The sequence below is a fragment of the Cupriavidus sp. 01L46 genome, from assembly GCF_056399905.1.
The window spans coordinates 1-48,137 of sequence record NZ_JBFTSF010000048.1 but is presented as its reverse complement, the minus strand read 5'-3'; the positions used below and the strand labels follow the sequence as shown (position 1 = coordinate 48,137).

At 66.2% G+C, this 48,137-nt stretch carries 49 protein-coding genes, 1 tRNA gene and 2 pseudogenes; 33 read left to right on the top strand and 19 right to left on the bottom strand.

Annotation, left to right across the window (positions count from 1 at the left end; all coding sequences use genetic code 11):
• The 6 genes from AC1DS3_RS11435 to AC1DS3_RS11410 all read left to right on the top strand — a co-directional run.
• Nucleotides 1-580 (top strand): branched-chain amino acid transaminase (locus AC1DS3_RS11435; RefSeq protein ID WP_477127181.1); only part of this gene is annotated, 580 nt, incomplete at its 5' end.
• Between the two features lie 101 nt (nucleotides 581-681).
• Nucleotides 682-876, top strand: a complete 195-nt coding sequence (locus tag AC1DS3_RS11430) for a zinc-finger domain-containing protein (RefSeq protein ID WP_006158072.1) — start codon at nucleotides 682-684, stop codon at nucleotides 874-876.
• Nucleotides 877-997: 121 nt separating this feature from the next.
• The gene (waaF, locus tag AC1DS3_RS11425) at nucleotides 998-2,020 is read left to right on the top strand and encodes a lipopolysaccharide heptosyltransferase II (protein ID WP_183034520.1); all 1,023 of its coding nucleotides are present in this window, start codon (nucleotides 998-1,000) and stop codon (nucleotides 2,018-2,020) included.
• Between the two features lie 57 nt (nucleotides 2,021-2,077).
• The gene (locus AC1DS3_RS11420) at nucleotides 2,078-2,518 is read left to right on the top strand and encodes a YybH family protein (protein ID WP_441638086.1); all 441 of its coding nucleotides are present in this window, start codon (nucleotides 2,078-2,080) and stop codon (nucleotides 2,516-2,518) included.
• A gap of 70 nt (nucleotides 2,519-2,588) precedes the next feature.
• On the top strand, nucleotides 2,589-3,656 hold the full coding sequence (locus AC1DS3_RS11415; protein WP_441638084.1) for a YheT family hydrolase: 1,068 nt from the start codon (nucleotides 2,589-2,591) through the stop codon (nucleotides 3,654-3,656).
• Between the two features lie 154 nt (nucleotides 3,657-3,810).
• Nucleotides 3,811-4,404, top strand: a complete 594-nt coding sequence (locus AC1DS3_RS11410; RefSeq protein WP_441638082.1) for a DUF2946 family protein — start codon at nucleotides 3,811-3,813, stop codon at nucleotides 4,402-4,404.
• A 9-nt stretch (nucleotides 4,405-4,413) separates the two neighbouring features.
• Here AC1DS3_RS11410 and AC1DS3_RS11405 read toward each other — a convergent pair whose 3' ends face one another.
• On the bottom strand, nucleotides 4,414-6,126 hold the full coding sequence (locus AC1DS3_RS11405; protein WP_477127180.1) for a M48 family metallopeptidase: 1,713 nt from the start codon (nucleotides 6,124-6,126) through the stop codon (nucleotides 4,414-4,416).
• 190 nt (nucleotides 6,127-6,316) lie between these two features.
• On the opposite strand from AC1DS3_RS11405, the gene moaC (AC1DS3_RS11400) reads away from it, so the two are divergent.
• The 6 genes and pseudogenes from moaC (AC1DS3_RS11400) (at nucleotide 6,317) to AC1DS3_RS11375 (ending at nucleotide 10,709) form a co-directional block, all read left to right on the top strand.
• Complete coding sequence (moaC, locus tag AC1DS3_RS11400) at nucleotides 6,317-6,799, top strand: cyclic pyranopterin monophosphate synthase MoaC (protein WP_477127179.1); 483 nt, start codon at nucleotides 6,317-6,319, stop codon at nucleotides 6,797-6,799.
• 789 nt (nucleotides 6,800-7,588) lie between these two features.
• Nucleotides 7,589-8,551, top strand: coding sequence for a M35 family metalloendopeptidase (locus AC1DS3_RS11395; protein WP_477109305.1), 963 nt, complete (start codon nucleotides 7,589-7,591; stop codon nucleotides 8,549-8,551).
• Entirely contained in the window at nucleotides 8,538-8,954 is a 417-nt protein-coding gene (locus tag AC1DS3_RS11390; protein WP_477109304.1) for a hypothetical protein, read from the top strand. The genes AC1DS3_RS11395 and AC1DS3_RS11390 overlap by 14 nt, the downstream gene beginning before the upstream one ends.
• A 32-nt stretch (nucleotides 8,955-8,986) precedes the next feature.
• A pseudogene (moaC, locus tag AC1DS3_RS11385) lies at nucleotides 8,987-9,328 on the top strand (cyclic pyranopterin monophosphate synthase); the annotation flags it as partial.
• A gap of 252 nt (nucleotides 9,329-9,580) precedes the next feature.
• On the top strand, nucleotides 9,581-10,033 hold the full coding sequence (locus AC1DS3_RS11380; RefSeq protein WP_441638049.1) for a hypothetical protein: 453 nt from the start codon (nucleotides 9,581-9,583) through the stop codon (nucleotides 10,031-10,033).
• Nucleotides 10,034-10,238: 205 nt separating this feature from the next.
• Nucleotides 10,239-10,709 (top strand): hypothetical protein, encoded by a 471-nt coding sequence (locus AC1DS3_RS11375; protein WP_477127182.1) that lies wholly within the window; start codon nucleotides 10,239-10,241, stop codon nucleotides 10,707-10,709.
• A 26-nt stretch (nucleotides 10,710-10,735) separates the two neighbouring features.
• On the opposite strand, the gene AC1DS3_RS11370 is transcribed toward AC1DS3_RS11375, so the two are convergent.
• The 6 genes from AC1DS3_RS11370 to AC1DS3_RS11345 form a co-directional block, all read right to left on the bottom strand.
• Nucleotides 10,736-12,607 carry a PglL family O-oligosaccharyltransferase gene (locus AC1DS3_RS11370; protein ID WP_441638047.1) on the bottom strand — a complete coding sequence of 624 codons (1,872 nt, stop codon included), beginning with the start codon at nucleotides 12,605-12,607 and terminating at the stop codon, nucleotides 10,736-10,738.
• A gap of 111 nt (nucleotides 12,608-12,718) precedes the next feature.
• On the bottom strand, nucleotides 12,719-13,174 hold the full coding sequence (locus AC1DS3_RS11365) for a pilin (RefSeq protein ID WP_441638101.1): 456 nt from the start codon (nucleotides 13,172-13,174) through the stop codon (nucleotides 12,719-12,721).
• Between the two features lie 383 nt (nucleotides 13,175-13,557).
• Nucleotides 13,558-14,253, bottom strand: a complete 696-nt coding sequence (locus tag AC1DS3_RS11360; protein ID WP_441638045.1) for a TerC family protein — start codon at nucleotides 14,251-14,253, stop codon at nucleotides 13,558-13,560.
• Nucleotides 14,254-14,558: 305 nt separating this feature from the next.
• A complete protein-coding gene (sucD, locus tag AC1DS3_RS11355) occupies nucleotides 14,559-15,440 on the bottom strand; it encodes a succinate--CoA ligase subunit alpha (RefSeq protein WP_477127178.1) in 882 nt (293 codons plus the stop codon).
• An 81-nt stretch (nucleotides 15,441-15,521) separates the two neighbouring features.
• Complete coding sequence (sucC, locus tag AC1DS3_RS11350) at nucleotides 15,522-16,688, bottom strand: ADP-forming succinate--CoA ligase subunit beta (RefSeq protein ID WP_043343899.1); 1,167 nt, start codon at nucleotides 16,686-16,688, stop codon at nucleotides 15,522-15,524.
• 69 nt (nucleotides 16,689-16,757) lie between these two features.
• Nucleotides 16,758-17,432, bottom strand: coding sequence for a DUF2889 domain-containing protein (locus AC1DS3_RS11345; RefSeq protein ID WP_441638042.1), 675 nt, complete (start codon nucleotides 17,430-17,432; stop codon nucleotides 16,758-16,760).
• Between the two features lie 23 nt (nucleotides 17,433-17,455).
• Here AC1DS3_RS11345 and AC1DS3_RS11340 point away from each other — a divergent pair, with 23 nt between their 5' ends.
• On the top strand, nucleotides 17,456-17,647 hold the full coding sequence (locus tag AC1DS3_RS11340) for a hypothetical protein (RefSeq protein WP_441638040.1): 192 nt from the start codon (nucleotides 17,456-17,458) through the stop codon (nucleotides 17,645-17,647).
• A 113-nt stretch (nucleotides 17,648-17,760) separates the two neighbouring features.
• On the opposite strand, the pseudogene recX reads toward AC1DS3_RS11340, so the two are convergent.
• Nucleotides 17,761-18,069 (bottom strand): annotated as a pseudogene (recX, locus tag AC1DS3_RS11335) (recombination regulator RecX); the annotation flags it as partial.
• A gap of 118 nt (nucleotides 18,070-18,187) precedes the next feature.
• The gene (gene recA / locus AC1DS3_RS11330) at nucleotides 18,188-19,261 is read right to left on the bottom strand and encodes a recombinase RecA (RefSeq protein WP_174428686.1); all 1,074 of its coding nucleotides are present in this window, start codon (nucleotides 19,259-19,261) and stop codon (nucleotides 18,188-18,190) included.
• Between the two features lie 308 nt (nucleotides 19,262-19,569).
• Here recA and AC1DS3_RS11325 point away from each other — a divergent pair, with 308 nt between their 5' ends.
• The 6 genes from AC1DS3_RS11325 (at nucleotide 19,570) to tolA (ending at nucleotide 25,722) form a co-directional block, all read left to right on the top strand.
• Nucleotides 19,570-20,256, top strand: coding sequence for a response regulator (locus tag AC1DS3_RS11325; protein WP_441638036.1), 687 nt, complete (start codon nucleotides 19,570-19,572; stop codon nucleotides 20,254-20,256).
• 114 nt (nucleotides 20,257-20,370) lie between these two features.
• Nucleotides 20,371-21,927, top strand: coding sequence for a sensor histidine kinase (locus AC1DS3_RS11320; protein WP_441638034.1), 1,557 nt, complete (start codon nucleotides 20,371-20,373; stop codon nucleotides 21,925-21,927).
• Nucleotides 21,924-22,250 carry a DUF4212 domain-containing protein gene (locus AC1DS3_RS11315; RefSeq protein WP_477127177.1) on the top strand — a complete coding sequence of 109 codons (327 nt, stop codon included), beginning with the start codon at nucleotides 21,924-21,926 and terminating at the stop codon, nucleotides 22,248-22,250. The genes AC1DS3_RS11320 and AC1DS3_RS11315 overlap by 4 nt, the downstream gene beginning before the upstream one ends.
• Before the next feature lie 265 nt (nucleotides 22,251-22,515).
• On the top strand, nucleotides 22,516-24,216 hold the full coding sequence (locus tag AC1DS3_RS11310) for an MFS transporter (protein WP_441638030.1): 1,701 nt from the start codon (nucleotides 22,516-22,518) through the stop codon (nucleotides 24,214-24,216).
• A 204-nt stretch (nucleotides 24,217-24,420) separates the two neighbouring features.
• Nucleotides 24,421-24,497: transfer RNA gene (locus AC1DS3_RS11305), tRNA-Met, on the top strand.
• Between the two features lie 478 nt (nucleotides 24,498-24,975).
• Complete coding sequence (tolA, locus tag AC1DS3_RS11300) at nucleotides 24,976-25,722, top strand: cell envelope integrity protein TolA (protein WP_477127176.1); 747 nt, start codon at nucleotides 24,976-24,978, stop codon at nucleotides 25,720-25,722.
• Nucleotides 25,723-25,828: 106 nt separating this feature from the next.
• Here tolA and AC1DS3_RS11295 read toward each other — a convergent pair whose 3' ends face one another.
• The 6 genes from AC1DS3_RS11295 to AC1DS3_RS11270 all read right to left on the bottom strand — a co-directional run bounded on the left by AC1DS3_RS11295 (nucleotide 25,829) and on the right by AC1DS3_RS11270 (nucleotide 31,945).
• Entirely contained in the window at nucleotides 25,829-26,686 is an 858-nt protein-coding gene (locus tag AC1DS3_RS11295; RefSeq protein ID WP_441638026.1) for a MetQ/NlpA family ABC transporter substrate-binding protein, read from the bottom strand.
• An 83-nt stretch (nucleotides 26,687-26,769) separates the two neighbouring features.
• Nucleotides 26,770-28,233, bottom strand: a complete 1,464-nt coding sequence (locus AC1DS3_RS11290) for an efflux transporter outer membrane subunit (RefSeq protein ID WP_441638024.1) — start codon at nucleotides 28,231-28,233, stop codon at nucleotides 26,770-26,772.
• Complete coding sequence (locus AC1DS3_RS11285; protein ID WP_477127175.1) at nucleotides 28,230-29,189, bottom strand: efflux RND transporter periplasmic adaptor subunit; 960 nt, start codon at nucleotides 29,187-29,189, stop codon at nucleotides 28,230-28,232. Before AC1DS3_RS11285 ends, AC1DS3_RS11290 begins: the two co-directional genes overlap by 4 nt.
• A complete protein-coding gene (locus AC1DS3_RS11280; protein WP_150991902.1) occupies nucleotides 29,186-29,395 on the bottom strand; it encodes a DUF1656 domain-containing protein in 210 nt (69 codons plus the stop codon). Before AC1DS3_RS11280 ends, AC1DS3_RS11285 begins: the two co-directional genes overlap by 4 nt.
• On the bottom strand, nucleotides 29,392-31,479 hold the full coding sequence (locus tag AC1DS3_RS11275; protein WP_441638020.1) for an FUSC family protein: 2,088 nt from the start codon (nucleotides 31,477-31,479) through the stop codon (nucleotides 29,392-29,394). The genes AC1DS3_RS11280 and AC1DS3_RS11275 overlap by 4 nt, the downstream gene beginning before the upstream one ends.
• Nucleotides 31,480-31,483: 4 nt before the next feature.
• Nucleotides 31,484-31,945: a MarR family winged helix-turn-helix transcriptional regulator gene (locus AC1DS3_RS11270; protein WP_441638018.1), complete on the bottom strand. Its 462-nt coding sequence runs from the start codon at nucleotides 31,943-31,945 to the stop codon at nucleotides 31,484-31,486.
• Nucleotides 31,946-32,290: 345 nt separating this feature from the next.
• Here AC1DS3_RS11270 and AC1DS3_RS11265 point away from each other — a divergent pair, with 345 nt between their 5' ends.
• The 4 genes from AC1DS3_RS11265 (at nucleotide 32,291) to AC1DS3_RS11250 (ending at nucleotide 36,146) form a co-directional block, all read left to right on the top strand.
• On the top strand, nucleotides 32,291-33,088 hold the full coding sequence (locus AC1DS3_RS11265) for a crotonase/enoyl-CoA hydratase family protein (RefSeq protein ID WP_441638017.1): 798 nt from the start codon (nucleotides 32,291-32,293) through the stop codon (nucleotides 33,086-33,088).
• Between the two features lie 45 nt (nucleotides 33,089-33,133).
• The gene (locus tag AC1DS3_RS11260) at nucleotides 33,134-34,312 is read left to right on the top strand and encodes a thiolase family protein (RefSeq protein WP_441638016.1); all 1,179 of its coding nucleotides are present in this window, start codon (nucleotides 33,134-33,136) and stop codon (nucleotides 34,310-34,312) included.
• Between the two features lie 38 nt (nucleotides 34,313-34,350).
• Nucleotides 34,351-35,115, top strand: coding sequence for an SDR family NAD(P)-dependent oxidoreductase (locus AC1DS3_RS11255; protein WP_441638014.1), 765 nt, complete (start codon nucleotides 34,351-34,353; stop codon nucleotides 35,113-35,115).
• Nucleotides 35,116-35,225: 110 nt separating this feature from the next.
• Entirely contained in the window at nucleotides 35,226-36,146 is a 921-nt protein-coding gene (locus AC1DS3_RS11250; protein WP_477127174.1) for a LysR family transcriptional regulator, read from the top strand.
• Here the strand turns inward: AC1DS3_RS11250 and madM are convergent.
• On the bottom strand, nucleotides 36,143-36,919 hold the full coding sequence (gene madM / locus AC1DS3_RS11245; RefSeq protein ID WP_477127173.1) for a malonate transporter subunit MadM: 777 nt from the start codon (nucleotides 36,917-36,919) through the stop codon (nucleotides 36,143-36,145). The two genes, AC1DS3_RS11250 and madM, sit on opposite strands and share 4 nt — an antisense overlap.
• Before the next feature lie 10 nt (nucleotides 36,920-36,929).
• On the bottom strand, nucleotides 36,930-37,340 hold the full coding sequence (gene madL, locus AC1DS3_RS11240; protein ID WP_174427787.1) for a malonate transporter subunit MadL: 411 nt from the start codon (nucleotides 37,338-37,340) through the stop codon (nucleotides 36,930-36,932).
• Between the two features lie 366 nt (nucleotides 37,341-37,706).
• On the opposite strand from madL, the gene mdcA reads away from it, so the two are divergent.
• The 7 genes from mdcA to mdcH are packed head-to-tail and all read left to right on the top strand — an operon-like array spanning nucleotide 37,707 to nucleotide 43,881.
• Nucleotides 37,707-39,365 (top strand): malonate decarboxylase subunit alpha, encoded by a 1,659-nt coding sequence (gene mdcA, locus AC1DS3_RS11235; RefSeq protein WP_477127172.1) that lies wholly within the window; start codon nucleotides 37,707-37,709, stop codon nucleotides 39,363-39,365.
• Nucleotides 39,365-40,288 (top strand): triphosphoribosyl-dephospho-CoA synthase, encoded by a 924-nt coding sequence (locus AC1DS3_RS11230; RefSeq protein WP_441638008.1) that lies wholly within the window; start codon nucleotides 39,365-39,367, stop codon nucleotides 40,286-40,288. The genes mdcA and AC1DS3_RS11230 overlap by 1 nt, the downstream gene beginning before the upstream one ends.
• Complete coding sequence (locus AC1DS3_RS11225; RefSeq protein WP_441638006.1) at nucleotides 40,288-40,614, top strand: malonate decarboxylase subunit delta; 327 nt, start codon at nucleotides 40,288-40,290, stop codon at nucleotides 40,612-40,614. Before AC1DS3_RS11230 ends, AC1DS3_RS11225 begins: the two co-directional genes overlap by 1 nt.
• The gene (locus AC1DS3_RS11220; protein ID WP_441638004.1) at nucleotides 40,611-41,462 is read left to right on the top strand and encodes a biotin-independent malonate decarboxylase subunit beta; all 852 of its coding nucleotides are present in this window, start codon (nucleotides 40,611-40,613) and stop codon (nucleotides 41,460-41,462) included. Before AC1DS3_RS11225 ends, AC1DS3_RS11220 begins: the two co-directional genes overlap by 4 nt.
• A complete protein-coding gene (mdcE, locus tag AC1DS3_RS11215) occupies nucleotides 41,459-42,277 on the top strand; it encodes a biotin-independent malonate decarboxylase subunit gamma (protein ID WP_477127171.1) in 819 nt (272 codons plus the stop codon). Before AC1DS3_RS11220 ends, mdcE begins: the two co-directional genes overlap by 4 nt.
• Nucleotides 42,278-42,307: 30 nt before the next feature.
• Nucleotides 42,308-42,946 carry a malonate decarboxylase holo-ACP synthase gene (locus tag AC1DS3_RS11210; RefSeq protein WP_441638000.1) on the top strand — a complete coding sequence of 213 codons (639 nt, stop codon included), beginning with the start codon at nucleotides 42,308-42,310 and terminating at the stop codon, nucleotides 42,944-42,946.
• Nucleotides 42,943-43,881 (top strand): malonate decarboxylase subunit epsilon, encoded by a 939-nt coding sequence (mdcH, locus tag AC1DS3_RS11205; RefSeq protein ID WP_441637998.1) that lies wholly within the window; start codon nucleotides 42,943-42,945, stop codon nucleotides 43,879-43,881. The genes AC1DS3_RS11210 and mdcH overlap by 4 nt, the downstream gene beginning before the upstream one ends.
• 9 nt (nucleotides 43,882-43,890) lie before the next feature.
• On the opposite strand, the gene AC1DS3_RS11200 is transcribed toward mdcH, so the two are convergent.
• Entirely contained in the window at nucleotides 43,891-44,361 is a 471-nt protein-coding gene (locus tag AC1DS3_RS11200) for an Lrp/AsnC family transcriptional regulator (RefSeq protein WP_006158020.1), read from the bottom strand.
• Between the two features lie 161 nt (nucleotides 44,362-44,522).
• On the opposite strand from AC1DS3_RS11200, the gene AC1DS3_RS11195 reads away from it, so the two are divergent.
• Both AC1DS3_RS11195 and AC1DS3_RS11190 read left to right on the top strand, forming a co-directional pair.
• A complete protein-coding gene (locus AC1DS3_RS11195; RefSeq protein WP_441637996.1) occupies nucleotides 44,523-45,434 on the top strand; it encodes a DMT family transporter in 912 nt (303 codons plus the stop codon).
• Between the two features lie 141 nt (nucleotides 45,435-45,575).
• Entirely contained in the window at nucleotides 45,576-45,950 is a 375-nt protein-coding gene (locus AC1DS3_RS11190) for a hypothetical protein (RefSeq protein ID WP_441637994.1), read from the top strand.
• A 51-nt stretch (nucleotides 45,951-46,001) separates the two neighbouring features.
• Here the strand turns inward: AC1DS3_RS11190 and AC1DS3_RS11185 are convergent, their stop codons facing one another.
• Entirely contained in the window at nucleotides 46,002-47,033 is a 1,032-nt protein-coding gene (locus AC1DS3_RS11185; protein ID WP_441637992.1) for a DUF6352 family protein, read from the bottom strand.
• Between the two features lie 232 nt (nucleotides 47,034-47,265).
• Here AC1DS3_RS11185 and AC1DS3_RS11180 point away from each other — a divergent pair.
• The coding region (locus AC1DS3_RS11180) for an AvrD family protein (protein WP_477127170.1) at nucleotides 47,266-48,137 on the top strand (872 nt) is incomplete at its 3' end.

The following is a 48,137-nucleotide window of genomic DNA, read 5'->3' as shown; positions in this document are numbered from 1 at the left end:
GGGCAACACCATCCACGTGGCGATTGCCGCGTGGCCGTGKGGCGCCTACCTGGGCGAGCAAGGCCTGGAGCGCGGCATCCGCGTCAAGACATCTTCCTTCACCCGCCACCATGTCAATGTATCGCTGGTGCGGGCCAAGGCCAGCGGCTATTACATCAACTCGATCCTCGCCAACCAGGAAGCCACCAGCATGGGCTACGACGAAGCCCTGCTGCTGGATACCGAAGGCTACGTCAGCGAAGGCTCGGGCGAAAACGTGTTCGTGGTGCGCGACGGCGTGATCTATACGCCTGACCTGGCCTCGTGCCTGGACGGCATCACCCGCGACGCCATCCTCACCATCGCCCGCGATCTTGGCATCGAGGTGCGCGAGAAGCGCATCACGCGCGACGAGGTGTACTGCTCGGACGAGGCCTTCTTCACCGGCACCGCGGCCGAAGTCACGCCGATCCGCGAGCTCGACGACCGCGTGATCGGCGAAGGCCGCCGCGGCCCGGTGACCAAGCGCGTGCAGGATGCCTTCTTCGCCGCGGTCGGCGGCACCAATGAACAATACAAGCACTGGCTGACCGTGGTTTGACACCACCACCCCGGGACCCGAAAGCGCGCCAGGCAATCACGAACCGTTTAACCAGTCATACTTCAGTCCATACCAAAGACTAAAACCATCCCCGCAACACCATGACGCAAACCGCCTCCCTGATCGAAATCGGCGCGGAAGACCTTCCGCTGCACTGCCCCACCGGCAACACGCCGACCTGGAACTACCATCCGCGCGTCTTCCTCGATGTGACCGACACCGGCGAAGTGAAGTGCCCGTACTGCGGTACCGTCTACAAGCTCAAGCCTGGCACCGTGATCAAGGGTCACCACTGACACGGCCCACGCCTGACCGCACCACCCCGATGCTCCGGCCCGCCCTGCGGCGCGCCGGAGCGTCGGCGTGCGTGGCGCGCGCAGCTTGCGCCACGCCCACCCTTCCGGCAGCGCCCCATTCATGAAAAAAGCCCTCGTCATCGCCCCCAACTGGATCGGCGACGCCCTGATGGCGCAGCCGCTCTTCACCCTCATGAAAGCGCGCCATCCGCGCCTGCAGATCGACGCCCTCGCCCCTAAATGGGTGGCGCCGGTGCTGGCCCGCATGCCCGAGATCCACCAGGTCTTCCCCAGCGAACTGGCGCACGGCAAGCTGCAGCTCTCGGCCCGCCTGATGTTCGCCCAGCAGCTCAAGAACGAAGGCTACGACGCGGCCTACGTGCTGCCGAATTCGCTCAAGTCCGCGCTGATCCCCTGGCTGGCCGCTATCCCGCTGCGTGTCGGCTATCGCGGCGAAGCCCGCTTCGGCCTGCTCAATATCCGCCACGGCAATCCGCCCCGCGACCAGCGCCCGCCCATGGTGGAGCACTACGCGCGGCTGGCGCTCAAGCCCGGCGCCCGCCTGCCGGAGAACCTGCCCGAGCCGCGCCTGCGAACCGACCCGGTGCGCATGGCCAAGACCGCGGAGCGCTTCGGCATCGCGCCGCAGACGCGCCTGATCGCGTTCTGCCCGGGCGCGGAGTTCGGCCCGGCCAAGCGCTGGCCGGCCGCGCATTTCGCCGAGCTGGCGCAGATGCTCAAGCGCTCGTTCCCGTATGCCCAAATGGTCACACTGGGCTCGCCCAAGGACGCCGAGATCGCCGACGAGATCGTCAAGGCCGCGCCCTTCGTGCGCAACCTGTGCGGCCAGACCTCGCTGGACGATGCCGTCGACCTGCTGGCGATGTCGGAAGCCGCCGTGTGCAACGACTCCGGCCTGATGCACGTCACCGCGGCGCTGAACCGGCCACAGGTGGCGGTGTTCGGCTCCAGTGACCCGCGCCATACACCCCCGCTGTCGCAGGCTGCGAGTATCATGTGGCTGCAGCTCGAATGCAGTCCGTGCTTCAAGCGCGAGTGCCCGCTTGGCCACCTGCGCTGCCTGAAGGACATCGAGCCCGAAATGGTGTTTGTGGAGCTGCGCAAGCTCCTGCACCGGGCCTGAAGCGCTGACCCGCCGTTCGTGTTTATCCGGCCAACGAATCCCTGAGCCCAGTCCACCATGCCTCGTTTTGCCCGCCTGTTCGATTCCGCCGAAGACATCGTAGAAGCCTTTCGCGAGGCCATGAAGCTACGCGATGCCGACGGCGCGCTGCGCCTGTGGCTGGATGAGGACTCGGTTACCTGCGTGATGCCGGACGGCCAGCGCCTGATCGGCCACGAGCACCTGCGCCAGGCCTTTGCGCAGTTGCTGGAGGTACAGCCGGTGCTGATCGACGTGATCGAGACCAGCAGCCATACCTCGATGGGCGTCGCCATCTTCGACGTGACCGAAGCCCTGCGCTTTGGCGACGACCGCGTCGAAGCCGACCTCTATGTGCACACCACCTATGTGCTGATGCAGAACCACGAGGGCTGGCGCCTGGCGCACATCCAYTGCAGCCCGGCCAACGCCGCCCAGGTCGCGGCCGTGAGCACGGCGCCAGGCCAGGCCCTCCACTAGGATTGGACGCGGCGCGGCGGGCCGGCCAGCCCGTCACGCGCGTCGCTTGACCGCCTATCGCCTTGCAGGCATGAGCCAGCTTCCGCCTTCGCACCACCGGCCCGCGCCGGACGACCTCCGCACCACCGACTCGTTCGGCGGCGGCCGCCGCATGCCCTGGTGGCTCGCCGGCGGCCACGCGCAGACCATCATTCCGGCGCGCTTCACGCAGCGCCCGCCGCGCGTGGCTTTCAAGCGCGAGCGCTGGACCGCCCCGGACGACGACTTCGTCGACCTGGACTGGACCACGCACCCGGTCACGCCCGATACCCCGCTGCTGGTGATGTTCCATGGCCTGGAAGGCGACTCCGGCAGCCATTACGCGCAGGCCATGATGCATGCGCTGGCGGCGCGCGGCTGGCAGGGCGTGATCCCGCACTTTCGTGGCTGCTCGGGCGAGCTGAACCTGGCGCCGCGCTTCTATCACTCGGGCGATGCCGAGGAGCTCCACTGGATCCTGGCGCGGCTGCACCGGCAGTATTGCGGCCACGGGCGCAAGCTGCTGGTGGTAGGCATTTCGCTCGGCGGCAATGCCCTGCTGCGCTTGCTGGGCGAACAAGGCAGCGCCGCGGGCCATATCAGCGCGGCGGCATCGGTCTCGGCGCCGCTGGACCTGGCCGGCGGCGGCGCGGCGCTGTCGCAAGGCTTCAACATGCTGTACACGCGCATGTTCCTGCAAACCCTGAAACGCAAGTCGCTGGCCAAGCTGAGCCAATATCCCCGGCTGTTCGACCGCGAGACCATGCTCGCCAGCCGTGACCTGTACGCCTTCGACAATATCGTGACAGCGCCGCTGCATGGCTTTCGCGATACCGATGACTACTGGGCGCGCGCGTCCAGCAAGCCGGTGCTCGGCGAGATCAAGGTGCCCACGCTGGTGCTCAACGCGCGCAACGATCCCTTCCTGCCGGCGCGCCACCTGCCGGGCCCCGCTGATGTCAGCCCGCAGGTCTGGCTGGAGCAGCCCGAGCACGGCGGTCACGTCGGTTTCATGACACCGCGCGAAGATTGGCTGCGCGCGCTGCCGGTGCTGCCCTTTGCGGGGCATATCGAGTGGCTGCCAGCGCGCATCCTGCGGTTTTTCGACGCCGTGGCTTAGCGCMGTGGCGTAGCGCAGTGGCGTTGCGCAGTGGCGTTGCGCAGTGGCGTTGCGCAGTGGCGTTGATTACGGGCCGCACCCGCAGCCCAGCGTCACCAGAACGAATGCGAGCGGGATGCCCGGACACGGGCGGTCCCGCAAGGAGGCACCGAAGATGGATGAGACCGTCAAGCAAGCCATGGCCCGCTGGCCCAACGTCCCCAACTGCTACGGGTGGCTGGCGCTGGACCGGCGCGGGCAATGGCGCATGCGCAACGAGTACGCCCAGCAGCATGGCCTGTCCGGCGACCCGATCCGCCACGAGGCGCTGATCGCCTTTATCGAGCGCAACTACCAGCGCGACGAACGCGGTGGCTGGTATTTCCAGAACGGCCCGCAGCGCGTGTTCGTGTCGCTGGCCTATGCGCCTTGGATCGTGCGGCTGCACCAGGGCAAGCTGCACACCACCTCGCGGCGCGCCTTCACGCTGCACGGCTGCCATGCGGACGAGCACGGCAACGTGGTGCTGGTGGGCACGGTGGAAGGGGAAAGCGGCGGCGGCCCGCAAGCCGCGCTGCTGCACGACCACGACCTGGATGGCTTTAGCAGCGCCTGCACCTGGCACGGCGAGGCCTGTGGCGGCAATCTCGGCGTGTTTCATTTCAACGGCGCCGACGTGCAGATCGAGCCGATCGCCGAGGACGAAGTGCCGGCGCGCTACGCCTTTGTGCGCCAGCCCCAGCCGCCTGCGGGAGAACAGGCGGCATGAGCATGGGCGTCAGTTAGGCATGCCCTTGTTGTCCTGCTTTTCCTCGCGGTACTGGCGCTCCAGCTGGTGCAGCCGCGCATCGACTTCCGACAGCGTGTAGAAATCGCCGTCGCCCGCCTTGCGTGCGATCTGCAACTGCTCGATGGCGGCCTGGTAGGCGCCATCCACGGCGTATTTCTCCGCCAGCGCCTGGTGCTGCTGCACGCGCCGGCCCTGCGCGGCATAGGCCCGCGCCAGCATGTCCCACCACTCGGAGCGGGCGATTTCCTCGCGCGTGCGCTCGCGCAGGAAGGTCACCGCCTGGTCCGTGCGGCCTGCGCCAAGCAAGGTCGCGGCATAGCTCAGCGCCACCGCGTGCGACAACGGGAACGCTCTCATCGACGCCACCACCTGGTTCAGCGCGTCCTGCTGCCGGCCCTGGGCGCGCGCCAGCTCGATCGCCATCACATCCAGCATGGGGCTGCCCGAGGTCGCGCCCGGGATCGTGCCGTACAAGCGGCGGGCTTCGGCCAGCGACTGCTCGGCCGCGGCGTTGCGGCCCAGCCGCTGCTCGGCGAACGCGATGCCGTAGTGGAGCGCAGGCAGGCGCGCCGGCGAGGCTGACGCCAGTTGTGTTTGCAGCGCTGCGCGCGCGTTCTGCAGATCGCTGGGCGAGATTTCCTGCAGGATGCGGGCGCGCATCCGCGCGAACTCGTACTCGGGCGTGCTTGCCACGCGGCGCACCGCCACATGGCTCACGCGGTCCTGCATGTCGGCGATCCGCTCGGAGGTAAGCGGGTGGGTGCGCACGTACGACGGCACCGAGCTTTCCGAAATTCCCACCACGCGCTGCAGCCGCKWGAAGAARTCRGGCATGCCCTGCGGGTCRAASCCGGCAGCSGTCATGATCTGGAAGCCGACSCGGTCRGCCTCGCGCTCGGCGCCGCGCGAGAAAGACAGCTGGTTGGACACCGCCGCCGCCTGTCCGCCCATGGCCAGCGCCGCGGCCGCGTCGCCGCTCTTGGTGGCGGCCAGCCCGGCCAGCACCATCGAGGCCAGCGCGATCCACATCGACTGGTCCTGCGTGGTGATGCCGCGCGCGATATGCCGCTGCATCACGTGGCCGATTTCGTGGCCCAGCACCGAGGCCAGCTCGGACTCGGTGTCGGACTGCACCAGCAGGCCGGTGTGCACGCCGATATACCCGCCGGGCAGCGCAAAGGCATTGATGCTGCGGTCGCGCACCGCGAACAGCTCGAACCCCGTGGCAAAGGTACCGGCGCCGGTGGAGCCCGAGATGTTCTGACGGCGCGCCGCCTGCACCAGGCGATAGCCAAGCGCGTTCAGGTAATCGGCCAGCAGCGGATCGGACACGTAGTCCGGGTCGCGCCGGATGTCGCGCATGATGCGGTCGCCCAGGCGCCGCTCCATGTCGGGCGTGAGCGACGCGGTGGACGGATCACCCAGGTCGGGCAACTGCACGCCGGAGGTCTCCACCACGGTGTTGTTGCTGCGCAGGCCAAAATCGGACTTCTGCCCAGCCTTCACGCTGCGGTTCAGGTTGTCGTAGACCTGGTCGCTGCCGTCGCGGCTATCGCTCCCCGCTGCGGCGGCGGCCGCTGCGGTACGCGTGGGATCGTTCTGCAGCAGGCGCTGCTGGGGCCAGGCGGGCAGCGCGATCGTCAGCGCCACCAGTGCCGCCAGCGAGCGGCGGGCAAGGCCCACGGGAATCCTGGAAGGCATGAGGCACGCCTGTCGGGCGGGCGAGGAGAGCGCTCCGGCGAGCGTTTGGTTCTTGCGCATGTTGCTATGATAGCGGCCTCCGGAAGCCATTCCCATCGGGCGTCGCCCGGTCTTGCCACGCCCTGCCCCGGCACGCGCGGCAAGCGCATCCGTCAGGCATTCATTCCCCCGCATCCGCCAGGTCCACGCCATGAGCCAGCTCACCCATTTCGATTCCGCCGGACAAGCCCATATGGTCGACGTCGGCGCCAAGGCGCACAGCCACCGCGTGGCCGTCGCCACCGGCACCATCACCATGCTCCCCGCCACCTTTGCGCTGGTGCGCGACGGCACGGCCAAGAAGGGCGACGTGCTAGGCATTGCGCGCGTGGCCGCCATCATGGCCACCAAGCGCACCGCTGACCTGATCCCGCTATGCCACCCGATCTCGCTCACCAAKGTGGCGGTGGACTACACGATGGACGAGGCCAGCGCCACCATCCGCTGCACCGTGCGCACCGAGACCCACGGCCAGACTGGCGTGGAAATGGAAGCGCTGACCGGCGTGCAGGTGGCGCTGCTGACCATCTACGACATGTGCAAGGCGGTCGACCGCGGCATGGTGATGGGCGATGTCAAGTTGCTAGAGAAGCATGGTGGGAAGTCGGGGGATTGGGTGGCGGAAAAGACCTAAACATCTGATTTCATTGAGTTATCCTCAGCCCACCCTTACACCCCCATTGCGTTCCATGCGGCCCCCCATAGGTTCATTCCAGCCTTTTGGGTGCACTAACAGTCGCAAGTTCTTCGGTTTGTCCAACGTTTGTCCAAGTGAGGCAAGCGGTGGCATCAATAAGACGTAGGGAGAACACGTGGCAAGCCCGTGTTTCGCAGAAGGGATTCCCGGAAGTCCGAACCTTTGACAGCAAAGCCGAGGCTGAGCGCTGGGCACGTGCCGTAGAGTCCGAGACTGCGCGAGGTGTGCACGTTAGCAGACAGGAGGTCGATAGGACCACCTTGGCGGAAGTCATTGGGCAATACATTGAGTAGGTCTCCCCGCTACACAAAAGGTTAGTGGAGTAGAGTACGCAAGGCCTTCCCCGCCTCGGCGAGAACCCGCGTTCTCAACACCCTCCAGGAACAGGCATTGCGCGAAGCGACCCAGCCGGTAGGTCGGCACAATCCTTGGCTATCCCCAGCTATCACGCTCGCAGTGGAAACTCGTAACCCGTTGATTTTCCGGGCACCCCGCAACTTGTCTGGGAACAATAAGCCAGCGGCCGACTGATGGTTATTGACGGAAATTCACATTTTTTCGGATTTGTCTGATTTCGTAAAACTAGTCTTCTCTGTATATCTGGCTAATCGCACAGATTGCTGTGCAACAACAGGGGGAGATGGATTGGACAGACCATCTCTATCCTCGCGTGCGCGTGGGCATGTCCCGCGCACCAAGCCAGACGATGAATAGGGAGATTGAACGATGAACGATATGCGAAACGCACTGCGCGACGGTGACCGGACTAGCAAAAACGGCGCGTTAGTGGGCACCGGCACGATGTCCCGTCACGGCGTCAACGTGGCAGTCGAAGGCGACTTCGCAACCTGCCCGGCGTGCAAAAGTGGCGGCATAGTGACCAATGATTGCTATCCGTCGTTCGACCTTATGGGGCGGCAAATCCTTGTGGAAGGTGCCCGAGTCAATTGCAAATGCCCGGTGAAACCAATCGTCATCGCCTCACAGAACGACTTCACCATCGAGGTGAACCGCGGCAACGGTATTCGCATGCCCGCCGATACCACCAGCACGCTGTCATCTGAGGCACAGAATAAGCTTGTGGAAAACATGCAAGGCAGTAAGCTTGCTGACGATCCGGACCGGATTTGCCCGAACATGACGAACGAGGAATTTGCTCGGCTCGTGATGGAGCGGCGCAACAAAGCCGTATCCCTAGTCGATAAGCGACTAACCGAACTAAAGAGATGGTCGTCAGCCGACAGATTCCGGGTCTCGGAATGGTTCGGGTCTGATGATGCTTCTACCCGAACAAGCTTGACGGCGGGACTTGGTCGCCTACGTGGTGTTCTAGCTATGCTAACGCCCGACAATTTCGTTCGATACTCCGAAAGCGCGATGGCGCATGTCGGCTGCACCTCAAATTCCAAGAAGAAAGTCGGAGTCGTAGCCGAAGTTTGCGCGCCGGACACGCGAACCCACACCATCGCGATCCATCTGGAATTCTGTGAGTTGCGGGATTATTCCTATACTGCGGATTCTCAGGTTTCAACGCTGATTCACGAAGTCTCGCACTTTGCCGATACCTTTGGTGCGCGAGATATTGAGTATTTCATGAGCGAGTGTTTGAAGTTCGCAAAAACTCGGCCCGAACTGACACTTCAGAACGCTGACAGCATTGCAGGATATGTGATCTATGAGCGCGGCTAACATCGTCCTTGTGCTGTCAGCATTCTTGTCGATGCAGTGCGCGCATGCGTGCATGCCGGGCAAGAACATCGACGTTTACTTCGCGTCCAACTCAAGTGTCGTGACCGCATCGGAAATGCTTCGCCTGGCGAACTGGATGGTCGATCAGCGCATCAAGTACCCGAAGCAAAAGGCCTTGACGGTCGGGGGCTATGCCGAGGAAGGCGAGAGTAGCCCCAAATCTCTGGCGGCGGAACGTCTCCACGCGGTCGCGCGTACCTTGAAAGAGACGAACTTCAATCAGGTGCCTGTGCAAGAACACTTTGGGGTGTACAGGCCGGGCGATGTGAGCAACGGGAGGCGTGTCGAAATCTCCCTGCTTCCGGCCTGCCCTAACGAATGTTGCGGGCCAAGTGGAAAGTAGAAGAATCCACAGCGATAAGCGATGCAGTTCGCGGCATCGCTTCCGAAGTCGACGTGCCAGGCATTGCGCGCGTGGCCGCCATCATGGCCACCAAGCGCACCTCTGACTTGATCCCGCTATGCCACCCGATCTCGCTCACCAAGGTGGCGGTGGACTACGCGATGGACGAGGCCAGCGCCACCATCCGCTGCACCGTGCGCACCGAGACTCACGGCCAGACCGGCGTGGAAATGGAAGCGCTGACCGGCGTGCAGGTGGCGCTGCTGACCATCTACGACATGTGCAAAGCGGTCGACCGCGGCATGGTGATGGGCGATGTGAGGCTGCTGGAGAAGCATGGCGGGAAGTCGGGGGACTGGGTGGCGGGCACCTGAGCAGGTTGCCCGGCACCCGCCACATGTGCCTGATCCGCATCGCCGATACGCGCCACCGATATGCACCGCCTTTCTTACCAATCCTGACACAGTCCAGCGCCAGGACCGCTTCCGCTGTAACAAGCGTAACGCCGCATTTCGCCAGAGCGCGGCGCATCGCGGCTTGCGGCAAATTGGTATTCAATGCAGTTTAGGGGGCGCAAGCTGCGCTGCCGGCGGAACCACGTTCCGCGTCGATGCAAGGTGGGCAACATGAACGGGCGTAGGGTTGGCCAGCTTTTGCTGGTGTTGGCGGCGCTGGGCGCGAGCGGTACCGCGCTGGCGGGAAGAGGCGGCGGCGGCTGGCACGGTGGTGGTGGTGGATGGCATGGCGGCGGTGGCTGGCATGGCGGCTGGCACGGCAGCGTAGGCGTCTATATCGGCCCCGGATTCGGCTACGGCTACGGGTGGGGCTACCCCTACCCGTACTACTACCCGCCCGGCTACGCCTATGGGCCCGCGGTCGTCGGGGTACCTGCGGCGCCGGCGCAGTACATCGAGCAGGACCAGGACGGCACGATGGAAATGGACAGCGGCGGTGTCGCGGCACCCGCGCCCCAGCAGCAGGCGTACTGGTATCACTGCGCGCGGCCTGACGGCTACTACCCGTATATCAAGGCCTGCCCCGGCGGCTGGCGGAAGGTGCCGGCACAGCCACCCGCCTAGCGCCTGCTGTGTGATTGATGCCCGCCTGATTTCCACCTGACGCCTGACAGACGGGCAAGCTGAATGCCCGAAGCGCTCACGGCGCGCTGCGCCGGCGTGCGCGGACCATGATCGATGACCGAGGTACCGAGGTGCCGAGATGAAAGTCCTAAACCACTTCAACCGCCCCAGCCTGCCAATCTTGCTGAGCCTGCCGCTCGCGGCGATGGTGCTGGCCGGATGCGCAGTGATGCCCAGCGGGCCAAGCGTGATGGTGCTGCCGGGCACCGGGAAGAACTTCGACCAGTTCCGGGCTGACGACAACAACTGCCGCCAGTTCGCCTTTGGACAGGTGGGTGGCGTCACCGCCAACCAGGCGGCCACCAATAGCGCGGTAGGCAGCGCCGTGGTGGGCACCGCGCTGGGCGCAGCGGCCGGCGCGGCCTTCAATGGCGGCTCGGGCGCGGCGGTGGGCGCGGGTGTCGGCCTGCTCACCGGCGCGGCGGTAGGGGCAGGCAACGCCCAATATGCCGGCTATGGCAGCCAGCGCCAGTACGACGCGGMGTATGTGCAATGCATGTACGCAAGCGGCAACCGGGTGCCGGTCTACGGTCACATGGCCTCGGCCCCGCGTCCGGTGGCCGCGCCAACGTACTACTATCCGCCACCGCCGCCCCCGGGCTACGCGCCGCAATAGCCCGGCGCGGCGCAGCTTAGCAAGGCTCACTCCGGTTTGCGTTTGGCGCGCAGCTGCACCCAGTCGCAGAAATCCCGCGGCTGCGCCGCCGCGTCGACTTCGGCGCAGGCGCGGGCGAGCGCCGCGAACTGGTTAGCCTCGTCCCCCGCAAAGTAGAAGCGCAGGCGCTCCAGCCACGCCCGGGCCTGTACCGGGTCACCGGTCAGCGCCATCAGCCAGGCGGTGCGCGAGATCAGCGTCGGCGTCGGCAGCAGGTGTACGGCGGCGATATGGGGCCCAAGCAACCGCGCGGCGTTCTCCGGCGTGATCTTGGCCTCCTCGATTGCGTCCGACGCGGCAGCCTGCCGAAACCAGAAGTTCGGCATCGGCAATGCGGCCCGGCGCTCGGCACGGGCGTACTCGCGCGCCTCCGCACGGCGGTAGTCCTGCCACATTGTCGTCAGGATGGCTGCCGCCACGCCGGCGAATGCCAGGCCCGCCAGCACGGCAAACCCGCGCGGCACGCGCAGGCGGCCGAACCCCGACGGCTCCAGCCAGCCCAGCATGAAGCAGAACGGCAGCACGAAATACAAGTAGTGCAGCGGGTACTCCAGCATCGAATGCGCGCACAGCATCGCCAGCCAGGTCAGCACCAGCCCCGTCTGCGCGCGCTCGCGCGCGTCCCCGCGCCACAAGCGCTGGCGCGCCACGCGCCATAGCCACGCCAGCAGGCTCAGGAACACGCCCGCCGCGCCGATCACGCCCATCTTGGCCAACATATCCAGCACGGCATTGTGCGCATGCAGCGACATCTCGACTTTCACGCCCACCCGCGCGAGCTGCTGGAACTGCGCCCAGCCATACTCACCCCAGCCCACCCCAAGCCACGGATGGGCGCGGAACATCGCCCACGCGTGCGTCCACATCGCGGCGCGCCACGAGAGCTGGTCGCCCCCCTGCATCTGCGCMACGGTATCGAAGAGGCGCCAGTCCATTGCCTGCCCGGCGCTCTTGATCGCCGGCTGCAAGAGCAGCAGCAAAACCACCATGGCCACCGCGGCAAACACCAGCCCGGCGGGACGCCGCATGGGGTTGCGCCCGGCGTGGCCAGCGCGCTGCATGGCGCCTGCGAATCCGCCCAGCTCACCGGTGCTGCCAAACGCCGCCCCGCCCCGCGCCATCCAGGCAGCCACCAGCGCATAAACCGCCGCCAGCCCCACATGCAACACACCGGTGCGCGAGCCGGACAGCACGATCCCGCTCACCAATAGCACCGCCGCCGCCAGCCAGGCCGGCACCCGCAACCACCCGCGCGCCGCCAGCCAGACCGCCGCCGCCAGCGCAATGCCCGCAACCGTAGCTTGGTGATTGGGCTGGTTCAGGTTGCCCCACAAGCGGCGGTTGTCATCGTAAAAGTAAGTGGACACCATCCCCAGCGTGTCGGGCTCCAGGCCAAACACCTGCACCCATTGCGCCAGCGTGCCCAGCAACCCCGCCACCAGCCAGGCGATGGCCAGCACATCCACCATCGCCTGCCGCTCCACGGACGACGCAGCACGGCCCTGGCGCCAGGCAGCCCACATTACCGCCGCGCCCAGCGCCAGCGAGAGTTCGGTCAGCAACCGGCTGCCCGACACATCGGCCATGCCGGTCAGCGTTTGCGTGATGCCGGTGGCGATCAGCCAGAGGGGAAAGAGGACGATCCAGGGGAACTGGGCAGGGGCGGCCTGGTAGGCCGTGCTCCTGCCCTGCCGCTGTGCCGAGGCGCCCAGCACGATGACGGCAAGCACGAACAGCAATGCGGAAGTCCATTCGCCGTAGAAGGTGGCGAGGGGGAGCGTGTGCCGGGAGACCAGCAGCGGTAGCGTGACGGCTACGGCCAGGAAGCTGAGAGGGATGGCTGACCGGGAGGGCAGCATGTGGGGTGCCTTGTTATGCCTTATTGGCAAAAGGCGGATGATAGCTTGGGGAGCGGGGAAAGAAAAAGCGCCCGAAGGCGCTTCTTGGTAATTAAAGCAAACCTAAAGTCGTTAAACGCCAGTTTGCGCCTTGCTGCAGGTCGTAGTGGCCAGTGTCCAACTCACTGAGGTGGCCGCAATGGCAGGCGTAACGGTCACCACGCAAGAGCCCACTGCAGCCGTACCAGTGATCGTGATCACTCCTCCGGTATAGGCAACGCTAGCTGCGTACTTAGATGCAGGCACCGTGGCAAATCCACCACCTGCCGTACTTCCCAAACCGGCAGCGCCCAATGCATCGCACGGTGCGGCGGCAGCGCCCGCAGCTTGGACATTATTTTGAACGCACTCTGCAATAGCCTGCTTCAACGAGGCGATGGAAGTAACATTCTCCGTCCAACGAGCACGCGTCACATAGTCCTGATATTGCGGAATAGCAATCGCCGCCAAAATACCGATAATCGCAACCACGATCATCAGTTCGATCAGCGTGAAGCCCTTCTGGACTCGGCGGCCCAGTTTTTTCATTTGTTGCACCCGTTGTTGCATGATTGACCCCTCGAAGGAATTTTAGATACAAATCGAAACATTCTGTTTCATGTGATGCCGTCAGTTCTTAGCACTTAGCGTGCCAGCGCCGGCAAGTCTTGATGTCTCGTCGGCGAGTGACAATTTTCGCCACTTCAGGCCCTTCCGGGTGTTGATCCCGCGCAAATTTTGTCACCAAGTATGACGCAGAGGGTCAGTAAGTCGATGTTTTAGCTTAAGTCAGTCTGAAATCGCACTGACATCACGGCCATTTCCGCGCCGTGGTCTGCGCGGCAACCCAAAAAACAAAACGGGCAGTTCCCGGGCCGCCCGTTTTTCCGGCGGCGCCCCCGACGGGGACCCCACCTACCCGACAAAGTGCGTCAGGCCGTCTGTGGCGCTCGCTTATTCAGCAGCTTGCCAACCACCACCACCAGCGCGGCGCCGATCACGCCGAACACCAGGTGGGCATGYGGCACGTGCATCTCGAACCATGCGGCGTCTACCGGGTCGCTGACCAGCATTTCACCGGCCAGGTAGCCCAGCAGCGCGGCGCCCAGCACGATGATGATGGGGAAGCGGTCCATGACCTTGAGCAGGATGGTGCTGCCGAACACGATCAGGGGGATCGACAGGCCCAGGCCCAGGATCAGCAGCATCAGCTGGCTGCCTTCCGGTCCCTTCTGCGCCGCGGCGGCCACGGCCACCACGTTGTCGAGCGACATCACCAGGTCGGCGATCAGGATGGTGCGGATCGCGGCCCAGATGTTGTCCTTGGCCGAGTGGCCTTCTTCGTCGTCATCGCCGGTGAGCAGCTGCACGCCGATGTAGACCAGCAGGATGGCGCCGACGATCTTCAGGTACGGCAGGCTCAGCAGCTTGACCGCGGCTACCGTCAGCACCACCCGCATGATGATGGCGGCGGCGCTGCCCCAGAAGATGGCCTTCTTCTGCTGGGCGGGCGGGAGGTTGCGGGAGGCCAGCGCGATCACCACGGCGTTGTCGCCGGATAGCACGATGTTGGTCAGGATAATGGATCCCAACGCGATCCAGAAAGCGGTGGAGGACAGCAGTTCCACGGTAAAGCTCCTCGAATTTCTTAAATTATGATTCTAACGCCACATGACACCGCCAAAAACTGCGGCGCCTGCGGAATTTCGGATGTCTGAGTCTTCAGACATGAAGATTTACCGTATCAAGCTTTCGATTCGGTTTCAATCGGCATGTCGCACACCTTGGGAGATACCCTAGGTAACGGTACTCCAGAATGACATGCCCCCGCACGCAGGCGGGGGCATGGAGAGCCGGTGTGCGGTCGCAGTCATGCGAGCGCGCCGGCTCCGGCAAGCTTTCCCGCCCGGAGGCGGGAGGCTGCAAATCGGTATTACAGGATCGACTTGAGCAGGCGAGCCATTTCCGACGGGTTCTTGGTGACCTTGATACCGCAGGCTTCCATGATTTCCAGCTTGGCTTGCGCCGTGTCGGCACCGCCCGAGATCAGCGCGCCGGCGTGGCCCATGCGCTTGCCCGGAGGCGCGGTCACGCCAGCGATGAAGCCAACCACCGGCTTCTTCATGTTTTCCTTGATCCAGTAAGCCGCGTTGGCTTCGTCCGGACCACCGATTTCGCCGATCATGACCACGGCGTCCGTTTCGGGATCGTCGTTGAACATCTTCATGATGTCGATGTGCTTCAGGCCGTTGATGGGGTCGCCACCAATGCCCACTGCCGACGACTGGCCCATGCCCAGCGCGGTCAGCTGACCGACTGCTTCATAGGTCAGCGTGCCCGAGCGCGACACCACGCCGATGCGGCCCTTGCGGTGGATGTGGCCCGGCATGATGCCGATCTTGATTTCGTCAGGCGTGATCAGGCCCGGGCAGTTCGGTCCCAGCAACAGGGTCTTCTTGTTGCCCTTGGCCATCTTGTCCTTGAGCTCCATCATGTCGCGCACGGGGATGCCTTCGGTGATGCAGACCACCAGGTCCAGGTCAGCGTCAACGGCTTCCCAGATGGCGGCAGCGGCGCCTGCGGGCGGCACGTAGATCAYGGACACGGTGGCGCCGGTCGATGCCTTGGCATCCTTGACGCTTGCGTAGATGGGAATGCCTTCGAAGTCTTCGCCCGCTTTCTTCGGGTTCACGCCGGCAACGAAGCAGTTCTTGCCGTTGGCATAGTCGCGGCAGCCACGGGTGTGGAACTGGCCGGTCTTGCCGGTGATGCCCTGGGTGATGACCTTGGTGTCTTTATTAATCAGAATCGACATGCTGTAATCCTTTGCTTGGCTCAAAGCAGCGCGCGAAGGCCTGGCCCCGGCGCGCTGCTGGCGTTCGTGTTCGCGTCTGGCTTACTTGCCCGCGGCAGCAGCCACGACCTTCTGGGCAGCTTCTTCCATGGTATCGGCGGCGATGATGGGCAGGCCCGAGTCGGCCAGCATCTTCTTGCCGATCTCTTCGTTGGTACCCTTCATGCGCACGACCAGCGGCACGGACAGCGACACGGCCTTGGATGCAGCGATCACGCCTTCGGCGATCACGTCGCAACGCATGATGCCGCCGAAGATGTTGACCAGGATGGCCTTCAGGTTCGGGTTCTTCAGCATCAGCTTGAAGGCTTCGGTCACCTTCTCGGTGGTGGCACCGCCGCCCACGTCGAGGAAGTTGGCCGGCTCGCCGCCGAACAGCTTGATGGTGTCCATGGTGGCCATGGCCAGGCCAGCGCCGTTCACCAGGCAGCCGATGTTGCCGTCCAGCGAGATGTAGGCCAGGTCGAACTTCGACGCTTCGATTTCAGCCGGATCTTCTTCGTCCAGGTCGCGGTAAGCGACGATTTCCGGGTGACGGAACAGGGCGTTGGAGTCGAAGTTGAACTTGGCGTCCAGTGCGATCACCTTGCCGTCGCCGGTCAGGATCAGCGGGTTGATTTCAGCCAGCGAAGCATCGGTGTCCCAGAATGCCTTGTACAGGCCTTGCAGGGCCTGGCGGGCTTGCGCCACGCTTGCGTCGGGCACGCCGATCTTGCGGGCGATGTCGTCAGCGTCCGCGTCGAGCAGGCCGGCCGACGGATCGATGATCAGCGTGTGGATCTTTTCCGGGCTGTGGGCAGCGACTTCTTCGATGTCCATGCCGCCTTCGCTGGAGGCCATCAGGGCGACCTTTTGCGAAACACGGTCAACCACCAGGCTGACGTACAGTTCCTTCTTGATGTCAGCGCCTTCTTCGATCAGCAGGCGGTTGACCTTCTTGCCTTCCGGGCCGGTCTGGTGCGTGACCAGGGTCATGCCGAGGATGTTGGTGGCGTAGGTCTTGACCTCGTCGATGCTCTTGGCCACCTTCACGCCGCCACCCTTGCCGCGGCCGCCCGCGTGGATCTGCGCCTTGACGACCCATACCGGGCCGCCCAGTTGTTCAGCAGCCTTCAGGGCCTCTTCGACCGAGAACGCGGGGATGCCGCGCGGAACCGGCACATTGTATTTGCGCAGGATTTCCTTGCCTTGGTACTCATGGATATTCATGCGTGTTTCCTTTCGGGTAGGCGTAAAAGTGTGGAGATGGAATCTCGGCGGACTGCAGGCCGGCCTGGCTTAGCCAGAAGTACCGGTTGACCTGCGCGACATGGCGCCGCCGGCGGGGGCGGCGAGCGCCTCCGCTGGCTGCGCCGCCGGGGTCGAAGACCCTTCGGTCTTGGTCCTCGGTTTTGGCTGGTGACCATACCAGCGGGGGTAAAACTGGCGTACGACTTCGCCTTCGAAATGCAGGGCATGGCAGCCATGCAACTGGTAAGGCGGTTCGGTACTGGTGTCTTCGGCACCGCCGTCGCGAATGTTGAACACATCGCCGGCGAATGCCTGGATCGCGGTGGTCGGCAGTATGCCGGCCAGCTCGGTCAAATGCGTGCATCCGGCCACGCCCGACAGGCGCTCTTTCACCGACTTGCGGAAACCCTTCATCAGGTTCAGGCCGATCAGCTTGCGGTAGGCCGGGCCGATGGTGTCGCACTGGCCGGGATAAGGCACCCAGTCGGAACAGGCATCGGCGTCCACGACGTTCATGCGCAGGTCAATGGTGACGCGCAGCCACAAATCGTGCAGCGGCTCGCCCACCGGGCGCACGCCGCCGCCTGCCAGCGGAATCTCGCGCGGCTTGGTGTCAGTCAGGCGCGCTTCGATGTCCCATAGGCCGTCGTCCCTAAGATAAGCCTCCGCCGTGATGGCACGACGGTGACGCAGGGCGCGATTGACGGGCGGGGAAAGCGGCATAACACCAGGCAGGAGCGGGAGAAATGGACGGCTGGGCCGGAAAACCGCAGGATTTTAACATGCCGGCCAACCTTGGCCGGGAACAAACTGCGCGCGGCGCTGTTGTCTGGGATTGTCGAGCGACGGGCAAGCCCCGCGCATGCGGAAAAATCGCGGCATTGCGGGGGAAACGGCCTAAGGCATCAAGTCGTGAACAAGGCGTGAACAAGGCGTGAAGATTCGGAATACGCCTACTGGCAAAGCAGGTATGTGCCCGAAACCGGTGCAGGACAGGGCCGTGACATCACCGCGGCATCACTTGAACTTGTGGCTCCCGCGCCGGCGGACGTCAGTCACTGCCGTCCAGCCATTCATCCGCCCCTTTGATCACCTGGCTCACCACCGCGCGGGAAAAGCCGCGGGCGACCATAAAGCGGATCTGCTTGGCCTTGTCTTCCGGCGTGGCGGGCGGCGTGCCAAAACGCTTTTGCCAGACCGCGCGGCCGCGCTCCAGCTCCGACCCGCGCAGGCGATCCTGCAGGTCGGCAAGCTGATCGCCGCCGAGCTGATGGGTGCGGGCTTCCTGCATCACGCGGGCGGCACCATAGCGGGCCGCGCGCCGGTGCACCAGGCTGTCGACAAAGCGCGCGTTGGACAGCGCTTGAACACCGCGCTTTATCAATGCGCTTTAAAAATGCAAACCGGGGCGGCGCGCGTCGCTGCGCGTGCCGCCCCGGGGTGGGGATCGCGGCCGGGAATGGCCCGGCCAGCGAAGCTCAGTCTTCGGCGGTGACCACGGCGCCGGCGGTGGCCGGCGTGCCGTTCATCAGGACCACGCCCAGCGACTCGCGCACCTTGTTCTCGATCTCGTCGGCGATGTCCGGGTTTTCGCGCAGGTATTCACGCGCGTTGTCCTTGCCCTGGCCGATCTTCTCGCCCTTGTAGCTGTACCACGCGCCCGACTTCTCGACGACCTTGGCGTCCACGCCGAGGTCGATGATTTCGCCCTGGCGCGAGATGCCCTGGCCATAGAGGATGTCGAAGAAGGCTTCGCGGAACGGCGGCGATACCTTGTTCTTGACCACCTTGACCTTGGTTTCGTTGCCGATCACCTCATCGCCCTTCTTGATCGAGCCGATGCGGCGGATGTCCAGGCGCACCGAGGCGTAGAACTTCAGCGCATTGCCGCCGGTGGTGGTTTCGGGCGAGCCGAACATCACGCCGATCTTCATGCGGATCTGGTTGATGAAGATCACCAGGCAGTTGGTGCGCTTGATGGTGCCGGTCAGCTTGCGCAGCGCCTGGCTCATCAGGCGGGCCTGCAGGCCCGGCAGCGAATCGCCCATCTCGCCTTCGATTTCGGCCTTGGGCACCAGGGCCGCCACCGAGTCGATCACGATCAGGTCGACCGAGCCCGAGCGCACCAGCGCGTCGGTGATTTCCAGTGCCTGCTCGCCGGTGTCGGGCTGGGAGATCAGCAGGTCGCCCACGGACACGCCGAGCTTGCCGGCATAGTTGACGTCGAGCGCGTGCTCGGCATCGATAAAGGCGCAGGTGCCGCCCAGTTTTTGCATTTCGGCCACGACCTGCAGCGTCAGCGTGGTCTTGCCCGAGGATTCCGGACCGTAGATTTCCACCACGCGGCCGCGCGGCAGGCCGCCGACGCCCAGCGCGATGTCCAGGCCCAGCGAGCCGGTGGACACGACCTGGATATCCTGGTCGATGTCGGCCTCGCCCAGTTTCATGATCGAGCCCTTGCCGAACTGCTTCTCGATCTGGGCCAGCGCGGCCGCCAGCGCCTTCTGCTTTTCGGCGCTTACGCCAGCACCCGCCTTCTTGCCGTCATCCATGGTCGTCCTTCCGTCAATGGTGTATAAATAGGCCGCATGTGGCGCGCCGCCTGCTTTTGCGGGTAACCGCCCGACCCGCGCCGCGCCGCGAACTCCTGATGACAATGAACCTGGCAGCAGGGGCAAACATTGGGCAAACGTCGGTAATTCGTTCGTTATTCGTTCGTTGCTAAATTCAGTACGATCCGGCCCGCTCACTGCGCGACCGGATCAAGCGAGTACTGTATAAAAAAACAGTATGCTTGGCAAGTCCCGCACGCGTCATTTGATGTAAAGCGACGACTAAGCCGGCCAGGGTGGAGACAACCATGCGTATTCTGATCGCCGAAGATGACGATGTGCTGGCAGATGGCCTGACACGCTCATTACGTCACTCCGGCTATGCCGTCGACCATGTCGCCAGTGGGGTTGAAGCCGACTCGGCGCTCTCGACCCAGACCTTCGACCTCCTGATCCTCGATCTCGGCCTGCCCCGCATGCCCGGGCTGGAAGTGCTCAAGCGCCTGCGCACGCGCGGCGCCATGCTGCCGGTGCTGATCCTGACCGCGGCCGACGGCGTCGATGAGCGCGTCAAGGGCCTGGACCTGGGCGCCGACGACTACATGGCCAAGCCCTTCGCCCTGTCCGAGCTGGAAGCCCGCGTGCGCGCGCTGGTGCGGCGCGGCGCCGGCGGCGGCGCCACGCTAACGCGCCACGGCCCGCTGGCCTTCGACCAGGTTGGCCGCATCGCCTACCTGAACGAGCAGATGCTGGATCTCTCCGCGCGCGAAGTCGGACTGCTGGAGATCCTGCTCACCCGCACCGGGCGGCTGGTATCGAAGGAGCAACTGGTCGACCACCTGTGCGAATGGGGCGAAGAGGTCAGCAACAATGCCATCGAAGTCTATGTGCACCGGCTGCGCAAGAAGATCGAGGTGGGCGGGATCCGCATTGCCACGGTACGCGGGCTGGGCTACTGCCTGGAGAAATTCCAGGCCACCGTGGCGCACGACTAGAATGCGCCATTAGAATCAGAATCGTCAGAATCAGAATCGGCTTCAGCACCGTTTCCCTTTCCCTTTGACGGCATGCCGGCGACGCCGCCAAGACCTGCCCGACACCCCCTCCCCATGAGCCTGCTGCGACTGCCCCGGCGGCGCGCACGGGCCGCACGGCCCGCGCGCGCGCCCTCCCCGCCCGATGAGATCGTCAGCGACGAAACGCTGGCCGGCGCCCTGCCGCACCTTGAAGACAGCGCGGGCCATCCATCGCCGCGCTCGCTGTTCGGCGAAATCCTGGACTGGATGCTGGCGCCGCTGCTGCTGCTGTGGCCGATGAGCATTGCCGTGACCTACCTGGTGGCRAAGTCCATCGCCAACGGGCCCTTCGACCGCTCGCTGGAGGCCAGCGCCATCGTGCTGTCGCAGCAGGTGCGCGAGGTCAACGGGCGCGTCACGCTGCAGTTGCCACTGTCCGCGCGCGAAATCCTGCGGGCCGATGAAACCGACAACATTTACTACCAGGTGGTGGGCACGCACGGTGAGTTCGTCGCCGGGGACAACGACATGCCGCTGCCCGGCGAGGACGATCGCGGCCACGCCGGGCTGGTCTCGCTGCGCGATGACCGCATCGCGGGCAACGACGTGCGCGTGGCCTACACCTATGTCGACCTGAAGCAGGCGGGCGACGCGCAGCCCGTGCTGGTGCAGGTTGGCGAGACGCTCGACAAGCGCGCGCGGCTGGCCAATGAAATCATCAAGGGCGTGATCCTGCCGCAGTTCGTGATCCTGCCGCTGGCGGTGGTGCTGGTGTGGTTCGGCCTCACACGCGGGCTGGCCCCGCTGACCTCGATCCAGCAGCGCATCCGCGCGCGCAACCCCGGCGACACCAGTCCCATCGACGAGCACGCCGCGCCGCAGGAAATCACGCCGCTGGTGGCCTCGTTCAACGACCTGCTAGCGCGGCTCGACGTGTCCGTGCAGACGCAGAAGCGCTTTATCGCCGATGCCGCCCACCAGATGAAGACACCGCTGGCCGGGCTGCGCATGCAGGCGGAACTGGCGCAGCGCGAGCAATCGCCCGAGGAGCTGCGCAAGTCGCTGGCGCAGATCGCCGGCAGCTCGGAGCGCGCGGCTCACCTGGTGACGCAGTTGCTGTCGCTGGCGCGCATGGAGAACCTGGCCGGCGCCGGCAGCATGGCACCGCTGGACCTGGCCGCGCTCGCGCGCGAGGTGGTCAAGGACTGGCTGCCGCAGGCGTGGGCGCGCCGCATCGACCTCGGCGTGGATGCCGACGACCACCCGGTGATGGTGCAAGGCAATCGCCTGATGCTTACCGAGATGCTCAACAACCTGATCGACAACGCCATCCGCTACACGCCGGCCGATGGCCACGCCACCGTGCGCGTCAGCGCGGATGCGTTCGAGCCCTTCGCGTACCTCGAAGTGGAAGACACCGGCCCCGGCATCCCGGTGGCCGAGCGCGAGCGCGTGATGGAACGGTTCTACCGCGTGCTCGGCACCAAGACCCAGGGCAGCGGCCTGGGCCTGGCCATCGTGCGCGAGATCGTGCAGCAGCACGGCGGCGATGTCAGCATCCTCGACCATGTCTACCAGACGGAGCCGCGCCTGGCCGGCGCGTGCTTTCGCATCACGCTGCGCCGGCCATCTCCCCTGGAGCCTGCATGACCAACCCCGACCATACACGAGGCGGGCGCGGCGGGCGCGACCAGGCCGATCAGTCCGAGCGCCGCGCGTGGCATCGCAACCTGCGCTGGATTGCCGTGCTGCTGTCGATCTGGTTCGTGGTCACCTTCGTGGTCGCCTGGTATGCGCGCGAGCTGCGCTTCGATTTMTTCGGCTGGCCCTTCTCGTTCTGGGTCGGCGCGCAGGGCGCGCTGATCGTCTACGTCCTGATGGCGGCAATCTATGCCTGGCGCATGAACCGCGATGAAGACGATGACGCCGGCGAGCTGYCCGTGCCCGCCCGCCGGCATGACGATGCTGCATAGCAAGAAGCCCGGCCCTGCCGCTCGAAGCTGATTGTCACAAGGCTCTCCAGAGGCTCTTCGCACCGCAGCGCAGCACCACCAAGCCAGCGTTTTGCCTAGCGTATACCCCGAGCGTTTAGTGGCGAATTCGGCCGAAATTGTCAGAACGCAGTAAGGTTCGCCTCCCACAATCCATTGCAACTTCGGAGGTTGTCGTGCGTGCGCCAGAGTACGCGTGCGCGCCGCCTGCCAACCCGAAAGATTCCGATCACAAACGGAGGAGACAATGGCTAACGCACAGAACGTGGCAATGCCCGGAGGCACAGCGCAGGGCTCGGCGATGACGCCCGAAGAGAGGAAGGTGATCTTTGCCTCCTCGCTCGGGACGGTGTTCGAGTGGTACGACTTTTATCTTTACGGTTCGCTGGCGGCCATCATCGCCAAGCAGTTCTTTTCCGGGCTCGATCCAACCGCCGCCTTCATCTTCGCGCTGCTGGCCTTTGCCGCGGGCTTTATCGTGCGGCCGTTCGGCGCGCTGGTGTTCGGCCGCCTGGGCGACATGATCGGGCGCAAGTACACCTTCCTGGTGACCATCCTGATCATGGGGGCGTCGACCTTCATCGTGGGCCTGCTGCCAGGCTTTGCCTCCATCGGCTGGGCCGCCCCGATCATCCTGATCGCACTGCGCATGCTGCAGGGCCTGGCCCTCGGCGGCGAGTACGGCGGTGCCGCCACCTATGTGGCCGAGCATGCGCCGCATGGCAAGCGCGGCGCCTATACCGCGTGGATCCAGACCACTGCCACGCTCGGCCTGTTCCTGTCGCTGATCGTGATCCTGCTGTGCCGCAACCTGACCGGTCCGAACTTCGACGTCTGGGGCTGGCGCATTCCGTTCCTGGTCTCGATCCTGCTGCTCGGCGTGTCGGTCTACATCCGCCTGTCGATGAGCGAATCGCCCGCCTTTCAGAAGATGAAGGCCGAAGGCAAGACCTCCAAGGCCCCGCTGACCGAGTCGTTCGGCCAATGGCGCAACCTGAAGATCGTGATCCTGGCGCTGGTAGGCCTGACTGCCGGCCAGGCCGTGGTCTGGTACACCGGCCAGTTCTACTCGCTGTTCTTCCTGACCCAGGTGCTCAAGGTCGACGCCACCACCGCCAACCTGCTGATCGCGGGCGCCCTGGTGATCGGCACGCCGTTCTTTATCTTCTTTGGCTCGCTGTCGGACAAGATCGGCCGCAAGTGGATCATCATGGCCGGCTGCGCGCTGGCGATGCTGACCTACTTCCCGCTCTTCAAGGCCATGACCCACTACGCCAACCCGGCCCTGGAACGCGCGCAGCAAAGCGCCCAGATCGTGGTGACCGCGGACCCGAAGCAATGCTCCTTCCAGGGCAGCCCGATTGCCCGCGAGATCGATTTCCGCAGCTCCTGCGACATCGTCAAGCGGACCCTGGCACAAGCTTCGGCCAGCTATGAAGTCGTGGAAGCCCCGGCCGGCACGGTGGCCTCGGTGAAGATCGGCGACAAGGAGATTGCTTCCTTCAACGCCTCGCTGGTACCGGCAGGCCACAGCTTCGACGATGCGAGCAAGAAGCAGATCGCTGCATTCAAGAAGCAGGTGGGCGAGTCGATGGCCTCGGCCGGCTACCCGACCAAGGCGGACCCCGCGCAGATGAACACCATCATGGTGCTGGTGGTCCTCGTCATCCTGGTGATCTACGTGACCATGGTGTACGGCCCGATCGCGGCCATGCTGGTGGAGATGTTCCCGACCCGGATCCGCTACACGTCCATGTCGCTGCCGTATCACATCGGCAATGGCTGGTTCGGCGGCCTGCTGCCCACCATCTCCTTCGCGCTGGTGGCGCAGAACGGCAACATCTACTACGGCCTCTGGTACCCGATCATCATCGCGGGCGTCACCCTGGTCATCGGCTCGCTGTTCATCCGCGAAACCAAGGACGTGGATATCTACGCCAACGACTGAAGGCGCGTGAGCCGGCCCGTCGTCCAGGGCACCAGACTCATGCACGACTGATCCGGTAGTCAGTCGCTCCACCGGCGGGCCGCAAGGTCCGCCGTTTTTTTTGCAGGCAGCAGGCCGCATGCCGTGCCAGTCGACGCCCTCAAAACTTTTTGAAGAAGTGGTGTTGACAGCCTCAAAATGCCATGTATAATCTCGGTCTTGTTCGGCGAATTAGCTCAGTTGGTTAGAGCGACGGAATCATAATCCGCAGGTCCGGGGTTCGAGTCCCTGATTCGCCACCATATTCGTTGAAGCCTGGAAACGGGCTACAACAAAAACCCCTCCCGATCGCAAGATCGGGAGGGGTTTTGCTTTTGGGGATTCTGTTTTCTCGCTTTTCTCGCGATCGATTTCTATCGCTCCCGATCGCAGACAATCAGCAAGCACCGCGGGCCGCTGCACGCAATTCAGGCTCAAGCTTTATCGTGAAAACAGCCTCTCTGCCCATGATCGCTCTCCTGCGATTTGGTACGGGCTTGGTAAATGCACTTTCGCTACCCTCGCCGGTTCTGCTCTCAACCGCTCGACCTTCAGAGCACCCCGCCGCAGAGAATCCCGCTTGCCTACCGCAACGATGCCGACCTAAGCTGCATAGAGTGGATGCCATGCGCGGGTTCGCGCACAAAGCATGACACCGTCACCTTTCGCAGGGATGCGAGAGTGATTCTAGAGTGACACAGCATTGACTATGCATCGCCCGCCCGTGGCCTGCCGCGCGTCATGATGACCACCGCCCATCCGTATCAACTGGTGCAGGAGCGAGGAACGCTAAAGTGTTTCCTGCTGGCTCTGTTCATGCATCTGCTGCTGGGCATCATGCTTTACTACGGGGTGCATTGGCAGAGCCGGACCCCGGCCGGCGTGGAGGCGGAGCTGTGGGACACCGTGCCCGAGATTGCGCAGCCCCAGCCGGTGGTCCAGCCGACGCCCGTGGAGCCGCAACCCGTGTTGAAGCCGGAGCCGGATGAGAACGCCGACATCGCCTTGCAGGCTCAGAAGCGCAAGCAGGCGGCCGCGGCCGAGGAAGCCAGGCAGGCCGACCAGCGCGAACGCAAAGCGCGGGAGGCGGAGCGCCAGGCGGCCTTGAAGCAGCAGCGCCAGAGCGAACTAGCGCGCCTGCAGGCCATGGCCAACAGCGCTCCCAMCACAGGTGGCGTAGGCAACCGCGCGGGCACCGGCGCCGGTGCTGGCGGCAACGCCTCGCCCGGCTACGCGGACCGCGTGCGGCGCCGCGTGAAGCCGAACATCATCTTTAACGAAGAGATCGCCGGCAACCCGGCCGCGGTGGTCGCGGTGCGCATGGCGCCGGATGGCTCGCTGCTGTCGGTGCGGCTCACCAAGTCCAGCGGCAATGCCGGCTGGGACAACGCCGTGCTGCGCGCGGTGGAGCGATCCGCCCCGCTGCCGCGCGACGAGAACGGCGTGGCGCCACCCGGCGTCAACATCACGTTCATGCCCAGGGAGTAGCGGCCGGCCACAAACAAGAAGCCCCTTCGGACCCTGCGATCCGAAAGGGCTTGACTGTCAGGCCTGCGCAACCGGGACAGCTAAATGTCCACGGCCACCTGCCCGATCAGAACGACGGCACCATTGCACCCTTGAACTCGTTCTTCATGAACTGCCGCACCTCTTCCGACTGGTAAGCGGCGACCAGTTTCTTCACCCACGGCTTGTCCTTGTCCTGCGTGCGCACGGCGATGATGTTGGCGTACGGGCTGTGGATGTCTTCCAGCGCGATGGCGTTGCGGGTCGGCTGCAGGCCGGCGGCGAGCGCGTAGTTGGTGTTGATCACCGCCGCGGCCACGTCGGGCAGCGAACGCGCCAGTTGCGCGGCGTCGAGCTCGACGAGCTTCAGCTTCTTCGGGTTGTCGCTGACGTCCAGCGGCGTGGCGTTGACGCCGTTGGCACCGACACCGCTCTTGAGCTTGATCACGCCCTGCGCGGCCAGCAGGAGCAGCGCACGGTTCTCGTTGGAGGGGTCGTTGGGCACGGCGACCTTGGCGCCTTGCGGCAGGTCCTTGGGGGACTTCAGCTTCTGCGAGTAGATGCCCAGCGGAGAGATATACGTGTAGCCCGCGCTGACCATCTTGTAGCCGCGCTGCTTCACCTGGCTGTCCAGGTAAGGCTGATGCTGGAAGCTATTGGCATCGAGGTCGCCAGCGTCGAGCGCGGCGTTGGGCTGCACGTAGTCGTTGAACTCGACGACCTTGATATTGAGCCCTTCGCGCTTGGCGACCTTCTGCACTACCTGCCAGACCTGCGCGTCCGGGCCGCTGACGGTGCCCACGCGCAGGGTCTGCTCCTGCGCCATCGCAGCGCCCGAGGCCACGATGCCGAGCGCAGCGACCGCGACGGACAGCGCTCGACGCAGGGAGGGATAAGAGAAACCAGAGAAACCAGAGAAACCAGAAAAGCCAGAGAAGTTGGACATGTTGCTTGTGTTCCTTTCCGCCATGCAAGCCCGCTTGCATGGCTCTAACCATGATGACAGCCCAGCGCGCGTTCGATGCACGTTCAGTGCGCGTGCCCGCTCATCGTGCGCGACTCGACCTTGGGCGCATTTTGCCATCCGCCGCCCAGCGCAAGGAAGAGATTGATCTGGTCCAGCGCGACCTGGCTTTCCGAGCCCGCCAGGGATGCTTCGGTGCTGGCCAGCGTACGGTCGGCATCCAGGCTCGACAGGTATGGCGAGCGGCCGGCCTGGTAGAGCTGGCGGTTCTGCCGCGCGACTTCGCTGGCCTTGTCGCGGGCATCGCGCAGCGCCTGGGTGCGCTCCAGCTCCCGCGTATAGCTGCTCAGCGCCGACTGCGTTTCGCGCAGCGCCTTGAGCACCACGCCGTCGAAGTGGGCAAGCGCCGCTTCGGCGCCGGCTTCGGTGCCGTGGATGCGGGCGCGCGTGCCGCTGGTCGGGATGTTCCAGGTGATCAGCGGGCCATAGCCCCAGTGCGCGGTCGGTGCCTGGCCGAGGTGGTCGAGGATGCCGGTAAAGCCGGCGGAGGCGCCGATGCGGATGGACGGGTACAGATCCGCCGTGGCAACGCCGATCTTGGCCGTGGCCGAAGCGAGTTCGCGCTCGGCCTGGCGCACATCGGGCCGGCGCTTGAGCAGCGCGGCGCCGTCGCCTACGGGCAGCGCCTGGCGCAGCCTGGGTTCTTCGTGGCAGGCGTACTCCGCCTGCGAGGTGGCACTAGGCGGCTTGCCCAGCATCACCGCCAGCCGGTACGCCGCGCCCTCTTGCTCGGCCTTGAAGCGCGGCAAAGCCGCGCGCAGCACGTCGGCCTGCGCCTGTGAGCGCAGCAGGTCCACTGGCTGCCCGCGCCCGGCATCGACCATCTTGCGAGCCAGCTCGACGCCGCGGCGCTGCAACTCCAGCTGATGCTCGGCCACGGTCAGTTCATGCGTGGCGGCGCAGCCCTGCACATAGGCGCGCACGGTCTCGGCCACCACGCCAACACGGGCCTGGTCGAGTGCCGCCTGGCTGGCTTGCGCGCCGGCCAGCGCCGCTTCATCCGCGCGCGCCAGCTTGCCGAAGAAGTCGATCAGGTAGGAAACCCTGAAGCCGACATCGCCAAAGTTCATCACCGGGATCTTCTCTTCCTTGAGCAGCGGCTCGCCGGCGATCTGCCCGCGTTCCGCGCTGGCGGAGAGCCCGGCTCCCGGCAGGTTCTCTGCCTCCACCTCGTGGTAGACCGCGATGGCGCGCTTCAGGTTGGCCGCGGCCACGCGCAAATCGGTATTGGCAACGAGCGCCTGCTGCACCAACTGGTCGAGCCTCGGATCGTCATACAGGCGCCACCAGCCATCGGGCACCTCGGCAATCGATACGGCGGGATTGTTCGTGCCGAGCAGCGGGCCGTTGGCCGCTTGCGCCTTCACGGCGGCGTTGTCCGGCACATGGTAGTCGGGCCCGACCGTGGTGCAGGCGGCAAACAGCAGCGGCACCAGTGCCGGCAGCAGGGCTCTGCGCAACGTGTTCACTGCGCGCCTCCCTGGCTGGCGGCTCCCTTGGCGGCCAGCGCGAGCTTGTCCTTCTGGCCTTCCGGCACGGCCTGCGCCTTGTCCCTGGCCGAGGGCTGACGCACCGACACGGTCGCGGTACGGCCTGCGACCATGCGCAAGTCGGCGGGCGGCTCGTCCAGCGCGATGCGCACCGGGATGCGTTGCGCGAGGCGGACCCAGTTAAACGTCGGGTTCACGTTCGGCAGCAGGTTGGAGCCGTTGGTGCGGTCCCGGTCCTCGATGCCGGCGGCAATGCTCTGCACGTGGCCATGCAGCACGCGGGATTCGCCCATGATGCGGATGTCCACCGGATTGCCGATATGGATGCCTTGCAGCTTGGTTTCTTCGAAGTAGCCCTCCACATGGAAGGAATTCGCATCCACCATCGACAGCACCGGGCGGCCTGTGTTGACGTAGTCGCCCAGGCGCGGCAGCCGGTCGTTCAGGTAGCCATCGACCGGGCTGAGCACGCTGGTGCGCTCCAGGTTGAGCTTGGCGAGGTTGATCGCGGCCTGCGCCTGCGCCAGCGCCGCTTCGCCTTGCTGGACCTTGGCCAGGCCTTCTTCCACGACTTCCTTGGAGACGACCTCGGACAAGGCCTGGCTGCGCCGGGCTTCACGGCGCGCCTGCGCGAGCATGGCGCTTTGCGCCGCCGCCGTGGCCTGCGCCTGCTGCAAGGCCAGCGCGAAGCGATCGCGGTCGATCTCGAACAACGGCTGTCCGCGCTGCACGCGCTGGTTGTCCTTGACGAGAACCTTGGTCACCAGCCCGGACACGTCCGGCGCGATCTGCACCACGTCTGCGCGGATATGGCCGTCGCGGGTCCATGGCGCCACCGTGTAGTAATCCCACAGGTGCTTGACGACGACGACCGCGACCGCGGTGACGACGAGGGTAAGGACGATGGGTCCAAGCGTACGAMGATTCAGTTTCATGACTGCAGCCGATAGGCCAGGTAGACGATGCCACCCAGGACGATCACATATAACGCCAGATTGAACAGGGACCGGTGCCAGACCAGCCGATAAAAACCCACGCGCGCCAGCACGGCACGCGCGCAAGCGGTGATCAGGAACGCCACCAGCATCCACGCCAGCAGGCTCGGGACAAACACACCATAGACGTCGACTTCACCGCTCATCGCTTGTTGCTCGCTTGCTTGCTCATTGGGTCTGCCGCCTGGCCATCGGGCAACGCACCAGCCGCGCTCATTGCCACGGGTGCCGCCGAAAACAGCGCAACGTGCATTTCCACCAGCGCGGCAAAGGCCTCGCGCGAAGCCTGGTCGGCGCGCGAGGCAACCTTGCGGATCGCCTTGGCCAGCCGGTCGCGCAGCACTTGCGGCGGCGTGTCGGCACGGGCGTCCAGGCGTGCCTGGTAGTAGCTGGCAACGCCCTGCAGCACGCGCCGTACCGAGTGCTGGTGCTCCGGCGCCAGCGCGGACAGCTCGCGCTGCAGCGCCAGCGTGCTGAGCTCCACGCGTACTTCGGTAAAGCCGTCGCCGGTGGTTTCATCCTCGCTGGCCGCCAGCCGCGGCACCAATTGCGCCAGGCGGTCCAGCATGCGGGCACGCAGGTGCGCGTGCTCGGCCGGCTCGCGCCCGGTGGCGTTGCGGGCGATATCGCCCCAACTGGCGCGCACCAGCCTGCGTACCGCGGCCCTGGTGCCGAAGGGGCGGGCCACCAGGGTCCACACCAGCGCGAACAGGATGCCCGCGATGCCGGCCACATTGCCGTTGAAGAAGGCGTTGAAGTCRGCGTTGTAGGCGCCCTGGATGCCGATATCGTTGGCCGTGACCACGGCCAGCGGCATGGCGATCAGCGCGAGCCGGGGCTGCGCCATCATCACGCCGATGATCAGGTAGGGCACCGCGAACATCAGCACCAGCATCTCGAAATCGTGCGCGTTCGGCAGGACCACGAACAGGTAGATGGTGGCGAGCACCAGGCAGACCACGTTCCAGCGGAAGAACGAGCGGATCATGGGCGCCGGCTCGTCCATCGCGGCAAAGAAGCAGCACGACACCGCGCCCAGCGCGACCGCGCCGGCGCCATCCGCCCAGCCCGTCCAGATCCACACCATGCCCATGCTGAAGATCGCCAGCGCGGTCGTCGCGGTGGAGAACAGCAGCATGCCGTGATCGTAATGGCGCGCGGCACCCACGCCCCAGCGCCGGAACACCGGCGCCCAGTCGCCCTGCGGTGCCGCCTCGCCGATACGGCGCTGCAGCGACACGCAGTCCTGCCACAACTCCATCAGCTCGCGCAGACGGCCCTCGGCCGTGGCGGCCAGCGCCGCGTGCCAGTCAGGCCCGGCACTGGCCGGCTCCAGGCCAGCATCGTCGATCGGCGCGTCCTGGGATAGCTGCAACGCCGGCAGCGGCGCCTGCGCGCCCGCGCTGATCCATGCCGACACCAGCGCCATGTTGTGCGACAGGCGTTGCGGAATGCCCGCGGCGTGCTGGTGCAAGGCGTCCACCACGGAAGCCAGCGACGACAGCACGGGAAGCAGCATGGTCATGCGGCCACGCAACTCCTGCGCGTGCTTTACGCGCGCGGCGCTTTCGGCGTCGTAGGAGAGATGGCTGATCAGCTGGTCGAGCGCGAGGATGTCGGCAGCCAGGCGATGGCGGCTGTGATGGCGCGACACCTTCGCGGCCGGATGCGCCGAGAGCATATCAGTGGCCCACAACGCGGCGTCCGCCAGCCACTGGGCGGATTTCTGGCCGAGCACCGTGGCCACCTTGGCGGGGAAGATGGTCGAGCCGACGATGCTCGCGCACAGGATGCCCAGGCAGATTTCCTCGGCCCGCGCCACGGCGATGTCGAACACGCCTGAGGGATCGCTCACCGAGGGCAAGGCCACCATCGGCAGCGTATAGGCCGCCAGCATGAACACATAGCTGCGCGGCGTGCGGTGCAGCAGCGCGACGTAGAGCAGGATGCCGGTCCATAACGCCACCGCTGCCATCAGCAGCGCCGGCGCATTGACCAGCGGCGGCACGATGGCGACGGATGCGGCCGCGCCAAGCAGCGTGCCAAGCACGCGATACAGCGCCTTGGAGCGCGTCGCGCCGGTGAGCGGATGCGCCACGATATACACGGAGGCCATGGCCCAGTACGGGCGCGGCAGGCCGAGGTACAGCGCGATGAACAGCGCCAGCATGGCCGCGGCAAAGGCTTTGAGGGAGAAGATCCAATCCCGTCTGGTAGGCCAGCTGACCATGTTCTTACGACCCGAAAGCAGTGGTGGTCGCGGACTCGGCGGCTTGGGCGAGTGCGTCGAGCACGCGCATGGCGCCCTCGAAGTCCTGTTCGCTGATGCCAGCGAAGACGCTGGCGCGGAGTTGCTTGAGCTCGACCTCGATTTTTTCGGCGAGCGCCTCGCCGGCATCGGTGAGCCAGAGCGCATTGGCCCGGCGATCGTTCGCATCCACTTCCCGGCGCACCAGGCCGGCGGCGGAGAGCTGGTCAACCAGACGGACCAGCGATGCGCCTTCCAGCCCGACATAGTCGGCCAGGGTGACCTGGCGCACGCCGCCGCCAAGGCGGCGGATAAACAGCAGGGGCCCCGCCGCCGCCGCGGAAATCCCGTAGGCGGTAACGGCGCCCTGCGAAATGTGGCGCCATTGGCGCCCGGCCAGCATGAGCTGGCCGGTAAAGGCGAAACGGAGGGCGTCGATGGAAGGCATGGACGGAATGATAGCAGCCATATAGTTAGGATGCAAATTATCACACTACGAAGCAATCTCCGTTGAGACTGGGTACAGGGCGATGTCGAGCGACGCAGGAAGCACATGAAAATCGCATCGCCGGTTGAACCTGCCTTGCGCATCCAGCGCTCGCGCCAATGCCAAACGGCGCCAGCGCTGATATCCCCGGGATATCGGCATCGCCGAAATGAATATTGGACACCCGAGGGCACGGTCCCTTAGCCTTTTGGGATAAGCCAATGCCATCGGCGCCGCGCTGCGCCGGCCGTCCCGAGCCAAGGTGACGCCTGCAACGACTAGAACGAAGAACGACCGGAGACCAGCATGACAAGCTTCCTGCGCTATGCACAGCAGGGCCACATCGTGACCCTGACCATGAACGAGCCGGAGCGGCGCAACCCCCTCACCGGCAACACCGCTGTGGCCGACTTCCTGGAGGCCATCGACCGCATCCACCGCGACACCAGCGTGCGCGCGGTGATCATCACCGGCGCCGGCACCGCGTTTTCCTCAGGGGGCAATATCCGCGACATGGAACGCCAGGCTTCGGGCCTGGTGCCCGGCATGGAGATTCGCCAGGACTATCGCCTGGGCATCCAGCGGCTGCCGCTGGCGCTGTTCAACCTGGAGGTGCCGGTGATCGCCGCCGTCAATGGCGCGGCCATGGGTGCGGGCCTGGACCTGGCCTGCATGTGCGACATGCGCATTGCGTCCGAGCAGGCGCAGTTTGCCGAGAGCTTCGTCAAGCTGGGGATCATTCCGGGCGATGGCGGCGCATGGCTGCTGCCGCGCGTGATCGGCCTTGCGCGCGCTGCCGAGCTGACCTTCACCGGGCAGGTCATCGATGCGCGCCAGGCGCTGGAGTGGAACCTGGTCTCCCGCGTAGTGCCGCCGGATCAGCTGCTGCCCACGGCCAATGAGCTGGCCGAACGCATTGCCGCCAATCCGCCGCATGCGGTGCGGCTGGCCAAGCGCCTGCTGCGCGAGGCCATGCATACCCGGCTGGATACGCTGCTGGAATTGTCGGCCGGCTTCCAGGCGCTTTCGCACCAGACCTCGGATCACCGTGAGGCGGTGTCGGCCTTCCTGGACAAGCGCAAGCCCGAGTTCACCGGCAGCTGATCCAGCGTCATTCCCATTTCCATCAAGAGACACCGGAGACCCACCATGCAGCAAGCCGTCATCGTCGACGCCATCCGTTCGCCCATGGGCCGCTCCAAGCCCGGCTCGGCCTTCACCGAACTCCATCCCACTGAGCTGCTGGCACAGGTGCTGGCCGGGCTGGTCGAGCGCAACAAGCTGGACCCCGGGCTGGTGGAAGACGTCATCACCGGATGCGTGAGCCAGGTGGGCGAGCAATCCGCCACGCCCGGCCGAGTGGCCTGGCTGGCGGCGGGATTCCCCGAGCATGTGCCCTCCACCACCATCGACCGCAAATGCGGCTCCAGCCAGCAGGCCGTGCACTTTGCCGCGCAAGGCATCATGGCGGGCGCCTACGACATCGTGGTTGCCTGCGGCATCGAATCCATGAGCCGCGTGCCAATGGGCTCGGGGCGCCTTGGGCAGAATCCGTACGGTCCTTCGTTCGAGGCGCGCTACGCGCCCGGGCTGGTGTCGCAAGGCGTCGCGGCGGAGCTGGTCGCGGCGCAGTGGGAATTGTCGCGCGGCGATCTCGACCAGTACGCCGCGCAATCGCACCAGCGTGCGCACCAGGCGCGCGAGGCCGGCGCCTTCCGCCGCGAGATCCTGCCGATCCGTACCGCCGCGGGCCTCGTCGCGCATGATGAAACCATCCGCCCTGCCACCACCGCCGAGCGCCTGGCCACGCTGGCGCCGTCGTTCCGCGACGAGGCGCTCGGCCAGCGCTTCCCGCAGATCGGCTGGCATGTGACTGCCGGCAATGCCTCGCAGATCAGCGACGGCGCCGCCGCCATCTTGCTGATGAGCGAGCGCGCCGCCTCCCGCCTGGGCCTGAACGCCCGCGCACGCTTCGTGGCGTTCGATGCGTGCGGCGACAGCCCCCTGACCATGCTGACCGCGCCGATCCCGTCGAGCAAGCGCGCGCTGGAAAAAAGCGGCCTTGCACTCGATGCGATTGCACACTACGAGATCAACGAAGCCTTTGCCTGCGTGCCGCTGGCGTGGCAGCGCGCGCTGGGCGCCGACCCGGCCCGCCTGAACCCGCGTGGCGGCGCGATCGCGCTCGGCCACCCGCTGGGCGCGTCGGGCGCGCGGCTGATGACCACCATGCTGCACGCGCTGGAAGACAGTGGCGGGCGCTACGGCCTGCAATCGATGTGCGAAGCCGGTGGCATGGCCAACGCCACCATCATCGAACGGCTCTGAGCCGGCACGTACCTATATCCAGAACGAGGAGATACCAGATGAAGCTTGCCAACATGTCCGCCGTCGTCACCGGGGGTGCCTCCGGGCTGGGCCTCGCGTGTGCCCGCCGCCTCACCGAACGCGGCGTTGCCGTGGTGATCGCCGACCTGTCCGAAGAGAACGGTGCAGCCGCCGTGCAAGCGCTCGGCGCGCTCGCCCGCTTTGTCCAGGCCGATGTCTGCGACACCGCGCAGATGACCCGCGTGTTCGACACGGCCGACACGCTCGGCACCATGCGCGCGCTGATCCATTGCGCCGGCGTGGGCGGCCCGGTGCGCCTGGTGGAGAAGGACGGCCAGCCCGGCTCGCTGGAAAAATACGAATCGATCGTGCGCATCAATCTCGTCGGCACCTTCAACACGCTGCGCCTGGCTGCCGCGCGCATGGCCCGCAACGAGCTGGTCGACGGCGAGCGCGGCGCGTGCGTGCTGACGGCGTCGGTGGCGGCTTATGAAGGACAGATCGGGCAGATCCCCTATGCGTCGGCCAAGGCCGGCATCGTCGGCATGACGCTGGTGGCGGCGCGCGACCTGGCCCAGCGCATGATCCGCGTGTGCACCATTGCCCCCGGGCTGTTCGATACGCCGCTGCTGGCACGCCTGCCGGAAAATGTGCGCGCCTCGCTGGGCGCCTCGGTGCCGCATCCGGCGAGGCTCGGCACGCCAGACGAATTCGCCTCGACGGCGCTGCATATCCTGGAAAACGCCATGCTCAACGGGGAGACCATCCGGCTCGACGGCGCGATCCGCATGGCGCCGCGCTGAGCTGGCGCCGCTCGCGCAAGGCCTCGGGGGTTCTCCCCGGGCCATCCGGTGTCGAATCTGGTTATCATGCTCCGGTCACCATCACCGCCAGCATGCGCGACGCGCCTCCTATGCGAAACCGGATCAACKAAGAAATCACCCTGCGCAAGCTCGAAGTCCTGCTCGCCTATATGGAGACCGGCAACCTCGCCAAGKCCGCCGAAGCGCTGGATGTGAGCACGGTCAGCGTGCACCGCGCACTGCACTCGCTGGAAGAAGGCATGCGCTGCGCGTTGTTCCGCCACGAAGGGCGCAACCTGCTGCCGACCGAAGCCGCGCACGTGCTGGCGGATGTGGCCACCGATGTCCTCAAGGCCATGGCCGATGGCATCCGCGCCACGCGCCAGGCCGCCGGGTATTCGGCCGATCACATGAAGATCGGCTCGCTCTATTCGCTGACCATCCGCACGGTGCCCGACGTGGTGATCGGCATCAAGGTCAGGCGACCGGAACTGCAGGCGGAACTGGTGCTCGGCTCCAACGCCGACCTGCTCTTCAAGCTCAAGCAAGGCGCCATCGACGCTGCGCTGATGGCCATGCCCGAGCCGGACCCCGAGATCGAATCCATTGCGCTGTTCGAGGACGAAATCTACTTCGCCGCGCCGGCGGATTCGCCTTATGCGCGGCAAGCCTCCATCGACCTGCGGCAATGCCGGGACGAGCCCTTCGTCACGCTCAGCGAAGGCTTCATCACCTACCAGGGCTTCATGGACGCGTTTCGCATCGCCGACTTCACGCCCAATGTGGTGATGAAGGTCGGCGACATCTTCTCATTGATGAACCTGGTCAGCGGCGGCGTGGGCTACGCGCTGCTGCCCGGCCGCGTGCGCGACGTGTTTGCGCACAAGGTGGCGCTGGTTCCGCTGTCCTCGCAGTACCGGCTGCGCCAGACCATCGGGCTGAGCTTTCTGCGCCGGCGCGAGCGGGATCCGAACTTGCTGGCGCTGGCGGCGGTTTGCCGGTTGGCGATGCGCTCGCCGCAGCCCGCCTAGCCAACGATCGCCTTGGTCGCCAGAAACAACAACGACGGCCCCAGCAGGCACCCCAACCCGGTGTGGAACGTCGCCACCAGCGCACCATACGGCACCAGCCGGCGGTCCGTCGCCGCCAGCCCCGCCGATRCCCCGCTGACGGTACCCGCCAACCCGCCGAACACCATCGCGGCACGCGGGTTGTTCAGGCCGAGGAAGCCTGCCGCCATGGGCGTGCCGACCATCACGATGATGGCCTTGATCAGCCCGGTGGCGATGCTCAGCGCGATCACGTCGGAGCTGGCGCCCAGCGCCGCGCCGGTCACCGGCCCAACGATATATGTCACCGCCCCGGCGCCGATGGTGGTCATGCTGACCGCATCGCTGTAGCCGAAGGCGCGCGCCACGGCAGCACCCACGATAAACGGCAGGATGGTGCCGAGCAGCAGCGACACCGCACCGACCAGCCCGGCCTTGCGCGCCTCGGTCACCTGCACCTCGAAGGCGGTGGCAACGATAGCGAAGTCGCGCAGCATGGCGCCGCCCATCAGGCCGATACCGGAGAACAGCGAGAGATCGGCCAGGCCTTTTTCCTTGCCGGTGACGACGCCGCCATAGTAGGCCAGCAGCAGGCCGATCACGATGGCGATGGCGGAGGCGTGGACGCGCCCGAAGGTCAGCCAGCGCGAGAGCCTTGATGACAGCCACATGATGATGCCAACCGCGGCAAACGCGGTGACCAGGGCATTCTGCAGCAGGATGTTCTCGATAATGTGCGAAATGGAATGCGGCATGGCGGCGTCCTTAGCGCGAGGCGTGGCTGGGGGTGGCTTCCGGCGAGGGCAGCGGCGGCAAGGGCGCGTGGTCGCCGGTGCGGCTAAGCACGGCGATGCAGCAAGCCGAGACCAGCACCGCGCCGACTGCCGCGATCAGGGCTACCGGCCCGCCGCGCAACGCGGCGACCACGTTCTGCTGCGCCGCCATTGCCACCACCACCGGGATGTACATCGCGCCCCAGAAGCCAACGCCAGCCTCGGTCTCCTTGGGCAGGAGGCCGCGCCCGTGCAGGAAGAGCCGTATCGAGATCAGCAGCAGCATGGCGATGCCGACCCCGCCCACATTGGCCTTGACGCCGATCGCAATGCCCAGCAGTTCGCCAAGGAACAGGCCGATGAGGTGGCAAAGCGCCAGCAAGGCGGTTCCGTAGATGATCATGGTGCCGTCTCCTGTTGGCCCATCGGCATGGTTGCGCGTGGGCTGGTTCTAGGTTTGATGGATGCAATCTAGGCGAGCCATCGCGCTGCATCAATCAACCGGGCGGGAGAATCGTTAGCGTGGGATTAACGGCGGTAGATCACCATCCCGCGCACTAGTGACCTGGCCGGCTCTTGCGTGGCGGCTGTGGCGGCGGCGGCGTGTGCAGCGGCGTACTGCGCGCCCCAGGCAGGGACCACACGCCCTGCATGTCGGGCCACCAACACTTACACCTAGAGTAACGATGCCGCGCCGAGCGTCATTGCTTGCGCCGCGYGCGCTGCGTATCTTGGTGCCATTCCTTGCATCAAGCACACCGGAGACGCGATGCCGAACCCAGCCACGGACCGACAGTGGGACACCCGCCGCAGCGAAAAGCGCCGCCGCATGGCACGCGGCGCCGCCTTTGCCAGCGGCCGGGTCGTGCCCACCGCCGACATCGTCCCATTCCTCGAAGCCATCACCGCGCCGGGCGACCGCGTGGTGCTGGAGGGCAACAACCAGAAGCAGGCCGACTTCCTCTCGCGCTCGCTGGCCGAGGTGGACCMGGCCAAGGTGCACGGCCTGCACATGATCATCCCGAGCGTGAGCCGGGTGGAACATCTCGACCTGTTCGAGCGCGGCATCGCCAGGAAACTGGACTTTGCCTATGCCGGCGCACAGAGCCTGCGCATCTCGCAGTTCCTGGAAGACGGCCAGCTTGAGGTCGGCGCCATCCACACCTACATCGAACTGTACGCGCGGCTCTATGTGGACCTGACGCCCAACATCGTGCTGATCGCCGGCTACAAGGCCGACCGCGACGGCAACCTCTACACCGGCGCCAGCACCGAAGACACGCCCGCGCTGGTGGAAGCGGCCACCTTCCGCGACGGCATCGTGGTGGCCCAGGTCAACGAGATCGTCGACGACCCCGCCGGGCTGCCGCGCGTGGATATCCCCGGCTCCTGGATCGACTACGTGGTGCAGGCCGACAAGCCCTTCTTCTGCGAGCCGCTGTTCACGCGCGACCCGCGCCTGATCAAGCCGGTGCATGTGCTGATGGCCATGATGGCAATCCGCGGCGTGTACGAGCGCCACCAGGTGCAGTCGCTCAACCATGGCATCGGCTTCAACACCGCTGCCATCGAACTGATCCTGCCGACCTATGGCGAGTCGCTCGGCCTCAAGGGCAAGATCTGCAAGTATTGGACGCTGAACCCCCACCCCACGCTGATCCCCGCCATCGAGTCGGGCTGGGTGGAGAGCGTGCACAGCTTTGGCAGCGAGCTCGGCATGGAGAACTATGTGGCCGCGCGCCCGGATGTGTTCTTCACCGGCGCGGATGGATCGATGCGCTCGAACCGCGCCTTCTGCCAGCTTGCCGGCCAGTACGCGGTGGACCTGTTCATCGGCTCCACGCTGCAGATCGACGGCGACGGCCACTCCTCCACGGTCACGCGCGGGCGCTTGTCCGGCTTTGGCGGCGCGCCCAACATGGGCCACAACCCGGGCGGCCGGCGCCATCCCACGCCGGCGTGGCTCGACCTGATCGAGACCGACGACCCGCTCGCGCGCGGCCGCAAGCTGGTGGTGCAGATGGTGGAGACCTTCCAGGCCGGCGGCAAGCCAACCTTTGTCGAATCGCTCGATGCGGTGCAGGTGGCCAAGGACAGCGGCATGCCGCTGGCGCCGGTGATGATCTACGGCGACGACGTCACGCACGTGCTGACCGAGGAAGGCATCGCCTATCTCTACAAGGCACGCTCGCTGGAGGAGCGCCGCGCCATGCTGGCGGCCGTGGCCGGGGTGACGCCGATCGGCCTGCGCCACGACACCAGCACCACGCGCCGCATGCGCAGCGACGGCCTGATCGCGCTGCCCGAAGACCTTGGCGTGCAACGCAGCCAGGCTACGCGCTCGCTGCTGGCGGCCAAGAGCATGGCCGACCTGGTCGACTGGTCCGGCGGGCTTTACGAGCCGCCGGCACGCTTCCGGAGCTGGTGATGGCAAGCCTCGCGTTACCCGCGTTACCCGCGTTACCCGCCGGGCACCGTGCCGATGCCTTCAACCCCGCTGCCATCGCGCTGGCCGACCTCGCCGTCGGCGCACTGATCGACGAGGCCGCGTTGTCGCCCAAGCCCGGGCTGGTGGATGGCCGCGGCAATGGCGCCCACGCCGACCTCAACCTGGACCTGATGCGCGTCTCGGCGCGCGCCCTGCATCCCGCCTTTGCCGAGATGGCGGCGGCGGGCATGCGCGCGGCGCAGCCCAGCGTGGCGCTGCGCGAGCGGCTGGGCGCGCTGGGCCGCGAAGCGGAGGCCGCGATGATGCGCGCCACCGGCGGCATCAACACGCATCGCGGCGCGATCTGGAGCCTGGGGCTGCTGGTTGGCGCGGCGGGCTTGCACCGGCATGGACATGGCGCGCATGGCATAGCCCGCACCGCTGGCGCCATCGCACGCTTGCCCGACCGGCACCGTCCTGCGCGCACGGGCAACAAGGGCGAACGCGCCTGCATCGACTACGGTGTCGCCGGCGCGCGCGGCCAGGCGCAGGCGGGCTTCCCGCATGTGCTGCGCGCTGGCCTGCCAGAGCTGATTCGCAGCCGGGCGCGCGGCGACGCCGAGCCCAGCGCGCGCGTCAACGCCTTGCTCGCCATCATGCAGCGGCTCGACGACACCTGCGTGCTGGCCCGCGCCGGCCGCGAAGGGCTGGCGCTGATGCAGCAAGGCGCGAGCCGGGTGCTGGCCGCCGGCGGCATCGGCACGCTGGCCGGCCGCCGCCTGCTGCGCCAGCTCGAAGGCGGCATGCTGGCCTGCAATGCCTCTCCCGGCGGCGCTGCGGACCTGCTCGCCGCCACGTTTTTCCTGGACCGGCTGCCGCCTGCGGCACAGCCGGCCAAAGCCCCCGTGCAAGGAGACAAATAATGGAACAGCTCCAGTTCGAATATCCCGCCGGCGCGCCGGCAAGCCAGCGCGTGCTGGTCGGCGTGGTCGGCTCCGGCGATCTCGAAGTCATGGTGGAGCCCGGCACGCCAGGCACCACGCTGGTTCATGTCACCACGTCGGTGGATGGCTACGGCAAGGTCTGGGACGCGCAGCTCTCGCGCGTGTTCAGCGCCGAGCCGCGCGCGGCCATGCGCATCCGCATCCATGATTTCGGCGCCACGCCGGGCGTGGTGGGCATGCGGCTGGCGGAAGCGTTCGAGGCGCTCGGCGGCAATGGCAATGCCGATGGCAAGGAGCAAGCATGAACCACGCATCGCTGCTGAACCGCGAGAGCTTTGTCGAGCTCGGCGCGCGCGCCCGCGTGCATGCGCTGCTCGATCCCGGCACCTTGCGCGAACTCGCCGGCCCCTTCGACCAGCTGCTCTCGCCGTGGCTGGAACGCCAGGGCGTGGTGCCGCAGGCGGATGACGGCGTGGTGGTGGCCAAGGGCCGCATCGACGGCCATCCTGCCGTGGTCCTCGCCATCGAAGGCGCGTTCCAGGGCGGCAGCCTGGGCGAAGTGGGCGGCGCCAAGATCGCCGGCGCGCTGGAGCTGGCGGCGCAGGACAACCGGCGCGGCGTGCCCACGCGCGCGGTGATCCTGTTCGAGACCGGCGGCGTGCGGCTGCAGGAGGCCAACCTGGGACTGGCGGCCATCGCCGATATCCACGCGGGCATTGTCGACCTGCGCCGCTACCAGCCGGTGGTGGGCGTGATTGCCGGGACAGTGGGCTGCTTCGGCGGCATGTCCATCGCAGCGGGGCTGTGCAGCTGCCTGGTGGTGACGCGCGAGGCTCGCCTCGGCCTGAACGGGCCAGCGGTGATCGAGCAGGAGGCGGGCGTTGCCGAATACGATTCGCGTGACCGGCCCTTTATCTGGAGCTTTACCGGTGGTGAGCAACGCCTTGCCACCGGCCTGGCCGACCGGTACGTGGAGGACGACACCGAAGCCATCCGCGCCACGGTGCGCGAGGCCCTGGCGCAGGGCGTGCCGGCCGTGCACCGCAGCGAGCGCTACGCGCATTACCTGCAACGCCTGGCCGAATACGATCCGGCACGCCAGCCGGAGCCGCAAACCGTCCGCACCATCTACGCACACGGAGCAAAGCCATGAGTTCAGCTAACACGCAGGGCCGCGGCGAGGCCTGGCTCGCGGCACTGACGCGCAACGCCCCGCGCCGCCCCGGCTATCCCGCCACCGTGCAGGTGGCCGACGCCGGGCTGGCCGGCCAGCCAGCGCGCTTTATCGCCGTGGTACCCGACGCCGGCAACGCCTATCCGCGCGTGCGCGGCGGCGAAGTCGGCCTGCTCGAAGGCTGGTCGCTGGCGCGAGCCGTGCACGAGATCGTGCTGGCCGACCGCGACGCCGCCATCAAGCGGCCCATCGTGGCCATCGTCGATACGCCCAGCCAGGCCTACGGACGGCGCGAGGAAGCCTTCGGCATTCATCAGTCGCTGGCCGGCGCGGCCGGCGCGTATGCCACGGCGCGGCTGCAAGGGCATCCGGTGATCGCACTGCTGGTCGGGCGCGCCATRTCGGGCGCCTTCCTCGCGCACGGATACCAGGCCAAYCGCCTGATCGCGCTGCGTGATGCCGGCGTGCAGGTACATGCCATGGGCAAGCAGGCCGCCGCGCGCATCACCATGCGCAGCGTGGAGGACCTGGAGAGCTTTGCCGCCACCGTGCCGCCGATGGCGTATGACATTGGCAACTACGCCACGCTGGGCCTGCTATGGAAGCTGGTCGGCGTCAACCATGCGGCGCTGCCCGACGAGGCCGATCTCGATACTGTGCATGGCGCGCTGCAAGCCGCGCTGGCCGATATCCAGGCAGATCCGCAACGGGATCTGCGCAGCCGCCTGGGTGGAGAAAACCGCCAGGCTTCCTGCCGTGTGCGCGAAGTGCTCGCGCAGCAGTGGCAGGACTGAGCCATTGCCATTGCACGACCGGCGCATGAGATGACCACAAGCACGCTCCTGCCGCATGACCTGCTGTGGCTCGCGGACGCACCCGGCTTCGCCCGTGCCAATGCGCTGCCCGCGTGGGCAAGTGCCGACTGGCTCGCGCAAGCCCCGCTGGTGGTGCGGCGCGATGGCGCCATCGAAGGCCGCATCCCGGTCGGGCTGCGCGGCACCACGCGCGCGCAGCGCCACGCGGCGTGGCTGCCCGCCGCGCAGGTGGCGCGCGTGGTCACGCCGGGCATGCTCGCGCGGCAGGCACGCTGGCGGGATCATCCGCGCCGCGCCGCATTGCCCGCGCTTGCCGCGCTGGCGCGCATCGCGCCACAGCTGGATGCTGCGCAGGTGGACTGGGGCGTGACGGGCGGTGTCGGCTTTACGCTGGCCAGCGGCATCGACGTGCTGCATGCGGGTAGCGACCTGGACCTGCTGGTCACGGCGGCAACGCCGCTGGCGGCCAGCCTGGCCCGCACCCTCGCCGCCTTGCTCGACGATGCGCAAGCGCGCATCGACATCCAAGTGGCCACGCCGTTTGGCGCGTTCGCGCTGCGCGAGCGCGTGCGCACCGGCGGCCGCGTGTTGCTCAAGACAGCGAACGGCCCAGTCATGTGCCAGGATCCTTGGCAGCCGCCATCATGAGCACGCTCTTCACCTTCCCCGGCCAAGGCGCCCAGCGTCCCGGCATGCTCCGCGCACTGCCCGACCACCCTGCCGTGCGCGCCACCGTGAGCGAGACCAGCGAAGTGTTGGGGCGCGATGTGCTGGCACTGGACAGCGAGGCCGAACTCGCGTCCACCGTGGCCGTGCAGTTGTGCCTGTTGACCGCTGGCGTGGCGATGGCGCGCTGCCTGCTTGCCGAAGGCGCCAAGCCCGACGCCGTGGCCGGCTTGTCGATCGGCGCCTTCCCGGCGGCGGTCTGCGCAGGCGTGCTGGACCATGCCGATGCGGTCAGGCTGGTGGCGCAGCGCGCCAAGCTGATGGAGCAAGCGTATCCAAGCGGCTATGGCATGACGGCGATCCTCGGCATGGAGCTGGGCCCGCTGGAGCGCATCATCGCGCAGGTGCACGGACCGGCGTCGCCGGTCTACCTGGCCAATCTCAATGCGCCCGCCCAGTTCGTGATTGCGGGCGCCGCGACGGCCTTGGCGCGCGTTGCGGAACTGGCGCTGGACAGCGGCGCGCACGCGGCCAAACCCATTGCCATCAGCGTGCCCTCGCACTGCGCTCTGCTCGACGGCGCGGCAAGCGAGCTCGCTCGCGCGTTCGAGGGTGTGCGCATCGACCGGCCGCGCCTGCGCTACTTCAGCGCTAGCGCGGCACGCGAGCTGCGCGATCCGGCACGCATCGCCGCCGACCTGGCGCGCAACCTTGCCGTGCCGGTGCGCTGGCATGAGGCCATGCTGCTGGCGCGCGAATGCGGCGTGCGCCTGGCGGTGGAAATGCCGCCCGGCAATGTGCTGACGCGGCTGGCCGCACCGCTGCTGCCGGACGGCATCGCCGTGGCCTGCGCCGACACGCGCATCGACAGCGTGGTCGCGCTCACGGTGCGCGAAGCGCTGCGGGCGTCGTCCTGAACCAGGGCATTACCCCAGCGGCAACGCCGTGCTGTACAGGACCTGCTTGAGCGCAAAACTGGAGCGGATGCTGGACACGCCCGGAATGCGCGTGATCTGGTCGATGATCAGCCGCTCCAGCGCTTCCACGTCGGCCACCACCACGCGCAGCAGGTAGTCGGCATCGCCCGACATCAGGTAGCACTCCATCACTTGCGGCAGGGTGGTGATGCGCCGCTCGAAAGCATCCAAGGTTTCACGGCGCTGCTTGTCCAGCGAGATCTGGATAAACACCACCACCTTCAGCCCAAGCCGGCGCGCATCCAGCAGCGTGACACGGCGCGAGATCACGCCTTGTTTTTCCAGCTGCTTGACCCGCGCCAGGCAGGGCGAGGGCGACAGGCTGACGCGGCTGGCCAGTTCCACGTTGGTCAGGCTGGCGTCTCGCTGCAGCTCGTTGAGAATCCGGATATCCGTGGCGTCCAGGTCGATGTCCAGCACGTTGCGCTCCTGTTTTTTCATATAACAGCATTCTATGCCGCAACGGAGCGTATTTGCAGCGACCTTCGGTCTTTGCTGCGGCGCAATAAACCGTAGACTTTCCAGCATCCCCTCCCGTCTCGTGGCGGCGGGACAACCTGGTCAAAGAGTCGAGTCGAAGCATGCAAGCACAACAAGGATGGCGCCGGTTTATTCCCCTCGCCTGCGCCGTGGCAATCTGGGGCGGCAACTGGCCGGTCATGAAGCTGGGCCTGACCCACGTCAGCCCGCTCTGGTTTGCCGCCGCGCGCTTCACCTCCGCGGCCGCCATCAGCTTCCTGGTGCTGGGTGCGTTTCGCCGGCTGCGCCTGCCCACGCGGCAGGAATGGCCGCTGGTGATCGGCGTGGGCCTGCTGCAAATGGCGGCCTTCACCGCGCTGGCGCTGTGGGCGCTGCAGTACGTGCCGCCGGGGCGGGCCTCGGTGATCGCCTACGCTACCTCGGTGTGGGTGATTCCGCTGTCGTCGCTGGTGCTCAAGGAGCGGCTGTCGCGCCCGCAGTGGATGGCCACCGGGCTGAGCTATGCCGGCATCGCGCTGATGATCGCCCCGGCCGTGCGGGACTGGCAGTTGCATACCGCCGTGGGCCTGGTGATGCTGCTCGGCGCGTCGCTGGCCTGGTCGCTCAGCATCATCCAGCTGCGCGCCAACCGCACGGTGCGCCTGGGCGCGGACATGATCCCGTGGGAAACCGCCGTGGCCTCGGTGCCGCTGGTGGTGCTGGCACTGCTGCGCGACGGCGCGCCCCACTTCCTCTCGGTGCCGGAGATCTGGCCGCTGCTGTTCTACACCGGGCCGCTGGCCACCGCGCTGACCTTTATCGTGGTGCTGAACATGACGCAGGCCTTGCCGCCAGCGGCCACCTCGATCGCCATGCTGTGCGTGCCGCTGATCGGGCTGGTGGTCTCGGCGGTGGCGTTCCAGGAGCGGATCTCGGCGGATCTGTCGGCCGGGCTGGCGCTGATCGCCCTGGGTGTGGCAACGTCGGCGCTGGCGCCGTGGCTGGGACGGCGGCTGCAGTGGCGCGGCGCCTGATGCTTTTTGCCGTGCCACACGCAAGGATGCTTTGGCAATTAAGCATCAAACGTTACAAGAAGACACAGTTGTATTACCCCGCTAATACCTGACATGGGCGCGCCGGCTTACAGTGGAGCCAATCACTAACCGGAGCCACCCGTGCGGAAATTCGCCACCCTTTGCGCCATTGCTGCTGTTGCAGGCCTTGCTTCCAGCGCCGCATTCGCGCGCGTGGATGTGGACATCGGCATCGGCATGCCCGGTCCGGTGTTTGTCGCGCCGGCTCCCGTCTACCAGCCGGCCCCCGTGTACCGGGCCGCGCCGATCTATGAACCGGCCCCGGTGTATGTGCAGCCCCAGCCGGTGGTAGTGGCAGGCCCTGGTTACTATGGCCCCGGCTACTACGGCCCCGGTATGCGCGAGCGCGCCTGGCGCGAACGCGAATGGCGCGAGCACCGGTGGCGTGAACGCGAGCGGCGCGAGCATGATTGGCACGAACATGAGCGCGACCGCGACCGCGAATGGCGCCGTTGATGGCGCGGACATGGCTCTTCCTGCTGGTCGTGGTGCTCCTGCGGCCAGCGGCTACGAGATCGAGGCCAGAGGCAGGTTCAGCAGCAGATTCTGCGGCTTCACCTTGAGGATCCCTGCCTCGTTCATCGCCGCCGCCAGGTAGACGGGCCGGCCAGCCACATCCGGGCGCACCACGGATGGATCGGCAAAGTCCAGCCGGAACAGCGACAAGATCCGCCGCTGCCGCTCCGGCTCCAGTTCCACGCCGCGATACAGGTCATTGAGCAACAGCGTGGCCTGCGCGTCCAGCCCGATATGCCAGGCCCACTGCCGGTCCTCGATCGCGGAAAGCGGCATCACCGTCACCTCCACCCCGAAAAAATGCCGCACCCAACGCGCGAGCACGCGGCTGAACGCAGCCAGCGCCGCGCTGCCGCTGGCGAAGCGGATCACCGTGTCGTGGCGTTCGCTGCGTCCCCAGTAAGCCTGCGCGTTATCGCGATCCAGCACATCCAGTTCCACCTTGCGCGCCGGGATCTGCGCTTCGGCCAGCATGCGGCCTAGCTCGCCGTAGACACTGCCCGACGCGTGCAGCTCGACGGTGTCGGCATCGGCCAGCATTACCCCGCCCTCCTGCAGCGACACCTTCTGCGCGCGGGAGAACAACTCCGCGGCGCGCCACTCCATCGGATCCGGCTTGTCACTGTCATGCAGGATGCCGTGCACGATCAGATGCGCAAGCTGGTCGATGAAGACCGGCGGCACCCTGACATCGCCCTCGCGGAAGATATCCAGATAGGCCGCCTCGATGGTCGGCGCGGCAAGCAGGCGCTCGCGCATGGCCAGCACCACGGCGTAGTTGTCACGGGCATCGGGGTCTTGCAAGGCGGCGAGCTCGCTGGCCGGCACAAGCCGCCGCGGCTCGGCGATCAACGCCGCATGCAGCGCTCGCTCGGCGTCGCAAGATTCGTCCACCGGCGCTACCTCGGGGCGCCACCACCACATCCGCAGCAGGTGGTCGCTGGCCAGCAACCGGCCGTCGCTGTCGCGCGCGGCAGGGTCGAAGCCGGAATGGGGCCAGCGGGCGGGGGTGGATTCAACCATGGTTGGCTAGCAAACAAGGGGAGCCTCAGTATCCCACAGGCTGCCGCAGCGCACCCCTTGCGCCTGGGCAGGAGGGATCCAACGTCCCGGCGCGCGGCCATTGTGCCGMTCGCTTGGGAGAACCCGCACAGCCTGCACTTGATTGCCGAGGGCAATACTCCACCCAGAGTATGTACGCTGCAAACCGCCCGCGGAGATACTTTCCCTCTTGCACAATTCACGGGTCCGAACCATGCACTTCAGCGTCAGGGTTGACGACACTCGCGCACGGCAACACCCGCCCCAGCGCGGGCAATCACGCCACTTTGCCGACATTGACCAGTTGCTGGGCCCGCGAGAGCAACGCTACTTCGGATCCGGATTCAAGCGCGTCCAGTATCGGGTGATAGCGCCCTGCACCGACGTCGCAGCGCTGCCGGCCCAAGGCAGACTTGCGGTCATCTATCCCCAGGACTGGTCCAGGAAGTCCACCGGAACCACGTTGCCGCCTCACCTCTCGACAGTGGACGCAACCCATCTGGGCGCGGTGCTCTCCGAGTGGGCGATAGCCCAGCGATTCACGGCGAATCCGACCGAGCCTGAGGTGCTGATCAATCGCTGTGAGATTCGCAGTGGAAATGCACCCGATGAACACCTCGACGCTCTGCCCTTTACCATCCATCGCATTGTCACCGAGCCTCTCAAGAACCGCCGCTCGCTCTACCGATTTTCGACGCAGATTGAACTGCAGCTTGGCAGCATGGCGTTGGCGGTGAGCCTGACCCACAACGGGCAGCCGCGCAACAATGCGGCACACATCGACAACACCGGAATGCTCGAGCAGGATGCGMCGCAATCAGTAGCCGGCAGGCTGGCCATCGGCGGCGTTTACGGGATCGATTTGCACCATCTCATGCTGAGTCCCGCCGACGGCCATGCCATCGCCGAGACGATCTTCAGTGCCCCCACATCCGTCTACCGAACGCTTTCCAATGTGGAGTTCGTATTGGCCTGCGCGCAGATGGCGCAAGCCGTCATCTACCAGAAGGACAGGATTTCACGAACCCGGAGCAATACGCTCTGGATGCGGGATTTCATTATCAGCACCGCTGTGCCCTGCAAGGT

What these genes read in the sequence shown, in the direction of transcription:
- AC1DS3_RS11430 (WP_006158072.1), top strand. Translation starts at nt 682, where the DNA reads ATGACGCAAACCGCCTCCCTGATCGAAATCGGCGCGGAAGACCTTCCG.
- waaF (WP_183034520.1), top strand. Translation starts at nt 998, where the DNA reads ATGAAAAAAGCCCTCGTCATCGCCCCCAACTGGATCGGCGACGCCCTG.
- AC1DS3_RS11415 (WP_441638084.1), top strand. Translation starts at nt 2,589, where the DNA reads ATGAGCCAGCTTCCGCCTTCGCACCACCGGCCCGCGCCGGACGACCTC.
- AC1DS3_RS11410 (WP_441638082.1), top strand. Translation starts at nt 3,811, where the DNA reads ATGGATGAGACCGTCAAGCAAGCCATGGCCCGCTGGCCCAACGTCCCC.
- AC1DS3_RS11395 (WP_477109305.1), top strand. Translation starts at nt 7,589, where the DNA reads ATGAACGATATGCGAAACGCACTGCGCGACGGTGACCGGACTAGCAAA.
- AC1DS3_RS11390 (WP_477109304.1), top strand. Translation starts at nt 8,538, where the DNA reads ATGAGCGCGGCTAACATCGTCCTTGTGCTGTCAGCATTCTTGTCGATG.
- AC1DS3_RS11380 (WP_441638049.1), top strand. Translation starts at nt 9,581, where the DNA reads ATGAACGGGCGTAGGGTTGGCCAGCTTTTGCTGGTGTTGGCGGCGCTG.
- AC1DS3_RS11365 (WP_441638101.1), bottom strand. Translation starts at nt 13,174, where the DNA reads ATGAAAAAACTGGGCCGCCGAGTCCAGAAGGGCTTCACGCTGATCGAA.
- sucC (WP_043343899.1), bottom strand. Translation starts at nt 16,688, where the DNA reads ATGAATATCCATGAGTACCAAGGCAAGGAAATCCTGCGCAAATACAAT.
- AC1DS3_RS11345 (WP_441638042.1), bottom strand. Translation starts at nt 17,432, where the DNA reads ATGCCGCTTTCCCCGCCCGTCAATCGCGCCCTGCGTCACCGTCGTGCC.
- AC1DS3_RS11340 (WP_441638040.1), top strand. Translation starts at nt 17,456, where the DNA reads ATGGACGGCTGGGCCGGAAAACCGCAGGATTTTAACATGCCGGCCAAC.
- recA (WP_174428686.1), bottom strand. Translation starts at nt 19,261, where the DNA reads ATGGATGACGGCAAGAAGGCGGGTGCTGGCGTAAGCGCCGAAAAGCAG.
- AC1DS3_RS11325 (WP_441638036.1), top strand. Translation starts at nt 19,570, where the DNA reads ATGCGTATTCTGATCGCCGAAGATGACGATGTGCTGGCAGATGGCCTG.
- AC1DS3_RS11310 (WP_441638030.1), top strand. Translation starts at nt 22,516, where the DNA reads ATGGCTAACGCACAGAACGTGGCAATGCCCGGAGGCACAGCGCAGGGC.
- AC1DS3_RS11295 (WP_441638026.1), bottom strand. Translation starts at nt 26,686, where the DNA reads ATGTCCAACTTCTCTGGCTTTTCTGGTTTCTCTGGTTTCTCTGGTTTC.
- AC1DS3_RS11280 (WP_150991902.1), bottom strand. Translation starts at nt 29,395, where the DNA reads ATGAGCGGTGAAGTCGACGTCTATGGTGTGTTTGTCCCGAGCCTGCTG.
- AC1DS3_RS11270 (WP_441638018.1), bottom strand. Translation starts at nt 31,945, where the DNA reads ATGCCTTCCATCGACGCCCTCCGTTTCGCCTTTACCGGCCAGCTCATG.
- AC1DS3_RS11265 (WP_441638017.1), top strand. Translation starts at nt 32,291, where the DNA reads ATGACAAGCTTCCTGCGCTATGCACAGCAGGGCCACATCGTGACCCTG.
- AC1DS3_RS11260 (WP_441638016.1), top strand. Translation starts at nt 33,134, where the DNA reads ATGCAGCAAGCCGTCATCGTCGACGCCATCCGTTCGCCCATGGGCCGC.
- AC1DS3_RS11255 (WP_441638014.1), top strand. Translation starts at nt 34,351, where the DNA reads ATGAAGCTTGCCAACATGTCCGCCGTCGTCACCGGGGGTGCCTCCGGG.
- madL (WP_174427787.1), bottom strand. Translation starts at nt 37,340, where the DNA reads ATGATCATCTACGGAACCGCCTTGCTGGCGCTTTGCCACCTCATCGGC.
- AC1DS3_RS11230 (WP_441638008.1), top strand. Translation starts at nt 39,365, where the DNA reads ATGGCAAGCCTCGCGTTACCCGCGTTACCCGCGTTACCCGCCGGGCAC.
- AC1DS3_RS11225 (WP_441638006.1), top strand. Translation starts at nt 40,288, where the DNA reads ATGGAACAGCTCCAGTTCGAATATCCCGCCGGCGCGCCGGCAAGCCAG.
- AC1DS3_RS11220 (WP_441638004.1), top strand. Translation starts at nt 40,611, where the DNA reads ATGAACCACGCATCGCTGCTGAACCGCGAGAGCTTTGTCGAGCTCGGC.
- AC1DS3_RS11210 (WP_441638000.1), top strand. Translation starts at nt 42,308, where the DNA reads ATGACCACAAGCACGCTCCTGCCGCATGACCTGCTGTGGCTCGCGGAC.
- mdcH (WP_441637998.1), top strand. Translation starts at nt 42,943, where the DNA reads ATGAGCACGCTCTTCACCTTCCCCGGCCAAGGCGCCCAGCGTCCCGGC.
- AC1DS3_RS11195 (WP_441637996.1), top strand. Translation starts at nt 44,523, where the DNA reads ATGCAAGCACAACAAGGATGGCGCCGGTTTATTCCCCTCGCCTGCGCC.
- AC1DS3_RS11185 (WP_441637992.1), bottom strand. Translation starts at nt 47,033, where the DNA reads ATGGTTGAATCCACCCCCGCCCGCTGGCCCCATTCCGGCTTCGACCCT.